The organism is Vibrio sp. WZ-1 (assembly GCF_052037695.1).
Taxonomy (GTDB): domain Bacteria; phylum Pseudomonadota; class Gammaproteobacteria; order Enterobacterales; family Vibrionaceae; genus Vibrio.
On sequence record NZ_JBQEQR010000076.1, the window covers coordinates 288,358 to 346,028 of the forward strand.

Genomic DNA, 57,671 nt, shown 5'->3' on the forward strand with positions numbered 1-57,671 from the left:
CTTTGTCGCCTTCTACAGTTAGAAGTGATTGCTCTTCTTCTACTGCATCGCCAACTTTAACCATGATCTCAGTAACTTCTACTTCGTCGCCACCGATATCAGGAACGTGAACTTCTTTTAGTTCTGCTGCCGCTGCTGCTGGAGCTGGAGCTGCTGCTGGAGCCGCTTCCGCCGCAGGAGCAGGTGCAGCGTCAGCTGCACCCTCGGCTTCGAAAATCATGATAAGAGAACCAGTCGTAACAGAATCACCTTCTGCTACTTTGATTTCTTTAACGATACCTGCTTGAGACGCTGGAACTTCCATAGAAGCTTTGTCGCCTTCAACAGTGATCAGAGACTGTTCTTCTTCAACCTTGTCGCCAACGCTTACAAGAATCTCAGTAACTTCAACCTCATCCGCACCAATGTCAGGTACATTAATTTCGATTGCCATTGCTTATTTACCTTCTAGTTAAGCGCTGTATTAAGCGTAAAGTGGGTTTGTTTTTTCAGTGTCGATGTTGAACTTAGCAATTGCTTCAGCAACAACAGACTTCTCAACATCACCACGTTTCGCTAGTTCAGTTAGTGCTGCAACTACCACGTAGCCTGCATTAACTTCGAAGTGACGACGTAGGTTCTCACGGCTGTCTGAGCGACCGAAACCGTCAGTACCAAGAACTTTGTAAGACTCAGTTGGCATGAATGCACGTACTTGCTCAGCGTAGTTCTTCATGTAATCCGTCGCAGCGATTGCTGGTTCGTTACCAAGAACAGTAGTGATGTAAGGCACTTTCGCTTCAGCTTCTGGGTGAAGCATGTTGTAACGCTCTGCATTTTGACCATCACGAGTTAGCTCGTTGAATGAAGTTACAGAGAACACGTCAGATGCTACGCCGTACTCTTCGCTTAGGATAGTCGCTGCTTTACGTACTTCGTTCATGATAGTACCAGAGCTCATTAGCTGAACTTTACCCTTAGCACCTTCGTGAGACTCAAGCTTGTAGATACCTTTACGGATGCCTTCTTCAGCGCCTTCTGGCATTGCTGGCATTGCGTAGTTTTCATTCATTACTGTTAGGTAGTAGTAAATGTTTTCTTGCTCAGGACCGTACATACGACGGATACCATCTTGCATGATTACTGCTAGCTCGTAAGCGAATGTTGGGTCGTAAGAGATACAGTTCGGGATAGTGTTCGCTTGAATGTGCGAGTGACCATCTTCGTGCTGTAGACCTTCACCGTTCAGTGTTGTACGACCAGCTGTAGCACCTAGTAGGAAGCCACGAGCTTGTTGGTCACCTGCTAGCCATGCCATGTCACCAATACGTTGGAAACCGAACATTGAGTAGTAGATGTAGAACGGGATCATTGGCAGATCGTTTGTGCTGTAAGAAGTAGCAGCAGCAACCCAAGATGCCATTGAACCTAGTTCGTTGATACCTTCTTGAAGAACTTGGCCTGATGTTGCTTCTTTGTAGTAAGAAACGATGCCTTTATCTTCCGGTGTGTATTCTTGACCGTCTGGGTTGTAGATACCCACTTGACGGAATAGACCTTCCATACCGAACGTACGCGCTTCATCACAGATGATAGGAACAATGTTCTTACCGATGTTCTTGTCTTTAAGCAGAATGTTCAACGTACGTACGTAAGCCATAGTCGTTGAGATTTCACGCTTCTGAGCACCTAGTAGAGGAGCGAACTCTTCTAGTTCTGGTACTTTGAACTCTTGTGTGAAGTTAGGTAGACGCTGTGGCGTGTAACCTTTCAGAGCTTTACGACGAGCATGCAAGTATTCGTACTCAGCAGAGCCTTCTTCCAGTTTCAGGTATGGAAGCTCAGCCACTTTCTCATCAGAAAGAATGTCTTGTAGACCTAGACGATCACGTAGGTATTGTACGTGAGTCATGTCCATCTTCTTAACACCGTGAGCGATGTTCTTACCTTCAGCCGCTTCGCCCATGCCGTAACCTTTAACAGTCTTAGCTAGGATTACTGTTGGCTTGCCGCTTGTTTCTTTTGCATTGTTAAATGCAGCAAACAGCTTAGAAGAATCGTGACCACCGCGCTTCAATTCGAAGATTTGGTCGTCAGTCATGTCTGCAACTAGTGCAGCTGTTTCTGGGTACTTACCAAAGAAGTGCTCACGTACGTATGCGCCATCTTTAGATTTGAATGTTTGGTAGTCGCCATCGATCGTCTCGTTCATAAGCTGTAGTAGCTTACCAGTCGTATCTTTAGCTAGTAGTGCATCCCAGTTGTTGCCCCAGATAACTTTAACTACGTTCCAACCAGCACCTTTAAACAGACCTTCAAGCTCTTGAATGATCTTACCGTTACCCATTACAGGGCCGTCTAGACGCTGTAGGTTACAGTTGATTAGGAAACATAGGTTGTCTAGCTTCTCACGCGCAGCGAAAGAGATAGCACCGCGTGATTCTGGCTCATCCATCTCACCGTCGCCTAGGAAAGCGTATACACGTTGAGCAGAAGTATCTTTCAGGCCACGGCCGTTTAGGTACTTAAGGAAACGCGCTTGGTAAATAGCAGAGATTGGACCAAGACCCATAGATACTGTTGGGAACTGCCAGAACTCTGGCATTAGTTTAGGGTGCGGGTATGAAGGTACGCCTTTACCGTCTACTTCTTGACGGAAGTTGTCTAGCTGCTCTTCAGTTAGACGGCCTTCAACGAATGCACGAGAGTAGATACCCGGTGAAATGTGACCTTGGTAGTAAACTAGATCGCCACCGTCCGTCTCGTTTGGAGCACGGAAGAAGTGGTTGAAACAAACTTCGTAGAACGCTGCTGCTGACTGGTAAGAAGCCATGTGACCACCAAGGTCTAGGTCTTTCTTAGAAGCACGCAATACGATCATGATTGCGTTCCAGCGAATAATCGAACGAATACGACGCTCAAGAGTTACATCACCAGGGTAAGCTGGCTCTTGTGCAGCTGGAATAGTGTTGATGTAGTTTGTGTTGATGCCAGTTGGCATATCAACGCCGTCTAGACGTGCTTTTTCTAGAACGGTTTCTAGTAGAAACTGTGCACGTTCTACACCTTCTTCACGAACAACGGATTCAAGGGCTTGTAGCCAATCTTGAGTTTCCAGTGCATCTACGTCATGCTTCATGTCAGACATGGCGATCTATCCTTCTGTTGGTTGGATCTACTTATTTAAGTAAGCGGTTCTTGTGTTAAGAATCGTTACCTTGCTGAATTCGACGCAGAGAACGCTCTCGTCGAGACTCTTCTCGAGTCAAATCCAACAATGTTTCTTCAATATAAGCTAAATGTGAGTGAGACATTTCACGTGCCTTTTCAGGCTGACCAGAAACAATCGCATCCACGATATTAGCTCTGTGTTTACTTACTTTATCGACCACTTCATCGCGGCGATGTAAGAGCTTTAGATTCTGTAAAACATTTTGCTCAAGCAAAGGGGCAAGACTACGAACAATATGAAGCAGGACGACATTGTGTGCCGCTTCGGTCAAAGCAATCAGAAACTGCATAACCGCAGCAGCTTCTGCCTCAACGTTATCGCCTTTTTGCTCTTCACTGATTTGATTCAAGCATGCCTGAATACGAGCAAAATCCTCATCGGTACCACGTAATGCTGCAAAGTACGCTGAAATGCCTTCCATCGCATGACGCGATTCAAGTAGGTCTAACTGCGTTTCGGAGTGAGTTGACAATAAGTTCAATAAAGGATCTGAAAAGCTTTTCCAGATGTTTTCGCTAACGAATGTGCCACCGCCTTGACGACGAGTAAGCAGACGTTTTGCTTCTAAACGCTGAATGGCTTCACGGACAGATGGACGAGACACATCGAACTGCTTAGCGAGTTCGCGCTCTGGTGGCAACTGCTGCCCCGGAGAGAGTGTTCCTTCCACAATCAACCTTTCTAGCTCTTGTTCAATAACATCAGAGAGCTTTGGCTGACGAATCCTTTGATAAGCCATAATTTATTGTTCTTCTACTCTTGCAGGTAATTGGTAATACCAATTTTAAGTTGGTGCAGAAATTAACATAATTAAAACGTTACTGTCCAGCCAAAAATTGACCTAAATCATAGAACAGACCTACAACCAACACTTTGATAACAATCGCCCATTAAAACAGCAATAAAATTGGTATGACCAATTACATAAACAAAACAGTTGGGGAGTCTGCGTGCTAGTAAATTTGATCAACAAAAACAAAAAATGACAAAATTATCTGTACAGTTATTCATCACTGACCGTTTTAAACGTTCAAAATGTAGTTAACTTTTAACAAGCGCTCATATTTCTTGTATCAAAAAAAGGCATACCTGAGTGTATGCCTTATTTATTTCTGTTTTTTAAATTTACACTTTCGCTACAAGTCGGCGTTTACTTGGTGCCGGAACTTGACCCAGTCAAAGCTTAGACCAGGGTCCGCTTTTCTCAAGGGAGCAATGAACTGATGTCCTGTAATCCGAGGTAAAGTGATTTTCGGGTAGGTCTGCATGACCGCATGGGTCAAAGCCGTAAGTGATTGATATTGTTCTTCTGTATAGGCAATAAACTCGGTACCTTCGAGCTCAACACCAATCGAATAATCGTTGCAACGTTCACGGCCAGCGAAGCTAGACTGCCCTGCATGCCATGCCCTATCAAGAAAAGAAACAAACTGAACTATTTCACCATTACGCTTTATTAAGCAATGTGCCGAAACGCCCATTTTGTGAATTACCTCAAAAAATGGATGTGCTTTAGGATCGAGATTGCCCGTAAAAAAGTCCTCTATGTAAGAACCACCAAACTGCCCTGGCGGCAAACTGATGTTGTGAACCACCAGCAGAGAGATGTCTTCTTTGTCTGAACGAGCATCAAAAAATGGCGATGGCACGTGCTTTGCCTTCGTCAACCAACCATTCTCGATTTTTAGGCACATATCAACCTCTCTACTTTGCAAATTAACTGCTGAAATTATTGACACCGGAGAGTATCATTCGTTGCCATCTCCCTTTCAAGACAAGATTTGCGATGAAGAACACACACAACAGCCAAGAACGCCTAGAATACCTTAAGCAACAGCTTCCATTAGAAATCACTCGTGCCGTAGCCGATACCCTAAAAGAAGATCTAGGTGGCACATTGGATGCAGAAAAAGACATCACCGCATCGCTTATCCCTGCTGACGCCATTAATGCAGCCACCATCATCACACGTGAATACGGCGTGTTTTGCGGTCAAGCATGGGCTGATGAAGTATTCAAGCAACTGGGCGGCAAAGTAACCATCGAGTGGCATGTCAAAGATGGTGACAAAGTTGTACCAAACCAAACGCTTTGTACGTTAACAGGTCCTGCCCGAGATTTGCTCACCGGTGAACGCAACGCAATGAACTTTATTCAAACCCTTTCTGGTTGCGCAACCATCACTGCTGAATACGCTGAAAAAATTGCTCACACTGAGTGTCGTCTACTAGATACACGTAAAACCATTCCAGGTCTGCGCAGTGCCCTGAAATACGCAGTAGCCTGTGGCGGTGGTTTCAACCACCGTATTGGCGTGTTCGATGCTTACCTTATTAAAGAAAACCACATCATTGCATGTGGTGGTATCACTCAAGCAATCACGACAGCGAAAGATCTCAACCCAGGCAAGTCAGTTGAAGTAGAAACTGAGAGCTTGGACGAGCTAAAAGAAGCGATCGAAGCGGGTGCAGACATCATCATGCTAGACAACTTCACTACCGATATGATGCGTGAAGCAGTTGCTATCAATGCAGGTCGCGCGGCATTAGAAAACTCAGGCAATGTAACTTTAGAAACCATCGCTGAATACGCAGAAACCGGAGTAGATTACATCTCTGTCGGTGCTTTAACTAAGCACCTAAAAGCGATGGACCTTTCGATGCGCTTCAAATAACGAACGTTAAATTCGTCACCAAAAAATGACTAATATGAAGAGGAGCTTAGGCTCCTCTTTTTATTTATAAGCTCAAAATTCATCGCAAAAGAATGTAAGCAAAATGTAACAACAAGTGAAAGATACCTAAGCGACTCGAATCTATAGACTCATTGTATTTTAAGCCCCCCCTGTTCTTTTTAGTCTTCCCGCCATGCATAAGCATTAACTAAGTTTATCTTAAGGAAACAAGATGAAAACGAATAAACAGAAGAAGCAGCAAGGTTTTACGCTGATTGAATTGATGATTGTAGTGGCGATTATTGGTGTACTGTCAGCAATTGCAGTGCCAGCTTACCAAGACTATGTTGCCAGAAGCGAAGCAGCATCAGGGCTTGGAAGTATAAAGTCATTAGTAACACCTGCGGAACTTTTCTATCAAGAGAACGGCACTGCCGCTGCTGCAACTTTAGCCGAACTAGGAATTGATGGCGCAGCTAACGACTTGGGAGCAATCACTTCAAACGTTGCGAATGATGTAGCTACCCTCGTGTTTACCTTCAATGGTAACAGTTCTATGAATGCAGAAACTCTGACCTTGACACGTTCAGTAGCTGAAGGTTGGACATGTGCACCTAGCGCAAATGTTCCTGCATTAGACGGTTGTCGATAATATAGATGTTAACCAACCTCTCAACAGTTCTTCGCCAAGCAGGAATACTGACCTTTTCCCAAGAAGAGCTGTTACTTGAGCAAGCTAAAGCTTCTGGTATATCAATGCCAGAAGCTTTGCTCAATTCTGGCTTTTTCCAATCTCATGAATTAACAGAGCACCTAAGCTCTGTTTTTGGAATTTCTTGCACTTCTCTCAATGAATACGAATACGCTTCATTGTGCAAAAAACTGGGTTTACGCGAGCTTATCACTCGCCATAACGCTCTGCCATTAAATCGCTCTTCTTCAACGCTTATTCTAGCCGTCGCTGATCCAACCAATCTTCAAGCCGAAGACGACTTTCGTTTTGCGACAGGCTTGCAAGTCGAGCTTGTTCTGGCTGATTTTCGCGAGCTGGCCGCTGCGATTCGGCGCTTATATGGTCGAGCACTTAGTCAGGAAAAATCGGGATTAAAAGAAATAAACCAAGATGAGCTCGCAAGCTTGGTTGAGATTGGAGATTATGAGATTGAGAACATCGAAGATCTCAGCCAAGACGAATCGCCGGTCAGTCGTTATATTAACCAAATTTTGCTCGATGCCGTAAGAAAAGGAGCATCTGATATTCACTTTGAGCCTTATGAAAATATCTATCGAGTCAGACTTCGCTGTGATGGCATTCTTATGGAGGTACAACAGCCTCCAAGTCATCTTAGCCGACGTTTATCTGCGCGATTAAAAATCTTGTCCAAGCTTGATATTGCAGAAAGGCGCTTACCTCAAGATGGTCGAATTAAGCTCAAACTGAACAGTGATACTGCTATTGATATGCGAGTATCAACACTGCCGACTTTATTCGGTGAAAAGATCGTCCTAAGGTTACTCGATAACAGTTCTTCATCATTAGCCATTGAATGTCTAGGCTACAGCGAATCACAGAAACAAGCATACCTACAAGCCCTTAAACGTCCTCAAGGCATGATTCTGATGACGGGACCAACAGGAAGCGGCAAAACAGTCTCTCTATATGCTGGTTTAAACATTTTGAATCAGCCTGAAGTTAATATATCGACAGCTGAAGATCCTGTTGAAATTAACTTACTCGGTATCAACCAAGTTCAAATCCAGCCCAAAATTGGGTTCACATTTGCTGAAGCTCTGCGTTCATTTTTAAGGCAAGACCCGGATATCGTTATGGTTGGCGAAATCCGAGATGTTGAAACGGCAGAAATTGCAATGAAGGCCTCACAAACGGGTCACTTAGTATTGTCCACATTACATACCAACTCAGCGGCCGAAACCGTCACTCGCCTTAGTAATATGGGCGTATCAAACTATAACCTATCTTCTTCACTGAGCTTAGTGATTGCTCAGAGATTAGCTCGCAAGCTCTGTAACAACTGTAAACAAATCGCAAATCACTCAGACAAACCTCTTTTAGAATTAGGTATTACGGATGAGGTGATTTATCAAGCAAATACAAAAGGTTGTAGTGAATGTAATAACGGGTATTTGGGGAGAACGGGAATCTATGAAGTTATGATCTTTGATGAACCACTCATTCAAGCGGTCGCTAACGGAGTAAGCAGCTCTCAACTTGAAAAACTAGCCGTTGAAAACGGAATGCACACTTTAAAAATGTCAGGTATAGAAAAATTAAAGCAAGGTATAACCAGCTTAAACGAACTGCAGCGAGTTCTATTTTTGTGAGTGACGATACTAGATGAAGACCAAACAGCCAAATCTTAGAAACTTTCGCTGGAAAGGCATCAACAGTTCTGGAAAACAAACGTCAGGTCAGCTTCTTGCTTTAACAGAACAGGAAGTTAGGGAGCGCTTAGTCGCACAACATATTAAAGTCAGAAAGCTAAAGAAATCGAATATTTCCTTGTTGACTAAACTGAGCCATAAAGTCAAAGCAAAGGACATCACCATTTTCACTCGCCAAATTGCAACCATGCTTGCCACTGGCGTTCCTATTGTACCGGCATTAAAGCTGGTCACGGAGAACCACCGTAAAGCTGAAATGAAATCAGTTCTAATCAGTATTAGCAAAGCCGTTGAAGCTGGGACCCCGATATCCAAAGCTATGCGTCTAGCGAGCCATCATTTTGATCCGCTTTATACTGACCTAATATCCACCGGAGAACAGTCAGGTAACCTCTCACAGGTTTTTGAGCGTCTGGCAACTTACCGAGAAAAAAGCGAACAACTTAGGGCAAAAGTAATCAAAGCACTCATCTACCCTGTAATGGTTATCTTAGTGGCTCTCTCTGTGTCATATCTGATGCTAACTCAAGTGATCCCTGAATTTGAGAAGATGTTTGTTGGATTTGGAGCCGAGCTCCCTTGGTTTACAAAACAAGTACTCAGCTTATCTTCATGGATGCAGATTTGGGGGCCTTTTATATTATCGGCAAGTGTAGCGATAGTTCTCTCAAGTCGTTTTTTAGCCAAACGATCTGATTCTTTTAGGTTACTCCTCGCTAAAAACTCGCTCAAGCTACCAATCTTAGGGGGAGTCTTATCGAAGGCCGCTATAGCAAAATTTAGTCGAACCTTGGCCACCAGCTTTAGTTCCGGAATTCCAATACTCACAAGCTTAAAAACCACTTCAAAAACATCGGGTAACTTACACTACCAACTCGCCATTGAAGAGGTTTATCACAATACTGCGGCAGGGATGCCTGTTTATATCGCAATGCGAAATTGTAATGTGTTTCCTGAACTCGTTTTACAAATGGTAATGATTGGGGAAGAATCCGGTCGCCTAGACGATATGCTCAATAAAGTCGCTACTATTTACGAGTTTGAGGTCGACAATACTGTCGATAACCTAAGTAAGATCCTGGAACCATTAATTATTGTTTTTCTTGGTGTTGTCGTTGGAGGTTTGGTCACAGCAATGTACTTACCAATCTTTAATTTGATGAGCGTATTGGGATAGAATGTTGCTTTAGATAATTAATCCTATCAAAACAGCACTTTGCTATTTGATTCATCGCGCAAGAGACAGATATGGAAGTATTCCACTACTACCCATGGCTATTCGTTGTATTCGCTACGATTTTTGGTTTGATCGTAGGTAGTTTCCTCAACGTTGTTATTTATCGGCTACCCAAGATCATGGAACTAGAGTGGCGACGCGAATGCGCTGAATCATTCCCTGAATACAAGATCGAGCCACCAAAAGAAAAGCTCACATTAAGTGTCCCACGCTCTTCTTGTCAGCAATGTGGAACGCCAATTCGTATCCGAGATAACATCCCTGTGATTAGCTGGCTATTACTGAGAGGTAAATGCCACAACTGCCAATCATCTATTAGTGCTCGCTATCCTCTTGTCGAACTGCTTACTGCGTTTTGTTCGGGTTTTATCGCCTTTCATTTCGGTTTTAGCTACTTCACTTCAGCTCTGATTTTCTTTACTTTTGTACTGATTGCAGCCACATTCATCGACCTCGATACCATGTTGTTGCCAGACCAACTTACTTTGCCTTTGATGTGGGCAGGTATTGCGCTTGCTCTCGGCGGAATAAGCCCTGTTAGCTTACAAGACGCCGTTATTGGCGCTATGGCTGGCTACCTCTGCCTTTGGAGTGTTTACTGGGCATTCAAACTTCTAACCGGCAAAGAAGGAATGGGCTATGGCGACTTTAAACTCCTTGCCGCATTAGGTGCTTGGCTAGGTTGGCAATCTTTACCGATGATCATTTTGCTCTCTTCGGTGGTAGGCGTCATCTTTGGTCTTATCCAATTGCGCTTGCAAAAACAAGGTATCGAGAAAGCCTTTCCTTTTGGTCCCTACCTAGCGATCGCAGGTTGGGTTAGCCTAATTTGGGGCAACCAAATTCTCAACTGGTACTTTACGTCAATTCTAGGAGTGTAAATGGCTTTTGTTATTGGCCTGACTGGCGGTATTGCAAGCGGCAAAACCACAGTGGCAAACCTATTTAAGCAACAGTTTAAAATTGACATTGTGGATGCCGATATCGTTGCCCGTGAAGTGGTGGAACCAGGAACACCAGGGCTTAATGCTATTGTCGAACACTTTGGCGCTGATATTCTCCATGAGAATCAAACGCTTGATAGAGCAAAATTAAGGGAAAGGATTTTCTCAGCCCCCGAAGAGAAAGCCTGGCTCAATGGATTATTACATCCAATGATCCGTGAGAAGATGATCGAAGACTTAGAACAAGTGACATCTGACTATGCACTTTTAGTTGTTCCTTTATTGGTGGAAAACAAACTTGATAGCTTATGTAATCGTGTCCTTGTTGTTGATGTAGAACCACAAACTCAAATATCCAGAACAGTGAAACGAGATAACGTTAGCGAAGAACAAGCAAAAGCGATCTTAGCTTCCCAAGCATCTCGAGAGCAACGACTCGCTCTGGCTGATGATGTGGTTAAGAATAACCCAAATGACCCTGAACTTTTGCTTCAAATCACAGATTTGCACGAAAAGTACCTAGCCATGTGTAAGAAAAATCTGCGAAAATAGGAATTGAAATTCAATAGGGCTTAAGTTGATGACCACGCACAAATTTGAACATCCTTTAAATGAGAAAACTCGCATATATTTAAGAGTAGAGTCTCTGCTGCGTCAGGCTCACTTAGCCTCTGGTTTTACCGATAACCATCAGTACCAACTTTTCTTTCGCTCGATCTTCGATATGCTTGAGATCTTTGAACAAATTCAATTGAAAAGTGAATTGGCGAAAGATCTTGAGAAGCAACGCCTCTCCTATCGAAATTGGCTAAATGTCGATGGCGTCGATCAAGAAGCCCTTAGTGCCCTTCTAAAAGAGATAGATACCATTCATGAGCATCTCATGCGTGCAGAGCGTTTTGGTCAATCCTTAAAAGAAGATCGTTTTCTAAGCTCAATCCGCCAAAGATTTAATTTACCAGGTGGGTCATGCTGCTTTGATCTTCCTGCTCTGCATTATTGGTTACACCTACCAATCGAACGGAAAAAGCATGATGCGAATCAGTGGCAATCTAGTTTAAAGCCTTTATCTGATGCTTTATCTCTATGGTTGAAACTTACTCGTGAAACTGGCCACTTTAAAGCACAAATAGCTCGTGCAGGCTTTTTTCAAAGCGACGCTGAAGAAGCAAATATCCTACGTCTGCATATTCCAATGGAATACGGCGTCTACCCGATGATTTCAGGACACAAGAACCGCTTTGCGATTAAATTTATATCGTTTGAAAGTGGGCAAGCTTGTACGCAAGACGTCGAGTTTGAAATTGCAGTTTGTAGCTAACAACGACACACACTATTATTTTTATACCCCTTTGACACTTCAACACAATGGGACTCTTTAACCATGTCTAAAATTACTATCGTTCCATGCCCACAGTGCGGTGCCGACGTAGAGTGGGGAGAACAAAGCCCTCATCGCCCTTTTTGCAGTAAGCAATGTCAAATGATTGATTTTGGCGAATGGGCAGATGAAGAGAACACCATCCCTGGCGCACCAGATATGTCGGACAGCGACGGTTGGTCTGAAGACCAGTACTAAGAATAGAGGCTAGAGTCGAGAAACGAGAACGCTTCGAGAATAAAGAGAGGGGTTGATGTGAGAACATCGGCCCTTTTTGTTTTTCGGGATTCGGTTAATTTTGTCTTTCTAAGGACAAGTTCTGTCAACACCTTCGAGGCCAAACTTATTACACTAGCCCTCCAATAACACCTCTCGGTTCCTAAAGCGAAGCGCTCTCAAATCTCGAAGCGCAGCATTCCTAATTATCGAAGGACGAAGTTCATTCCCTAAGCACAGCACCCTTTTTGCGCATAAAAAAACGGAGCCCATTTGGGCTCCGTTTACGATGAGAACGCTAGTTATAGCATTACTTCTTAGCAAGTTTCTCTTTGATACGAGCTGACTTACCAGAACGCTCACGTAGGTAGTACAACTTGGCACGACGTACTGCACCACGGCGTTTAACTTCGATGCTATCAACGATTGGAGAGTGTGTTTGGAACGTACGCTCAACACCTTCACCGTTAGAGATCTTACGTACAGTGAAAGCAGAGTGAAGACCACGGTTACGGATTGCGATTACAACGCCTTCGAAAGCCTGTAGACGCTCACGCTCACCTTCTTTAACTTTAACCTGAACTACAACAGTGTCACCTGGTGCAAATTTAGGCAGGTCTGATTTCATTTGCTCTTCTTCAAGAGCCTTGATGATGTTACTCATTTTTTAAATTCCTAGAATAAACTGATACTAAATAAATTAGGTTACTTTGCGTTATGTTCACTAATGAACTCAGCAAGTAATTGTTCCTGTTCGTCAGTCAGAGCTAGGTTTTCCAGGAGCTCTGGTCTTCTTAGCCAAGTTCGGCCCAGCGACTGCTTTAGTCGCCATTGACGAATGTCCTTATGATTGCCTGACATCAGTACCGCTGGTACCTCTTTGTCATCCAACACTTCAGGACGCGTATAGTGAGGGCAATCTAACAAACCATTTGCAAAAGAGTCTTCTTCTGCCGACGCAAAATCGCCAAGTACACCCGGAACAAACCGAGAGACTGAATCAATTAACGTCATGGCTGGTATCTCACCACCCGTCATCACAAAATCACCAATCGACCATTCTTCGTCGACTTCAGATTGAATGATGCGTTCATCTACCCCTTCGTAACGACCACAAATCAGAAGTAAATTCTCATTCGTTGCCAGTTCTTCAACCCCTTTCTGGTCGAGCTTGCGACCTTGAGGAGAAAGGTAAATGACTTTCGTCTTACCCGGTGAGGCTGCTTTCGCGGTATGAATGGCATCGCGCAAAGGCTGAACCATCATTAACATACCAGGGCCACCACCGTAAGGTCGGTCATCGACAGTGCGATGTTTGTCGTGAGTGAAATCTCGAGGATTCCAAGTCTCAATAGACAAAAGACCTTTTTTAACCGCTTGACCTGTTACTCCATAATCAGTAACAGAACGGAACATTTCAGGAAAAAGGCTAATTACGCCAACCCACATGTTTATCTCGCTCTGTAATTTTGGAGATTAGAATCCAGGATCCCAGTCAACTTCGATCCGTTGAGCTTCGCGATCAACTTTGATGATCACTTGCTCTTCAAGGAACGGGATTAATCGTTCCTTCTGCCCGAAAGCATCTTTAAGATTTGCTTTAACAACCAGAACATCGTTTGAGCCAGTTTCTAGAATGTCAGATACGACACCTAGATCGTAACCTTGAGTGGTTACTACTTGCATCCCAAACAATTCACGCCAGTAGAACTCATCTTCTGACAATTCAGGAAGTACCGCAGGGTCAATAGCAATTTCAAAGTTTGTCATTAGATGCGCGTCTTCACGAATATCTAGACCTTCCAGCTTAGCCACCATACCTTTGTTATGGCGCTTCCAGCTTTCTACTTTGTACTCAACCCACGTACCCTTTTGGTTAATAAACCAAGGGCTGTAATCGAAAATGCTTTCAGCATTGTCTGTGTAGGAAAAAACTTTAAGCCAACCTCGAATGCCGTAAGTAGCACCAAACTTGCCTACAACAATCTTTTCGTTGCTCATTGTTTCTTTACCTTTCATCGACATAAACTAGTTTCTACTTCTGAAGTAAAAAAATTAAGCCGCTTTTTGAGCGTCTTTAACTAGCTTAGCAACGCGGTCAGATAGAGACGCGCCTTGACCAACCCAGTGGTTAACGCGGTCTAGGTCTAGACGTAGACCTTCTTCTTGACCTTGTGCAGTTGGGTTAAAGAAACCAACTTTCTCGATGAAACGGCCAGTTGCAGCGTTGCGGCTGTCCGCTACTACGATTTGATAAAATGGACGCTTTTTAGCGCCGTGACGTGCCAAACGAATGGTTACCATGTCGTCCTCTTTGCTTTCTCAAAAATAAAATTAACCCCAACAATCATCCATAAAAATGAATAATTTGGGGTCTCGTGCCAAAATAAAGCTCCGGAATTTTACTCTTCTCCCGGAGCAATGCAAGGGATTTAGTTACTTTTTCACCAACATAAATTGAAATTCAAGTTTGTGATGTAGCTAACACCCTGAAACTAAAGTCTACGCAATCGTTTAGCGACCAAATGGATTGAAGCCACCGCCTCCACCCATACCGCCCATCATGCCTTGCATGTTACGCATCATGCCTTTCATGCCGCCCTTTTGCATCTTCTTCATCATCTTCTGCATTTGGGTGAATTGTTTCAGTAGACGGTTAACATCTTGAACCTGAACACCAGAACCAGCAGCGATACGCTTTTTACGCGAACCTTTGATGATTTCAGGACGTTGACGCTCTTTCATCGTCATTGAGCTGATGATCGCTTCCATTTGCTTGAACATTTTGTCATCAACTTTGTCTTTAACGTCTGATGGCAGTTGGGACATACCTGGTAGCTTATCTAGCATGCCCATCATACCACCCATGTTCTGCATTTGACCTAGCTGTTCACGGAAGTCTTCAAGGTCGAAACCTTTTTTCTCTTTAAACTTCTTCGCTAGCTTCTCTGCTTTGTCTTGGTCAACATTACGTTGTAGGTCTTCGATAAGTGACAGTACGTCACCCATACCAAGAATACGCGATGCAACACGATCTGGGTGGAATGGTTCTAGTGCGTCGGTTTTTTCACCAACACCTAGGAATTTGATTGGTTTACCCGTGATATGACGAACTGATAGCGCTGCACCACCACGTGCATCACCGTCAACTTTAGTCAGAATCACACCGGTTAGCGGTAGCGCATCACCGAATGCTTTTGCTGTGTTCGCCGCATCTTGACCTGTCATAGCATCAACAACGAACAGTGTCTCAACCGGGTTTATCGCTGAGTGAAGATCTTTAATCTCACCCATCATTTCTTCGTCGATCGCCAAACGACCTGCGGTATCGACAATCAATACGTCGTAGAATTTCTTCTTCGCGTGGTCGATTGCGGCATTGGCGATATCAAGTGGCTTTTGATCTGGCGAAGATGGGAAGAAGTCGACACCGATGTCTGATGCTAGTGTTTCTAGCTGTTTGATCGCCGCTGGACGGTAAACGTCGGCAGACACAACCAAAACTTTCTTCTTGTCACGCTCTTTTAGAAGCTTAGATAGCTTACCTACCGATGTGGTTTTACCCGCACCTTGTAGACCCGCCATCAAAAGTACCGCTGGCGGCTGCGCGGCTAAGTTAAGCGCTTCATTAGATTCACCCATCACTGCTTCAAGTTCAGCTTGAACGATCTTGATGAACTCTTGACCCGGAGTTAGGGATTTAGAAACTTCTACGCCTACCGCTTTTTCTTTAACGCGGTTTACAAATTCACGTACGACAGGAAGGGCAACGTCCGCTTCCAACAATGCCATGCGTACTTCACGTAGGGTTTCTTTAATGTTGTCTTCGGTCAGACGACCTTTGCCACTGATATTCTTCAGCGTTTTGGATAATCGATCCGTTAAATTCTCAAACATCTTTGTCTCTTCGCTAAAATGGCGATTAATTAGTGTGAGTATACCTTAGCCAACGTCACAGTCATACCCGTTGCGCCTCTCTATTCCTATATCGTGAGTTAACTTGTTAATTTCAATATCTCATCTCTCATGATTGATGAAAGATCTACCGTAGCCCCAAAGAGTAATGCAAGGTATAATTTTAACCATTGTGCACAATAACCTTTAGGATTCATGGATAGCTTAATTGCCATCGCAGCCGCCATTCTTTACGTTCTGGCAATTGCGACCATCATACCTGGACTCTCTCAACAGTCCGGAATCAAAGCGAAAACAGTACTTGTCAGTGCGGCATGTGCGTTGTTCTTTCACGCTTGGATTCTGAGTGACCTCATTTTCGGCGGTTCAGGCCAAAACCTCAGTATTCTTAATGTCGCCTCTCTAATCAGCTTTATTATCTCACTGGTGATGAGCGTTGCGATGCTAAAGAATCGTTTGTGGTTTCTTCTTCCTGTGGTTTATAGCTTTGCTGCCATCAACTTAACTGCTGCTACGTTCTTACCAAGCACCTTTATTAAGCATTTAGAAAACGACCCTAAGCTACTTATTCACATTTCTTTTGCGTTGTTCTCCTACGCGACTTTAACCATTGGTGCACTTTACGCACTGCAACTGGCGTGGCTCGACCACAAGCTTAAAGCGAAGAAGTCGTTAGCAATCAACCCGAATTTGCCACCTTTAATGATGGTTGAGCGCCAGCTATTCAAAATTATCTTGATTGGTAACTTACTGCTTACTGGAACCTTATTGACTGGTTTCGTTTTCGTACAAGACATGTTTGCTCAGGGTAAAGCCCATAAAGGCATTCTTTCATTCATCGCCTGGGTGGTGTACTCGATTCTACTTTGGGGACATTACCAGAAAGGCTGGCGCGGTAAGAAGGTCACGTGGTTTGCCGTGGCGGGGGCGACATTGTTAACCTTGGCCTACTTCGGCAGTCGCTTCGTGAAAGAGATCATTTTAAGTTGATGTTCTCCATCTATAAAATTGCAATTAATAAGGAGCCTTAGGCTCCTTATCCTTTATATTGATGGGCAAATAAAATAGAGTACCCCTTATTACATTGACTTAATGGTCAAGCTCGGTCATAAATTAACCAAACACATACAAGGAACAGCAGCGTTTTGGACGACATATCTACGGGTATCTTATTTGCGCTACTCGCGTGTCTTATCGTCATATCAGGTTACTTCTCCGGTTCGGAAACAGGGATGATGTCTTTGAACCGCTACCGCTTAAAGCACTTAGCCAATAATGGGCATAAAGGGGCGAAGCGAGTCGAAAAACTACTAGACCGCCCAGATCGCCTGATTGGTCTCATCCTTATCGGCAACAACCTCGTTAATATCTTGGCCTCTGCCATCGCAACCATTCTCGGTATGCGTCTGTATGGTGACTTAGGTGTCGCGATTGCAACGGGTGCACTCACCATGGTGGTGCTGGTCTTCGCCGAAGTCACACCGAAAACCATCGCATCGCTTTATCCTGAGCGAGTTTCCTACGCTAGTAGTATTCTTCTTACCATTTTGATGAAGATACTGTCTCCACTAGTGATGCTAGTAAACTTCATTACCAATGGCTTTATTCGTTTGATCGGTGTGAAAGCCGATCACACTACCGAAGATCATCTAAGCTCAGAAGAACTGCGTACCGTGGTAAATGAAGCGGGTGGCCTTATCCCTCGTCGTCACCAAGATATGCTGGTTTCGATCTTGGATCTCGAGCACGTCACGGTGAACGACATCATGGTGCCACGTAATGAGATCACAGGTATCGACATCAATGATGATTGGAAATCCATCGTCCGCCAACTGACTCACTCTCCACATGGTCGCATTGTGTTGTATCGCGATCAGATTGATGAAGTGGTTGGTATGCTGCGTCTACGTGAATCATACCGTTTGATGTTAGAGAAAAACGAATTCAACAAAGAGACCTTGTTGCGTGCTGCCGATGAGGTGTACTACATCCCTGAAGGCACACCACTCAACGTTCAAATGTTGAAGTTCCAACGCAACAAGCAACGCATCGGCTTGATTGTCGATGAGTACGGTGATATCAACGGCTTAGTCACATTAGAAGATATCCTAGAAGAGATTATCGGTGAATTCACCACCTCTATTACACCAAGCTTGTCAGAAGAAATTACACCGCAAGGGGATGGTAGCTTCTTGATTGAAGGCAGCGCGAATGTCCGTGATATTAATAAAGGCTTGAAGTGGAAACTTCCGACCGATGGCCCCCGAACCTTGAATGGTTTGATTCTAGAACATTTGCAAGACATTCCTGAAAGTCACTTGAGCATACAAGTCGCAGGTCACCCAATGGAAATCGTTGACATTGAAGAGAACCGCATCAAGCTTGTTAAGGTATATCCTAAGCTGAAAAAGAGTAGTTAACCTCTTCAAATATTCAAATCAATAAAAATAGCCTGACATTGTCAGGCTATTTTGTTTTCAAGTATTAAAACTTAGGGAGGAAGTTAGTCGATACGTAGCTCTTTAAGCATCGACTCTGGCAGTGCCAATTCATCATTCTTATTCACCGCTACACCCGCTTCTAGAATGTTCTTCGCAATTTGCTTAGCTTCATCCAGAGAGTGCATCGCTGCTGTACCACATTGGTACTCATTCAGCTCAGGGATCTTGTTTTGACTTTCTACTTTCAATACATCCTCCATCGCCGCAATCCAAGCGTCAGCCACTTGCTGCTCTGAAGGCGTACCAATCAAGCTCATGTAGAAACCGGTACGGCAACCCATTGGTGAAATATCAATGATCTCAACGCTCTCACCATTTAGGTGATTACGCATAAAGCCTGCGTACAAGTGCTCTAAAGTGTGAATTCCCTTCTCAGAAAGGATGTCTTTGTTTGGTGCGGTGAAACGCAGGTCGAATACCGTGATGGTGTCCCCTTTTGGAGTTTGCATCGTTTTAGCCACACGAACCGCTGGTGCATTCATACGGGTGTGATCTACGGTAAAACTGTCTAATAAAGGCATTACATCTCTCCTGATTGTAATCACCAACACTTATAAGTATTGGTTGTCATTTCTGTTCATTATCCCGCCACAGTAAATTAATTAGGTGGGCTAAAAGAACCAGCCGCTGTTGTCTTCTAATTCCTGACGACATTGCTTCAGCTGCCAGCCATAAGTCTTCGCAGTTTGTTCGACGCGTCTCGCAACCTTAACTAAGCTTGGTTTGCTCTTGTAAGTTCCACGTTTGTAGCCGCCGCGTCCTTCATGATACGCAAGGTACTGGTTGTAAGGGTCCCACAACGAAACGCCTAATTGGCGACGAGTTTCGTGTGTGTACCAACCGACAAACATCATTGAATCATCAAAGTTGGTGCGTGAACCACCTTGTCCCGTCGCTTTTTGGAAGTCTTCCCAAGCAGGGTCTTGAGCTTGAGCGTAGCCGTATGCGCTGCTTACACGCCCCCATGGAATAAAACCGAGAACATAGTCTTTAGGTGGACGAGCGTCATGGCGGAAGCTACTTTCTTGCTTAATGATCGCCATGGCGACGTTGATCGGCGTGCCCCACTCTTCTTCCATATCTTTGGCATCTTCATACCAACCAGACTTTTCTCGGAATATTTCACATAGGTTGTCTTGTTGCTTTGGAGGCGCAGTCGCACAACCGGCTAACATCACGCTTCCGAATACAGACACAACTAACGGCTTAATGTCCAATCCCTGCCCTTACTACTGATTATTGTTTTAGGTATGCAAAGTAATCTTCTAAGAATTCATCAAAGGATAAGATATCACTTTGCTCTGCCTGCTTTTGTTTTTCTACCGATGTCGCGACTTCCGTCTCCATCGCATCTTCTGAGTATTGCTCGTAGCTATGCGCTAGGTTTTCTTCACGGAACTTCATGCCCAGAGCACAGCCCACTTTACCTAAACCACCATGCTCTTTTGTCAGTTCAAGCAGTTGACCTGAAATCGTCAATTCAGGCTCATCAATCCAAGACTCAAGCTTGTCACAAACCGCTTGATATTCATTGCCACCAGCAACTGCGTCCATTTCAGCAGCAATCTGACGAAGTTCGGTAAATACGCGGTGTGCCCAATCTTGCAGAGACAAGCGTTCGCCTTGGCAGCCAATTTGCAACATCAAGCCTTTCTCACGACCAGAGACAATCACCTTGTTCCAGTTATCTCGCCAGCATTCAAGCTCACAGTTATCCATTGGGTCTGAATCAGAAAGTACTGCCCATGTTAGGAACAGGTCTAGGAACCGAACTTGCTCTTCACTCACACCAACCGCACTGAATGGATTCACATCTAGCGAACGTACTTCAATGTACTCCACGCCACCACGTTTAAGAGCCTCTGACGGTTTTTCACCATTTTTAGCCACACGCTTAGGACGAATTGGGGCATACAGCTCGTTCTCGATTTGTAGAATGTTCGAGTTAAGTTGACGGTATTCGCCATCAACTTTTACACCAATCTCGGCAAACTGCTCTGATGGACGACGAATCGCATCATCTAATCCATCAAGATACTGCTCGATGGTATTAAAGCCAATCTTAAGCACGCTTTGCGCACTGTTGGTGTAACCGAGATCACTTAGACGCAGAGAAGTCGCTTTTGGTAGGTATAAGGTGCCGCCAATTTTTTCAAATGGTAGATCGGTTTCACGACCTTGAATGAACGAGCCACACAGTGCTGGTGACGCACCAAAGAAGTACGGGATCATCCAACCAAAGCGGTAGTAGTTGCGGATCAGCGCAAAGTAAGCGTCTGATTTTGTCTCTTGGCGCGCTTCTTCATCTTGTTCACCATACAAAGCGTCCCAGAATGACTCAGGGAAAGAGAAGTTAAAATGCACGCCCGAGATAATTTGCATCAAGCTACCGTAACGGCGTTTTAGGCCTTCACGGTAAAGCGTTTTCATTTTTGCTGAGTTTGATGAACCATACTGAGCCAGTTGAATATCATCTTCCGCCCCCACATAACAAGGCATAGACAGCGGCCACATTTTTTCTTCACCCATTTTGGTTTGGGTGAAATGATGGATATCTTTGAGTTGCCCGATCAATTCAGGGATATCATGTGAAACTGGCGTAATAAACTCCAATAGCGATTCTGAAAAGTCAGTCGTGATCCATTTGTTTGTGAACGCTGAGCCCAACCCCTCTGGATGAGGCGTTGCTGCTAGGTGTCCATCCTGACGATAGCGCAAAGTTTCTCGCTCAACACCGCGTCCAAACTGCTTAAATACTTCTGGGTTTGTTGCAACTTGTTTTAGTCGCGCAGCAAAATCAGTCAAAATGAGGTTCGCTTATATTGGGAGCAGGACACTCGCCAAGCGTGGCAAGTGAAAGCTAAGTTGTTGATATATAATCCATCTAGATAAATAACCCATCAAAAAGTCATTTATCTAGTTAGAAACGAATAGCGGAGAGTCTCCTCTCCGCTATTAAATGTGTACTCTATCGAATGATTTCAAGCTCTTCCACGTCTTTCCCTAACTTTTCTAGTTGAGGGCGAAGGGATTTCGCATCCCCGACAACTACTATCTGATAGTCATTCGGGTCGAACCATTTTTCAGCTAGAGCGTTGAGCGTCTGTTTATCGACCGTCTCAACAATAGCGTTGCGTTGCTGTAAGTAATCTTTATCTAGGTTGTATTTCAAAATATCACTGATGAGTTTGCCTTTCTGTGTTGGCGTCTCGTATTTCAGTGCATCTTTTTGACCGACTGCTTGGCGCATAAATTTCAATTCATCGTCAGTCATGCCCGATTGTGAGAACTCGTTCAACTCATTCTCCATCTCGATGATAGACGCAACTGTCGAGTCCGCACGCACTTGCGCAGTAAATACAACAGAACCTGTCTCTACATTACCGGAGAAATAACCATAGGCACCATAGGTATAACCTTTGTCTTCACGAAGGTTTTGGTTAATACGGCTATTAAAGTTTCCGGACAAGTTAAAGTTTGCTAACTGACCCAAATAGAAGTCACCCGTCGCATCATAAGGCATACCTTGACGAACCATCATGATGACACTTTGCGGTGCTCCTGGTTTATCCACTAGATGCACTTTTTGCGAGCCTAATGGTGCGATGGTTTGAGGAGCGTACAAGGGTGCCGCTTCATCTTGCCAGTTTGCCCAGAATGACAATTGTTTCTCAATGTCAGCTTTGCTGATATCGCCAACCGCAACAATCTGTGCACTTTGTGGCGTGTAGTGTTTCCCATAGAAGTCACGAACATCATCCAGAGTCAACGCTTGCAGCCCTGCTTTAGTACCATCTTTTGGACGAGCAAAAACAGAGTCTCCATACAGCACTTGGCGACTCGCTTGCGAAGCCATCCAGCTTGGTTTTTGATGCTCATAAACCAACCCCTCTAGAGCTTGCGCTTTGACACGGTCAAAATCTTCCTGCTTGAACGCTGGCGATAGCAACATTTCCTCGACAACTTTCAGCGTCGGTGCAAGGTTTTTCTCTAATGCAGAAACACTGATATTCGTCGTGTAACCTGTTGCACCTACAGAAATAACACTACCAAGCTTGTCTAACTCCGCTTGAATTTCTTCAGCGGTATGCTGAGTCGTGCCTTCTTGTAACATTGCAGCCGTTAGCTGAGCTAAGCCTTCTTTACCTTTCTCAACAAAACGCGTACCCGCAGGCAAGCTAAACTGCAAAGTAACTGTCGGCGTCTCACTGCTCACCGTACCTAAAAGTTCAGAGCCATTCTTGAAGTGGATGTCGTACAACTTCGGCATCGTCGCTTCAACAGGAGCACCTACTGGTGGTTGCACTGAACGGTCAAAATTGTCCGTTGCACGACGGTAAGCTAACTGATCGTCTGAGATCTTTTGGTACTCTGGCAAGGTTCGTTTTGGTGTCACAAATGTCGCTGGTTTTACCGCAAGCTCGGTCTTACCGCGTGGCACAACGCTCAGCGTTACCTTGTTCTTACCTTGAATGAAATCACTGTATGCTTTCTCTACAGATTCAGGCGTCACCGCACGCAGCTGTTCAAGTTGCTTTTCAATCAAATCAGGTTTGCCAAAGAAAGTTTGGTTAGACGCCAGTTGCGTTACTTTGCCTTTGACACTTTCGAGCGCAAAAATCGCATCTGCTTCGGTTTTTCCTTTCAGCTGCTCAAGGCGATCTTTAGTTACCCCATCTTTAGCAAACTGATTTAACGACGCCATAAGCTCATCGTACAGCTTGGTTAAATCGCCTTTGTCACCAGATTCGCCCATAGCGTAGACATAGAAATTACAAGATAGCTCCGCACAGTCATGGAATGAACCGGCATCTACCGCTTTCTGCGTCTTAACTAGATCTTGATAGAGTACACTGTTGGTACCGCTACCTAATACACTTGAAAGTGTATCCAATGAAGCTTGGTTGGCTTCACCACTGTAGGTTGTTGGCCAAGCTACCATTACCATTGGCTGCTGAATACGATCTTCTAGGGTAATGAATTTGCTTTCTTCCAACTTCGCTGGCTGTTTTGGTGCATTTTCAACTTCTAAACCTCGAGGGATCGAACCGAAGTATTTATTCACCCATTCCAGTGTTTGTTCAACATTGATATCACCACCAATGGTCAAAACAGCATTATTTGGACCATACCAACGCAAGAAGAAGGCTTTCAGGTCATTAACATCCACCCGATCTAAGTCTTCAACGTAACCAATGGTCTGCCACGAATATGGATGACCTTCTGGGTACAGCGCTTCTGCCATTCGCTCCCAAATCAAGCCATAAGGACGATTATCGTAACTCTGAGCACGTTCGTTTTTCACCGTAGAACGTTGAATCTCAAACTTCTGCTGTGAAACCGCATCCAACAAAAAGCCCATACGATCCGACTCTAACCACAACATTTTCTCTAGCTGGTTAGCCGGAACGGTTTCGAAGTAATTAGTACGGTCACGGTTCGTGGTGCCATTAAGTGTGCCACCCGCTTCTGTGATGATCTTAAAATGCTGTTGGTCACCGACATTCTCAGAACCTTGGAACATCATGTGCTCGAAAAAGTGAGCAAAACCTGATTTACCGATTTCTTCACGAGCAGAGCCAACGTGGTAGGTCACATCAACGTGCACCAATGGATCGGAATCTTCTGGCGCTAAAATCACTGTCAAACCATTATCAAGTTGATATTTCTGGTATGGGATTTTTACTTTGCCTTCTTCTGCTTTCGATGACTCTACAAACGTCACCCCATCAGGCAATGATGAAACAGGCATATTTGATGCGCAGCCCGTGATCACCAACAATGAGCACGCGCTCACCCAAAACATTCTCATTTGCTTTCCTTAAAATAAACCGAGATAGATAGCAGCCAACAAGCTATACCTTGCTGCTTTACCTAAAAATATAACTATTAAGCACGGCAAAAATTTCATCCTTAGCCATCCTGCCGCTAAACATAGTGGGTCACCAATTACTGGTAACCAACTAAAAAACAATCCCCAATACCCATATTTGGACAACCACTTCAATGCCGTGTGGCCATGCTTTTCATCTTGGGTTTTATTTGGAATCCACAGCCCAAGCCAATAGTTGGTAAGACCGCCAAGGGTATTACCAATCGTAGCAACAATAATGATGGAAGAAACGGAGTACTGGTTTAACGATAAGGTGGCAATCAATCCAGCCTCAGAACCACCCGGTAATAAGGTAGCACTGAGAAAACCTGTCATGAACAACACCCATAATGCGGAGTCGGAAAACCATAGAGCTAAGTTTGCAAAAGCAGTATTAAATGCCTCTAGCATGTCATATCAAGCAAGATCTTGCCTCGCGTTCTTCCCGACTCAACTTGTTTGTGGGCTTCCACAACCTCGTCCATCGGATAGATGTGTTGTACTTCAGTTTTTAGCAACCCAACCCCAACCATGTAGAGTAAGGTATCGAGTTGCTCACGATCTGGCTCCACCAACATACCGCTGGCTTCAAAGCCTAGCAGTTTGGCTTTCTCACAGATTAGTTCAGCGGTAATCGTCGGAACAGTGATAACTCGAGCATTATCCGTCAAGCATTTGAGAGCGTCTAAAGCGGCATCACCACCAACGAGGTCAATCAAAACATCCACATCTTCAACACGTTCTGACACTGGCGCAAATTGATAGTTCACTGCATGTGCACCAAGTGTTGCGAGGTAGTCTAAATTTCGTTCACTACAAGTGGTAAACACTTCCGCTTTGGTTGCCACAGCGATTTGCACTGCGAGATGCCCTACGCCTCCAGCTCCAGCTAAAATCAGCACACGATCACCTTCGGTGACATTCGCCTTACTCAATGCTTGAGCGGCAGTTTGTCCTGCTAATGGCAATACAGCCGCCGCTTCTAAAGTGCCGCTCTTAGGTACATGGTTAAGTTCAGCTTCAGGGACACAAACGTATTGACTATAACCGCCTCCTCGGACTGGGAAACCGATAAATCCAGCGACCTCATCACCTTCTTCAAAACGAGACGTACCCTCTCCGCAAGAAACAACTTTACCTGAAATATCATAACCAGGTACCCAAGGTAAATTGTCCTTGTTTTGTGCCGCCGCCCAACCAAGGCCCGCGCGCGTTTTTACGTCGATAGGATTGACGCCTGAATAGGCCACTTTAACGAGAATTTGCCCCGCTTGAGGAGCTGGTGTGGATGTGGTTTGAGTCGCAAGGACTTCTGCGTCGCCGAATTCGGTAATAGCTATCTGTTCGTGTTCCATAACCCATTCCCTGAGAGAAAACAAAAAGGGATGCAAAAGCATCCCTTTGACTATAAACCATTTTGTTTGCCGAAGTTAATCGCCAATTTGTAAATTGGTGGATAATTCTTTGTCATCAACCAAGTTACTTGAGAGTAGTGACTAGCCCACAAGCGCTAGCAAGATACCCGCAGCCACAGCAGAGCCAAGTACACCAGCTACGTTTGGTCCCATCGCGTGCATCAGCAGGAAGTTTTGTGGGTTCGCTTCTAGACCGACCTTGTTCACCACACGCGCTGCCATTGGTACCGCAGAAACACCCGCTGCGCCAATAAGTGGGTTGATGTCTTCTTTCGAGAACTTGTTCAGGAGCTTCGCCATTAGAACACCTGCGCCAGTACCGATGCTGAATGCCACCGCACCTAACCCTAAGATACCTAGCGTTTCTAGGTTTAGGAACTGATCAGCTTGCAGCTTAGAGCCAACACCAAGACCTAAAAAGATAGTCACTATGTTTATAAGCTCGTTTTGCGCCGTTTTTGATAAGCGGTCCACCACACCAGCTTCGCGCATCAAGTTACCCAAACAGAACATACCAACCAAAGGCGTTGCCGATGGTAGGAACAATATTGTCATCAGTAACACAGCAAGCGGGAACAGAACTTTCTCCCACTTACCAACATGACGAAGCTGAGCCATCTTGATTTGGCGTTCTTCTTTGGTTGTTAGAGCTTTCATGATTGGTGGTTGAATAATTGGTACCAACGCCATGTAGCTGTATGCGGCAACCGCAATCGCGCCCAACAGATCCGGAGAGAGTTTGCTAGCTAGGAAGATCGCGGTTGGTCCATCCGCACCACCGATGATCGCGATAGACGATGCATCCGCCATGGAGAACTCCATACCCGGAACATAGTTAAGCAAGATCGCACCAAATAACGTCGCAAAAATACCAAACTGCGCTGCAGCGCCTAACCACAAGGTTTTCGGGTTCGCAATCAAGGCACCAAAATCGGTCATCGCACCTACGCCCATGAAGATCAGCAGCGGGAACACGCCCGATTCGATCCCAATGTAGTAAACGTAGTACAGCAAGCCTCCCGGCTCAGTAAAACCAGCATTTGGAATATTCGCCAAGATGGCACCAAAACCAATTGGTAATAACAGTAAGGGTTCAAAGCCTTTTTTGATCGCCAAAAACAGCAAGGTACAACCAACCAACATCATACAGATTTGGCCGAACTCAAAGTTAGCGATCCCTGTTTCTGACCATAAGGTCATCAATCCGTCCATGATGCTCCCTTACGTCAGACTCAGCAGTGGTGAACCTACAGTAACGGCATCACCTTCTTTCACGTTAAGCTCTTGCACCACACCGCCACGAGCCGCACGAACTTCGGTTTCCATCTTCATCGCTTCTAGGATCAGAAGAACATCACCTTCCGCCACTTCCGCTCCAGGCTGAACATTCACTTTAAAAATGTTACCAGCAAGAGGAGCCGGAACCGCTTCAGCGGTGCTATTAGCAGGAGCGACTGGCGCTGCAGGTTTAGCTGGTGCGGCTGCCCCAGTTGGCGTTACCGATGTTAGTTGCCCCTGAGGACCAACTTCCACTTCATAAACTTGGCCATCAACTCGAACGCTATAAGTTTCAACGCCACCAGCGGTAGATTGTGCAGCTGGCGCCACAGCAGGTTTTGCTGCTTCTAGCGTTGGTGCCGGTTCAAATGCGTCTGGGTTACCACGGTTTTTCAGGAATTTCAGACCAACTTGAGGGAATAGTGCATAAGTCAGCACGTCGTCTACACGCTCACTTGCTAACTTAATACCTTCAGACTGCGCTTTTTCCATCAAATCAACGGTAAGCGTTTCCATTTCAGCTTCAAGTAAATCAGCTGGACGACATGTAATCGCCTCTTTACCGTCAAGGACTTTCGCTTGAAGTTCTGCGTTCACAGGTGCTGGTGCTGCGCCATACTCGCCTTTTAGAACACCGGCCGTTTCTTTGGTGATGCTCTTGTAGCGTTCGCCAGTGAGTACGTTAATCACCGCTTGAGTACCAACGATCTGAGACGTCGGTGTTACCAGCGGAATGAAGCCAAGATCTTCACGCACACGTGGAATTTCTTCCAGTACTTCATCTATACGATCCGCTGCACCTTGCTCTTTAAGTTGACCTTCCATATTTGTCAGCATGCCACCAGGAACCTGAGCAATCAGGATGCGGGAATCGACGCCTTTCAATTGACCTTCCCACTTAGCGTATTTCTTACGCACTTCGCGGAAGTAAGCTGCGATAGGCTCAATTTGATCCAATTTCAGATTGGTATCTCGCTCTGTGCCTTGCAGCATCGCAACCACTGTTTCAGTTGGCGTGTGACCGTATGTACAGCTCATCGAAGAAATCGCGGTATCAAGGATATCGATACCCGCTTCCACAGCTTTCACTGCGGTCGCCGTAGAAAGACCCGTAGTTGCATGGCAATGAAGCGCTAACGGCACATCACAAGACGCTTTAATGCGCGTGATTAGCTCTTCTGCTTCATAAGGCTTAAGTAAGCCGGACATGTCCTTGATACACAGAGAGTGACAACCTAAGTCTTCAAGACGTTTAGCAAGATCGACCCAAGTATCTGCGTTGTGTACTGGGCTTGTGGTGTAAGATAACGTTCCTTGCGCGTGTGCACCAACATCTACCGTGGCTTTAACCGCTTTTTGGAAATTACGAACATCGTTCATTGCATCAAAGATACGGAACACATCCATACCATTGGCATGAGCACGCTCGACAAACTTCTCTACTACGTCATCAGCATAGTGGCGGTACCCTAAAAGGTTTTGTCCACGCAGTAGCATTTGCATTGGTGTATTTGGCATCGCTTTTTTTAGTTCGCGTAGACGCTCCCATGGGTCTTCCCCCAAAAAGCGGATACACGAGTCAAACGTTGCGCCACCCCAGGTCTCTAACGACCAGTAACCAACCTTATCTAACTCAGCTGCGATAGGCAGCATATCTTCGATACGCATACGCGTAGCAAACAGGGATTGATGGGCATCACGAAGGACCACATCAGTGATAGCTAGTGGTTTAGACATGCTCTTAAACTCCTTTTTAATCCTATTTTCGGCTACTTCGCGACAGAGGCGCGATGTTTATGAATCGCAGCCGAAATCGCTGCCACTACTTGTGGACTAACAGCTGAAGAGGTTGATTGAACGTTAGTATTTGTTTTCGGTGCTGCGATCGGCGCTGGTACTTCTTCTGGTACCAATTTAGACATCAGCCGAACGAGATAAACTAGAATGGTGAGGAAAATAAATACGACCGCCATCCCTGTTAGCATCAGGGTGGCCGCATCTACTAGCAGGCTTCCTATATTCGTCATGTTGCTTCCTTTCTTTGTCATCCTGACAATGCGCAGGACTCTAATAGCGTCAAATCCCGACCAATGGATTATCTCGATTGGTTAAATTTTGTCAATTTTGTTTAAGGAAGCTTTTAATTAATCTTTAATATTGATTATTTATTCACTACCTAGATCACAATTCGAGAGAAAATCATCGCTGAACATAAGATCGTTCAAACCATAACCACACTAAATTAAAGTGCTTATAAAAACTGCGATTAGGATTTAAAAATGAAAAGAGCCTTGGAAAAGAAAATAAAATAAAAACAGAAAGATAGAGTGAATTAACACAACAAAAACATCAAATTAACAATAATGAAACAGATTTATTTTCATCAATGTTTGAGCGGTCTATCTGTCTTTATCAGTCTGTCAGGCTAAAGATACCGTAAGCAGAAACTTCAAGGTGACTATTTAAGCGAAACCATGTGTTGGTTCAATGAGCCAAGAATCATGAGCTTAAGATAGGATCTGGTGCGAATAAATAGCTATGAATAAGTGAAAAACGCACAGTGTCATAACCAAACGCCAGATACAAAAAAGCCTCGCATAAGCGAGGCTTTTTTAAAGAGTGGCGCGTCCTGGAGGATTCGAACCTCCGACCGCCTGGTTCGTAGCCAGGTACTCTATCCAGCTGAGCTAAGGACGCACGGTTTTCGATATCAGTGTTACCAATATCAGGAGTTCACAAAGGAAACCCTAAAGAGTGGCGCGTCCTGGAGGATTCGAACCTCCGACCGCCTGGTTCGTAGCCAGGTACTCTATCCAGCTGAGCTAAGGACGCGCAGTTTTCGATATCAGTGTTACCAATATCAGGAGTTCACAAGGAAACCCTAAAGAGTGGCGCGTCCTGGAGGATTCGAACCTCCGACCGCCTGGTTCGTAGCCAGGTACTCTATCCAGCTGAGCTAAGGACGCGCAATAATCTTTATTTTACTTTGTATAACCCGTTTATCAAACGAATTATTAAATAGTGGCGCGTCCTGGAGGATTCGAACCTCCGACCGCCTGGTTCGTAGCCAGGTACTCTATCCAGCTGAGCTAAGGACGCGCAGTTCTTCTTGCTAAGAAGTTGTGAAGCAAATCACACTAGTTTCTTACGAAACAAAAAAAAGGCCATCGGGCCAGTCAATGAATGGCGGTGAAGGAGGGATTCGAACCCTCGATACGGGATAAACCGTATACTCCCTTAGCAGGGGAGCGCCTTCAGCCTCTCGGCCACCTCACCGTTTTCATTGTTATCTCCCATAAGAGAGATGGCGCGTCCTGGAGGATTCGAACCTCCGACCGCCTGGTTCGTAGCCAGGTACTCTATCCAGCTGAGCTAAGGACGCACTTTTTGTTGATAAATCAACGTTGCAAGAATGGCGGTGAAGGAGGGATTCGAACCCTCGATACGGGATAAACCGTATACTCCCTTAGCAGGGGAGCGCCTTCAGCCTCTCGGCCACCTCACCGTCTTGCGGAGGCACATATTACGTTTTACCGAAAATATGTCAAACACTTTCTTTGAAAAAAAACGCAAAAATCGCTTAACCGATGCGGATTTAATCAAAGTGATCATTAAACAAACTTTACCACCCTATTATGATGAAAAAAAGAGAGTCTTCTCTTAAAAAATGACATTTATCAGAAACTAAAAAGGCTAGCCGATTGGCTAGCCTTTTTCATTCAAACTAAGCTCTGTAAACAGGAGCGGCTTAGTAGTTACCAGAAGCAACGTTGCCATTGCCTTTTTCAGCTTGAATGCGCATGTAGATTTCTTCACGGTGAACAGAAACCTCTTTCGGAGCGTTAACGCCGATACGTACTTGGTTACCTTTAACACCTAGTACAGTTACAGTCACTTCATCACCAATCATAAGTGTTTCGCCTACGCGGCGAGTCAAAATTAGCATTCTTTGCTCCTTGAGTAATCTCTAAATTTTCTTGCTACAAAGCTATTATCCAACAAAAGTTATATTTTCGTAAACTACCTTGTTACCGAAAATTAGCCTAAAAAGGCATGTTTTTGCTGAATATTCAATGCTTCACTAGATGTAACGTAAGCATCATGAAGAATGTTTGCTGCTGCGTCCACGCATTCAGGTGGCAAAACTAGCATCATAGTGAGTGCATTCGTTGAGCAAAAATTGATCGCAATATCTTGCTGTGTCAACAATTCACAGGCGTGGTCCACCATTCCATTGGCTTCTAGCCCCACAGCGGTCAACAGGCTTACAAGTTCACTATTACGGATTTTATCTCGGAACACCAGATCCAACTTGGCACATGCATCTTGTTTTATCATGATACCTGTTCGTTCTGTTTCCTCGATCACATTCCAAATGTCGATACCTAACATCTGACATTGCTTTGTAATGCTAGACAAATGTTCATTATCGACTTCAATAATGGCAAGGTCACGTTGAATGGCTATACCAGAGACGGCTTTTAAGCCTGACTCTCCTTTTACCAAACTGCCTTCATTCACATCAAATGTCGAAAGCACACGTAGTGGCACATTATTCTTCCATGCATATTGCACAGAAGGAAGGTGCAACACTTTCGCTCCACGGCTTGCCATCGCTTCCATCGAAGGAAAATCGATCACCGCCATCTTTTGAGCGTTTTTCACTACACGTGGGTCACAAGTATAAATACCATCAACGTCGGTAAAGATTTGACACTCATCAGCGTTTAATGCGCCAGCTAGTGTCACTGCACTCGTATCCGAGCCACCTCGACCTAATGTGGTGATATCCCCATTTTCATTCACACCTTGGAAACCCGCTACGATGACGATTTGCTCTTGTTCAAGTAAATCCATAATCGTAGAAGTATCAATGTGTTTAATCGTCGCGTCATTGTGTTGATTATCCGTCACAATGTTCGCTTGTGCTCCGGTAAGTGAGCGCGCAGCGTAACCCAATTTATTGAGAGTCATCGCCATCAGTGCCATCGACACTTGCTCACCAGCAGAGAGCAAAACATCAAGTTCTCGAGCCGTTGGAACGCTATCTACTTGTTTAGCAAGTTCCATAAGTCGGTTTGTTTCGCCTGACATTGCAGACACAACAACGACAACTTGATTACCATCATTTTTCGCCTTAATGATGTGTTCAGCGACCTGGTGGATTCTTTCAATTGAACCCACTGAGGTTCCACCAAACTTTTGCACGATAAGGGGCTTTTTCACCAGTCTTCACCTTCCCAAGACCAAAGTCTCATTCGGACCACTCATATTCTACTAGTTGAAAATTATATAAGCGGTAGTTACAACAAAAACCAAGCAGCGTAAATGACCTGGTTAAAATACGGTCAATTAAACCACTTGGTTATCATAAAAAAATTACGCCCAATCAAAGAACATTGATTGAGCGTAAGTCATTTTCTAAAAAATTATAGGCGTTCTTCTAGCCAAGGCTGTACAGACTGAATCGCCGCAGGTAGCGCCGCAATATCGGTACCACCCGCTTGAGCCATATCCGGGCGACCACCGCCTTTACCGCCAACTTGCTCAGCAACCATCTTAACTAGGTCACCAGCTTTCACTTTGCCGATAAGGTCTTTGGTTACGCCTGCAATCAGCCCGATCTTGTCATCGTTCACGTTCGCAAGAAGGATAACACCGCTACCTACTTGGTTTTTGATGTCATCAACCATAGTACGTAGGTTCTTGTTATCTGCACCTTCTAGAGCAGCAACCAGTACTTTAGTACCGTTGATATCCTGAACTTTACCCATGATGTTCGCGCTTTCTGCTGCTGCCATCTTGTCTCTCAGTTTTTGGATTTCTTTCTCTAGAGATTTCGCTTTCTGTGCTGATTCAGCCAGTTTCTCTTCGTACTTAGCCGCTTGAGCTTCGATTGCGTCTAGCGCCCCCTCACCCGTTACCGCTTCAATACGACGGATACCTGCTGCGATACCACCTTCAGAAGTAATCTTGAATAGACCGATGTCACCCGTGCTTGATGCGTGGATACCACCACAAAGCTCAGTAGAGAAATCGCCCATAGACAGTACGCGTACTTCGTCATCGTACTTCTCACCGAACAATGCCATTGCGCCTTTCTTCTTCGCAGACTCAATGTCCATCACGTTGGTTTCAACCTTGTGGTTACGGCGAATTTGCGCGTTGACTAGACGCTCAACTTCTTTCAGCTCTGCTGCAGTTACTGCTTCTAGGTGTGAGAAGTCGAAACGTAGACCATCAGCCTTCACGAGTGAGCCTTTCTGAGTAACATGCTCACCAAGCAATTGGCGTAGCGCTGCGTGTAGCAAATGCGTTGCTGAGTGGTTTAGAGAGATAGCTGCGCGACGCTCGGCGTCAACGATAGTTGCTACTTCGTCACCTTTCGCTAGCACGCCTTCTGCCATTACACCGTGGTGTGCGATTGCGTTGCCTAGCTTTTGAGTGTCTTCAACACGGAATACACCAGACTCAGTGCGGATTTCACCAGCGTCACCACATTGACCGCCTGACTCAGCGTAGAATGGTGTCTCACCAAGTACGATGATTGCTTTGTCGCCTGCAGATAGTGAATCGACTTCGTTACCTTCAACAAACATCGCAGCAACTGAGCCAGAGCCTTTAGTGCCAGCGTAACCACAGAATTCTGTTTGCGTATCAACTTTGATTGCTGCGTTGTAGTCAGTACCGAAGTTACCTGCTTCACGTGCACGCTGACGTTGCTCTTCCATCGCTTTCTCGAAACCTTCTTCGTCGATCGCGAACTCACGCTCACGTGCAACGTCATTAGTTAAGTCAGCTGGGAAGCCGTAAGTATCGTAAAGTTTGAATACGGTTTCGCCGTCTAGTACTTTACCGTCCGTTCCTTGCGAAGAAATGTTATCTAGCGCTTCGTTTAGAATCGCCATACCACGCTCAAGTGTACGACCGAAGTTTTCTTCTTCGATACGCAGTACTTTTTCAACCACTGCCTGTTGACGCTTCAGCTCTTCACCAGCCGTACCCATGATGTCTGCTAGTACACCAACCAATTTGTGGAAGAATGCACCTTGTGCACCTAGCTTGTTACCGTGACGAACTGCACGACGGATAATACGACGTAGCACGTAACCGCGACCTTCGTTTGAAGGCATTACGCCATCAACGATCAGGAATGAACATGAACGAATGTGGTCAGCGATAACACGTAGCGATTGGTTTGATAGGTCTTCGTAACCGATTACTTCAGCGGCAGCTTTGATAAGAGCCTGGAATACATCGATTTCGTAGTTTGAGTGAACGCCTTGCATGATTGCAGAAATACGCTCAATACCCATACCAGTATCTACTGACGGTTTTGGTAGCGGTTCCATTGTGCCGTCTGCGTGACGGTTGAACTGCATGAATACGTTGTTCCAGATCTCGATGAAACGGTCACCATCTTCTTCAGGTGTACCAGGACGACCACCCCAGATGTGCTCACCGTGATCGTAGAAGATTTCAGTACAAGGACCACAAGGGCCAGTGTCACCCATTTGCCAGAAGTTGTCTGACTCGTATGGTTTGCCACCTTTCTTGTCGCCGATGCGGATAATGCGGTCTGCTGGAACGCCTACTTTTTTGTTCCAGATATCGAATGCTTCGTCATCTGTCTCGTAAACCGTTACTAGTAGACGGTCTGCTGGCAGCTTAAGAGTTTCAGTTAGAAATTCCCATGCGAAAGCAATCGCGTCTTCTTTGAAGTAATCGCCAAAGCTGAAGTTGCCTAGCATTTCAAAGAAAGTGTGGTGACGAGCTGTAAAGCCAACGTTTTCCAGGTCGTTGTGTTTACCACCAGCACGTACACAACGTTGAGCCGTAGTCGCTCGAGTGTAGGCTCGTTTTTCTAAGCCTAAGAAACAATCTTTAAATTGGTTCATACCCGCGTTTGTGAACAGCAGGGTTGGGTCGTTATGTGGAACTAACGATGAACTTTCTACGATTTGGTGTCCTTTGCTCTCAAAGAACTTGAGGAACGCGTTACGAACCTCATCAGTGCTCATGTACATGCAGCTCTTCCTGAAAATAGTCGAGTTAGAATTTTGCCGTATTGTAGATCATGCAGTCAGCTACGACTAGTTTTCTTGCGGAAAAGAGGGGGTAGAAGAAAAAATTTAAGGTAAAACAAAAATCAACGTGAGTCATTCACTATGAATCTTCGTCCTCAAAGCTCAGCGCGTAGCTAATTTGGTCAAAACTGTAGCCACGATATTGCAGAAATCGCACCTGTTTAGCGTACTCTTTCTGGTCTTTGGCTTTAATTCCTTTGAATTTCTTCTCAGCAGCCATTCTTGCCAGTTCAAACCAGTCTTGTGGCTCTTCTGCCATCGCCATATCAATGATGGATTCTACCACACGCTTTTGGTTCAATTCTTGACGAATGCGGCGCTCACCGTGACCTTTGTAAACATGCTGGCGCACTTGGCTTTTTGCATAACGCAGATCATCCAAATAATTATGGTCGAGACAAAAATTGATTGCCGCTTCTATCTCTGCCTCTTCATAACCTTTTAGAGCCAGCTTTTGGTATAACTCGTATTGCCCATGGTCACGACGGCTCAATAATTGAATAGCCGCTTCTTTGCTGGATAAGCTCGGCGCTTGACGCTTTTGGTACATAGTGTTCCTAAAACTATTTTTGCTATACAGACTTTTATTGTCCTACGGTTTTGATTTCAGCAGATACAACAAAGCCCCGCATAGCAGGGCTTTGTTCAATATAATTCAATCAGAAGATTAAAACTCTTCTTCTTGCTCTGATTTTTCAGCTGATTCTGGCGCTTCAGGCAGTGCTGGTGAAAGTAGCATTTCACGCAACTTAGCATCGATAGTCTTACCGATTTCTGGGTTTTCGCGTAGGTAGTTACAAGCGTTTGCTTTACCTTGGCCAATCTTGTCGCCTTGGTAGCTGTACCATGCACCCGCTTTTTCAACTAGCTTGTGCTTCACGCCTAGGTCAATCAGTTCACCTTCACGGTTGAAACCTTGGCCGTACATGATTTGCGTGTTTGCTTCTTTAAACGGTGCTGCAATCTTGTTCTTAACAACTTTGATGCGCGTTTCGTTACCTACTACTTCGTCACCTTCTTTGATTGCGCCAGTACGACGGATATCTAGACGAACAGAAGCGTAGAACTTAAGTGCGTTACCACCTGTTGTTGTTTCTGGGTTACCGAACATCACACCAATCTTCATACGGATTTGGTTGATGAAGATACACATACAGTTAGACTGTTTTAGGTTACCCGTTAGCTTACGCATTGCTTGAGATAGCATACGTGCTTGAAGACCCATGTGGCTATCGCCCATTTCGCCTTCGATTTCTGCTTTCGGTGTTAAAGCTGCAACTGAGTCGACAACCATAACGTCGATAGCACCAGAACGTGCAAGTGCGTCACAGATCTCTAGCGCTTGCTCACCAGTATCAGGCTGAGAAACCAATAGTGCATCGATATCAACGCCAAGTTTCTTCGCGTATACAGGATCTAGAGCGTGCTCTGCATCGATAAACGCACAAGTTTTACCTTCACGTTGCGCAGCAGCGATAAGCTCAAGAGTTAGTGTTGTTTTACCTGAAGATTCTGGACCGTAGATTTCTACGATACGACCCATTGGTAGACCACCAGCACCCAAAGCGATATCAAGAGAAAGAGAACCCGTTGAGATGGTTTCTACGTCCATTGCGCGGTTATCACCAAGGCGCATGATAGAGCCTTTACCGAATTGCTTTTCAATTTGACCTAGCGCAGCGGCGAGCGCTTTCTGTTTGTTCTCGTCCATTACTTTCTCCGATTTATTCATCTTCTTTGGGCGACGAATAGTAATTCATTTTTCTTAAGCAGAAGAACTGCTCAGCAATGAAAGTTATTATACTGTTGATTCATACAGTGTCTATACCTGTATGAAAAAAATTTAGCTGACCTAAAGTTATGATTTGCTCTAGCCCTTATCAATGCTGGGCTAACGCAATTTGAGAAATTCTAGATCAAATGCTGGTGCAGTTGAGTCAGTGCATGCTCGACCGCTTTTTTGCGAACTTCGGCACGGTCACCGGTGAAATGCTTGGTTTCTACCAGCTGCCAATTTTGATTATCAGCAAAAGCAAAACAGACTGTACCTACGGGCTTTTCTTTACTGCCCCCACCCGGCCCTGCAATACCACTGATGGACACGCCGATGGTAGCATTTGAGTTTTTAATTGCGCCTTGTACCATTTCAATTACAACTGGCTCACTCACTGCACCATGCGCTTCTAGCGTTGCAGCTTGTACGCCAAGCATCTCCATTTTGGCTTCGTTACTGTAAGTCACAAACGCACGGTCTAGCCAAGCAGAACTACCAGCAATATCTGTAATAGCGGTTGCAACACCACCACCTGTACATGATTCCGCTGTCGTTAAAACATGCCCGTGCTTAGCCAATAACGCACCTAAATCGGCACTCAATTTTGTTGCTCTTTCCATAGCCAAAAATGCCCTTTGTCTCTTTTTACTTGATAGGGATTCACGTATCCTAAGCCGCTACGGAAATAAACAAAAGTACTTACCTGTGAAAGCTGAACAAAAACACACTCCGATGATGCAGCAATATCTCAAGCTAAAGGCTGAGAACCCAGAAATTTTGCTGTTCTACCGCATGGGCGACTTCTACGAACTTTTCTATGATGATGCGAAACGTGCATCTCAATTACTTGATATTTCGTTGACCAAACGCGGCGCATCGGCAGGTGAACCTATCCCTATGGCTGGCGTTCCATTCCACGCCGTTGAAGGTTACCTAGCCAAACTTGTTCAGCTTGGTGAGTCTGTGGCGATCTGTGAACAGATTGGCGATCCAGCAACCAGTAAAGGCCCGGTTGAACGTAAAGTGGTACGTATCGTAACGCCAGGTACCGTGACGGATGAAGCACTGTTATCTGAGCGTATCGATAACCTGATTGCGTCGATTTACCATCACAACGGAAAATTCGGTTATGCGACCTTAGATGTGACCTCCGGTCGCTTCCAATTGGTTGAGCCAGAAACCGAAGAAGCGATGGCCGCTGAACTGCAACGTACCGCACCTCGTGAGTTACTCTTCCCTGAAGATTTTGACCCCGTACATTTGATGTCGAATCGCAACGGTAACCGCCGTCGTCCTGTCTGGGAGTTTGAACTCGATACTGCAAAACAGCAGCTGAACCAACAATTTGGCACGCGCGATTTGGTTGGCTTTGGTGTTGAGCACGCATCACTTGGTCTGTGTGCTGCTGGCTGTTTGATCCAGTACGTAAAAGACACTCAGCGTACTGCTTTGCCGCACATTCGTTCATTGACATTTGATCGCCAAGATCACTCCGTCATTCTTGATGCGGCAACACGTCGCAACTTAGAGCTGACGCAAAACCTATCTGGCGGCACTGATAATACACTAGCTGAAGTTCTTGATCACTGTGCAACCCCTATGGGCAGCCGAATGCTGAAACGCTGGTTGCATCAACCAATGCGATGTGTAGATACCCTCAACAACCGTCTTGATGCGATTGGTGAAATCAAAGATCAAAGTTTGTTCACCGACATTCAACCTATCTTCAAGCAGATTGGTGATATTGAACGTATCCTTGCTCGTTTGGCGCTTCGCTCGGCACGTCCGCGCGATATGGCTCGTCTACGCCATGCGATGCAACAACTGCCAGAGTTGGAAGCTGTCACTTCTTCTCTCGCTCACCCATACCTTAAAAAGCTGGCTCAATTCGCTGCGCCAATGGATGAAGTATGCAATTTGCTAGAGCGCGCAATCAAAGAAAACCCACCAGTAGTTATTCGCGAGGGCGGCGTGATTGCGGAGGGCTACAACGCGGAACTTGATGAATGGCGTAAACTTGCAGATGGCGCAACCGAGTATCTAGAAAAACTCGAAGCTGACGAACGCGAACGTCATGGTATCGACACCCTAAAAGTTGGCTACAACGCTGTACATGGTTTCTTCATTCAGGTAAGTCGTGGGCAAAGCCACTTGGTTCCACCACACTATGTCCGTCGCCAAACACTGAAAAACGCTGAACGCTACATCATTCCAGAGTTGAAAGAGCATGAAGATAAGGTTCTCAATTCAAAGTCAAAAGCGCTAGCAGTAGAGAAGAAACTGTGGGAAGAGCTGTTTGATCTGTTGATGCCAAACCTTGAGAAGATGCAAAACCTTGCTTCGGCGATTTCTCAGCTAGACGTATTACAAAACCTAGCCGAGCGTGCAGATTCACTTGATTACTGTCGCCCAACTTTGGATAAAGAAGCGGGCATCAGCATTCAAGCCGGCCGTCACCCTGTCGTTGAACAAGTGACTAGCGAACCATTTATTGCCAACCCGATTGAGCTTAGTTCAAACCGTAAAATGCTGATCATCACTGGTCCAAACATGGGTGGTAAATCGACCTATATGCGCCAAACCGCATTGATTGCTTTGATGGCTCACATTGGTTCATACGTACCTGCAGAATCGGCTCATATTGGCTCTCTAGACCGCATCTTTACTCGTATCGGTGCATCTGATGATTTGGCATCTGGTCGCTCAACCTTCATGGTAGAAATGACTGAAACAGCCAACATTCTTCACAACGCTACTAAGAACAGCTTGGTACTAATGGATGAGATCGGTCGCGGTACCAGTACTTACGATGGTCTGTCTTTGGCATGGGCAAGTGCAGAATGGCTTGCAACTCAGATTGGTGCAATGACGCTGTTCGCAACGCACTACTTCGAACTGACTGAGCTGCCAAACCTACTGCCAAACCTAGCCAACGTTCACCTTGATGCGGTTGAACACGGTGACAGCATTGCCTTTATGCATGCAGTTCAAGAAGGTGCGGCAAGCAAGTCTTATGGTCTAGCAGTTGCTGGTTTAGCTGGTGTTCCAAAGCCAGTGATTAAGAATGCGCGTAACAAGCTGTCGCAACTTGAACAATTAGGTCAAGACAATGATTCGCCTCGCCCTAGTACGGTCGATGTGGCAAACCAACTCAGCTTGATCCCAGAACCAAGTGATGTTGAACAAGCATTGTCGAATATCGATCCTGACGATCTAACGCCGCGTCAGGCATTGGAAGAGCTTTACCGCTTGAAGAAGATGCTCTAGTTCCTGAACTTATCCAGTAAAACGCAAAAAGGCTATGGTACCCCATAGCCTTTTGTTTGTTCTGAACTCGCCTCTATAGCGCTTCTACCTAATCATCTTCTACGTTGAAAAGATTTTCCATATTCAGACCTTGCTTAATCAAGATCTCACGTAGTCGACGCAACCCTTCCACTTGGATCTGACGAACACGTTCGCGTGTTAGACCAATCTCACGTCCCACTTCTTCAAGTGTTGATGGCTCATAGCCAAGCAGACCAAAACGACGTGCAAGCACTTCTTTCTGTTTTGGGTTCAACTCTTCTAGCCAATGGATCAAAGAAGCCTTGATGTCATCGTCTTGAGTTGAAACTTCTGGGTCAGAATTGTTGCCGTCCGGAATAATATCCAACAGCGCTTTCTCACCGTCGCCACCGATTGGTGTATCAACTGAGCTAATACGCTCGTTAAGGCGAAGCATTTTGCTTACGTCTTCTACTGGGATATCTAGCTGTGCAGCAATCTCTTCTGCTGTTGGTTCATGGTCGAGCTTCTGAGAAAGTTCACGCGCGGTACGCAGATAAATGTTCAGCTCTTTAACCACATGAATTGGCAATCGGATGGTACGGGTCTGGTTCATCAACGCACGTTCGATCGTTTGGCGGATCCACCACGTCGCGTAAGTTGAGAAACGGAAGCCTCGTTCTGGATCAAACTTCTCTACCGCACGGATCAAACCTAGGTTGCCCTCTTCGATAAGATCAAGCAGTGCTAGACCGCGATTGCTGTAACGACGAGAGATCTTCACTACCAGACGTAAGTTACTTTCAATCATACGCTTTCGAGCAGCTTCATCGCCACGCAATGCACGTCGAGCATAAAGTACTTCTTCTTCTGCTGTGAGTAGAGGTGAGAAGCCGATTTCACCTAGATAAAGCTGTGTTGCATCTAAGCTTTTGTTACTCGCATCAAATTCCTCTCTTTGCGAGCTCTTCTCTTTTTTGGATGGTGATTTTGTAAGTTCGTTATTAATGCGGCCTACTGCTGCATCTTCATAATCAAACTCTTCAACTTTGGTTACTGTGTTGCTGATACTCATAACGCCTCCCCCTGGCGAGTTAGCAAGACATGACAACTCAATATGTCGCTAAATGATGTCGCAAGTTGTTATTCAAAGTTTTAAGGCAAATACCGCTTTGGATTAACGGACTTACCTTGATAACGAATTTCGAAGTGAAGCCTAACCGATTTCGCACCCGAACTACCCATGGTCGCGATTTTTTGTCCAGCTTTAACACTTTGACCTTCTGAGACCAGCAATCGATCGTTGTGAGCGTATGCACTTAAATAATTTTCGTTATGTTTAACTATTATTAAGTTGCCATAACCTCGTAGCGCATTACCAGAATACACAACGGTGCCGGTTGCGGTTGAAACGATAGGTTGACCACGCTGTCCTGCGATGTCGATGCCTTTATTTCCTTGTTCGCCCGCTGAAAAATTCTTAACTACTCTCCCTTTTGTAGGCCACAACCACTTAGACACTTTGTCATTTTTTACTGTCGTTGTAGGCGCTGGCTTCTTAACATTTTGGTTACCTTTTGAACCAACATACTCTTTTGATTTCGATTGTTCAACCTTCTTTGGCGGCTGTTTTTGTGCAACTTTTGTCGTAGTTGGCTTAGGTTGTTGAGTAGAGCTTTTACTTGAATTTGACGACTTTGACGCTGTTGATGTTTTAGTCACTGGAGCAGGTTTCACCACAACCACTGGTGGGACAACGGGTTCAACTTTATGACCAAATTTAGGTGAATTATATTTCGGAGCCCAAAGTTTTAGCTTCTGGCCCGGAAAGATCGTGTAAGGTGCGTCAAGTTCATTGTAACGAACCAGTTCTTTTACATCCTTGTCTGTGACGTAAGCTATAAAATAAAGGGTATCGCCTTTCTTTACTTCATAGTAACTGCCTCGATAACTACCGCGCTCTACCGTTGAGTAATCTTTATTTATGCTTGAGACAGGTGCAGGTGAGTGAGCCGCGCAACCAACCAGTCCTGCAGCTAACAAACAGCTAATACCAAAACGATGTAATAACTTCTTCACCTAGTCTTTAACCTTTAAGCCAAATCACCTGCAACTAATGGCACAAATCTTACCATTTCTACCACGGTTGACAGATATTGTTCACCCTGACGTTCAATTTTTAATAGCTGTTGCTCTTCTTCACCAACAGGAATGATCATCTTACCGCCGTCTTTCAGCTGAGATAAAAGTGCTTGGGGAACACTTTCCGCAGCTGCAGTCACGATAATCGCATCGAACGGACCTTTCGTTTTCCATCCGAGCCAACCATCTCCATGTTTGGTCGATACGTTATAAATATCTAATTGCTTCAGGCGACGCTTAGCGTCCCATTGCAGAGATTTGATTCGCTCAACGGAATAGACATGATCCACAATTTGAGCGAGAACTGCCGTTTGATAACCCGAGCCCGTGCCGATTTCTAAAACATTACTGTCCGATTTTAAATCTAACAACTCTGTCATTTTCGCCACGATGTAAGGCTGAGAAATGGTTTGTCCCTGACCAATTGGTAACGCATTGTTGTCGTATGCTTGGTGCATCATTGCTTGTGAGACAAAACTCTCACGCGGCAGTCGATAAATCGCATCCAACACACGTTGATCACTGATGCCACTGGAGATAAGAAATGCTATCAACCTGTCAGCATGTGGGTTAATCATTAATTCTCTTCCTTTAACCAACTATCCATTGCGCGCAGCGACTCGTGAGCAGTGAGATCGACCTGCAGTGGTGTGATTGAAACAAAGCCATGTTCAATTGCGTAAAAGTCCGTACCGATGCCAGCATCTTGCTCTTTGCCCGGAGGACCGAGCCAATAGATATCATGTCCGCGCGGATCTTTCTGCTTAATCATATTCTCAGCGTGATGACGCGCACCCAAGCGAGTCACTTCTATCTCACCAAGTTCTTCAAACGGAAGATCAGGCACGTTTACATTCAATAAACGATTGGTTGGAATTGGGCGGATCAGATGCTGCTCAACCAACTGGCGAGCAATTTTAGCAGCCGATTCAAAATGTTGTTTACCGACTAGAGAAAAAGCAATCGCCTGAACACCAAGAAAATGTCCTTCCATCGCAGCAGCCACCGTACCGGAGTACAGCACATCATCACCTAGGTTAGCGCCGTGATTGATGCCTGACAACACAAGGTCAGGCAAGTCATCTTTCATCAACTCATTCAGCGCGAAGTGCACGCAGTCTGTTGGCGTACCTTGCACAGAGAAAGTCTTAGGCGCAATCTCGGTCACTCGTAATGGTTGCTCTAGCGTCAGTGAGTTAGACGCACCAGAACGGTTTCGGTCTGGTGCTACAATCGTCACTTCAGCAATGTTTCTTAGTTCATCAGCAAGCGCATGAATTCCCTGAGCATGCACGCCGTCATCATTGCTGAGTAGTATTCTCAATGACTTCGCGTTTGGTGAATCCATTTCCATTAGTATTCTCTTTCTACCTTTTCTTCGATGACCAACTCACGCACGATTGAAGTCGCAAATGAGCCTGCATCTAGCGAAAACGTTAGTGTGATGTTGTTGCCATCGACAGTCCAAGCTAAGTTTTGTGGCTTAAGTGCAATATCACGACGATCATGGCGCATACGGTTACCACGAATCAAAGCCATCAAGTCTGGCTCTTCATCTAAGAAAGGTTGCTCTAAAGTAAGTGCATCCGCTTGAGTTGGCAGCGCATTATCACCTGCTAGGGCTGCGGTAATTGCCACTGCACCTTGAGCAAATTGTGCTTGTAGATCTGCGATGTTACTTGCATCCACCAACTGAGTGCCAGAAGTTGTCTGCGCAATATCACCATCGATGAATTTATCAAACACACCATTTTCTAGACGAGCTGAAACGATGCGGTTGAAGATCCAAGAACGAGCCGCTGACAAATACATGCTACGCTTGTTTTGGTTACGAGTACGAACGTTCTCGCGTCCCCATCGACGTGCTTCTTCTAGGTTATTGCCATCGTTACCAAAACGCTGACTACCAAAGTAGTTCGGCACACCCACTTGTTTCACTTTTTCAAGGCGTTGCTCAACATCCGTCACATCTGTCACTTCAGACAAAGTAACCACGAACTCGTTCCCTACTAGGTCACCTGGACGCAGTTTTTTATTGTGACGGTCTGTGGCAAGGATTTCGATGCTTGGGTATTGTGCCAAAAATGCTGAAAAGTCTGGCGTATCACCTTTTGGTAAATGCACACTTAGCCACTGTTCAGTCACGGCATGACGGTCTTTAAGGCCCGCCCAGCTAACGTCTTTTGACTTAACACCACAGGCTTTTGCTAGTTCGTTAGCAACAAAACTGGTGTTCTCACCTGTTTTACGGATACGAACCATTAAGTGCTCGCCTTCACCCGTAAAGGCAAAACCTAAATCTTCGCTAACCTGAAAGTGCTCTGGCTGCGCTTTGATTTTTGCAGATGCAACTGGCTTACCTGTTAGGTAAGCCAATGAAGATAAAATGTCTGACATGATGTGTTTCCGCTGATATCACAGCTTAGAGGAGCAAATTGCTAGTTATTGCTTAAACAGAAGTACAACTGCTTCCGTTGCAATGCCTTCTTTGCGTCCAGTAAAACCAAGACGTTCTGTCGTCGTAGCTTTTACGTTAATGTTACTAATATCGGTTTCGAGGTCTTCGGCAATAGCTGCACACATTGCGTCAATGTGCGGTGCCATCTTCGGCGCTTGTGCCATGATAGTGACATCTGCATTACCAAGACGGTAGCCTTGTTCTTTGACTCGACGGTAAACGTCTTTCAATAATTCACGGCTATTTGCGCCTTTCCATTTGTCATCCGTGTCTGGGAAGTGACGGCCAATATCACCCGCAGCAATAGCGCCTAATAGAGCATCCGTTAACGCATGAAGTGCAACATCACCGTCTGAGTGTGCAATCAAACCTTGTTCGTAAGGTACAGCAACACCACCGATAATAACTGGGCCTTCACCGCCAAATTTATGTACATCGAAACCATGACCAATTCGAATCATTTTCTATCCTTTGTTTACTCGCCGCGCTCACGGCTTAGATAAAACTCGGCTAACGCAAGATCTTCTGGCTGAGTAATTTTTATGTTGTTCGCATTCCCTTGAACCAAAGCGGGCTTTTCACCTAGCCATTCCAGAGCCGAAGCCTCATCGGTAATGGTGGCACCTTGTTCTAATGCGTCAGTCAGCGCTTGTGTTAGTTGCTGAGTTTTAAACATTTGTGGGGTTAGTGCATGCCACAATGCTTCTCTATCTACCGTATGATCGATGTCTTGTGCGGTGTTTGCTCGCTTCATGGTGTCTCTCACTGGAGAGGCGAGGATGCCCCCCGTTGGATGAGCGCAACAAACATCAATCAAACGGTCAATGTCGGATTTTAATACACACGGTCTTGCTGCATCGTGGACCAAGACCCACGTGCTTTCTAGGTGTGCACTTACATAGTTTAGCCCTGATAGCACAGAGTCTGCCCTTTCTTTGCCACCAGCCACACGGATCACATCAGGGTGCTGAGCAATGGACAGTTCAGGGTAATATGGATCGCCGTCGGTAATCGCCACGACAACCTTGGAAATCTTTGGGTGAGAAAGAAGTTTCTCTACGGTATGTTCTAATACCGCCTTTCCGTCGATTAAGAGATATTGCTTAGGGCGGTCCGCCTTCATGCGACTGCCAACACCGGCGGCTGGTACAATAGCAATATGAGATAAAGCCAACTCTGACATATTAGTGCTCGTCCTCGTCAATAATACGATAGAAAGTCTCGCCATTTTTGACCAAACCTAACTCGTGTCGCGCACGTTCTTCAATCGCATCAAGACCTTGTCGTAAGTCATCAATCTCAGCGAACATCTCGTTATTACGAGCTTGCAGCTTGCTGTTTACTTGTTGCTGCACTTCAATTTCATCTTCTACTGTGTAGTAGTCAGACACCCCATTTTTGCCAAACCAGAGGGTATATTGAAGCCAGCCAAACAGTAACGTAAGGGCTATAACAAAGATTCGCATATCGTTGCTAACATTCTGTACCGGAAGGAATTAGATAAGGTGACATATATAGCATAAATGCGTGGTTGGCTCTAGGGCAGAAAAAGAGACTCACACGCTCCTTACAGGAAAAAAGCAGCAAAATGAAACAAAGAGATTTCCGACTCTCTCCTTCGCTGTTCTAGGGAATGACAAATGAGTGTTGGACGAAAGGTGCCAAAAAGCAAAGTCCACTCTAACCTCTCTAAGCGAAGCGTTCCTGTTTTTTAGATAAAAAAAACGCCCCACCGAAGTGGAGCGTTTCAAAGCGTTAAGCTAATAATTCGCTAAGTTTAGAACCTAGGGGAATTATTGACCTTTAACTTCTTTAAGACCGTTGAAAGGAGCGCGCTCACCTAGAGCTTCCTCGATACGGATTAGTTGGTTGTACTTAGCAACACGGTCAGAACGGCTCATAGAACCAGTTTTGATTTGACCTGCAGCTGTACCTACCGCTAGGTCAGCGATAGTTGCATCTTCAGTTTCGCCAGAACGGTGAGAGATTACTGCTGTGTAACCTGCGTCTTTAGCCATCTTGATTGCAGCTAGAGTCTCAGTTAGAGAACCGATTTGGTTGAACTTGATAAGGATAGAGTTAGCTACGCCTTTCTCGATACCTTCAGCAAGGATCTTAGTGTTAGTAACGAATAGGTCGTCACCTACTAGTTGAAGTTTGTCACCTAGTAGTTCAGTTTGGTGCTTGAAGCCAGCCCAATCAGACTCGTCTAGACCGTCTTCGATAGAAACGATTGGGAATTGGTTAGCTAGCTCAGCTAGGTAGTGGTTAAACTCTTCAGAAGTGAAAGTTTTACCTTCGCCTTTCATGTTGTAGATGCCAGCTTCTTTGTCGAAGAACTCAGATGCAGCACAGTCCATAGCTAGAGTAACGTCTTTACCTAGTTCGTAACCAGCAGCTGCAACAGCTTCTGCGATAACTTCTAGAGCTTCAGCGTTAGACTTAAGGTTAGGAGCGAAACCACCTTCGTCACCAACTGCAGTGCTGTAGCCTTTAGACTTAAGAACTTTAGCTAGGTTGTGGAATACTTCAGCACCGATACGTAGACCTTCTTTAAGAGTCTTAGCACCAACTGGTTGGATCATGAACTCTTGGATGTCAACGTTGTTATCAGCGTGCTCACCACCGTTGATGATGTTCATCATTGGTAGAGGCATAGAGAACTGACCAGCAGTACCGTTTAGCTCAGCGATGTGCTCGTATAGAGGCATGCCTTTAGCTGCTGCTGCAGCTTTAGCGTTTGCTAGAGAAACAGCTAGGATAGCGTTCGCACCGAACTTAGATTTGTTTTCAGTGCCGTCTAGTTCGATCATTACTGCGTCGATTGCAGCTTGGTCTTTAGCGTCTTTGCCAACTAGAGCTTCAGCGATTGCGCCGTTTACAGCTTCAACAGCTTTAAGAACACCTTTACCTAGGAAACGTGCTTTGTCACCGTCACGTAGCTCAAGAGCTTCGCGAGAACCAGTAGATGCGCCAGATGGAGCTGCCGCCATACCTACGAAACCGCCTTCTAGGTGTACTTCAGCTTCTACAGTTGGGTTACCACGTGAGTCGATGATTTCACGACCTAGAACTTTAACGATCTTAGACATTGAATGTTTCCTTCTCGTTGAATATATAATGTCAAAATTAAAGGCAGCAACACAGCTTACGTTACTGCCTGTATTCCTTACTTACTTCTCGAAATCGCCACGCTGGTATTCGCCAGCAGCTTTTACGAAACCTGCGAACAATGGGTGACCATCACGCGGTGTTGATGTGAACTCTGGGTGGAATTGAGCCGCTACGAACCATGGGTGAGCTGGGTTCTCAATTACTTCTACCAGTTTCTTGTCCGCTGACAGACCAGATACTTTAAGGCCTGCTTTTTCGATTTGCGGACGAAGATTGTTGTTTACTTCGTAACGGTGACGGTGACGCTCATGAATTGTCGCGTTGCCGTATAGTTCACGAGCTTTCGTACCTTTTTCTAGGTGACACAGCTGTGAACCAAGACGCATAGTACCACCAAGATCAGACTTCTCGGTACGTTCTTCAACTTTACCTTCGCCATCAACCCATTCTGTGATCAAACCTACCACAGGGTACTTAGTGTCTTTGTTAAATTCTGTTGAATGTGCACCTTCCATACCCGCTACGTTACGCGCGTATTCGATCAGTGCTACTTGCATGCCTAGACAGATACCTAGGTAAGGAACGTTGTTTTCACGAGCGTATTGAGCAGCGCGAATCTTACCTTCGATACCACGGTCGCCGAAACCACCAGGAACAAGGATTGCGTCTAGACCTTCTAGGATCTCAACGCCTTTGTTCTCTACATCTTGAGAATCAACGTACTGAATCTTAACGCTCAGACGGTTCTTAAGACCAGCGTGTTTCAACGCTTCGTTTACTGATTTGTATGCATCTGGTAGTTCAATGTACTTACCAACCATACCAATCGTCACTTCTGCCGTTGGGTTAGCTTCTTCGTAAATTACTTGTTCCCACTCAGACAGATCAGCTTCTGGCGCATTGATGCCAAAGCGAGCACAAACAAGATCGTCTAGACCTTGAGCTTTGATTAGCTGAGGGATCTTGTAGATTGAATCTACATCTTTCATTGAGATAACTGCTTTTTCTTGTACGTTACAGAAAAGAGCAATTTTCTTACGCTCGTTCGCTGGGATCATACGATCGCTACGACAAACTAGAATATCAGGTTGGATACCGATAGATAGCAGCTCTTTAACAGAGTGCTGAGTTGGCTTAGTTTTCACTTCACCTGCAGCTGCTAGGTAAGGGACTAGCGTTAGGTGCATGAACATTGCGCGTTCACGGCCTAGTTCTACTGCAAGCTGACGAATCGCTTCCATAAATGGTAGAGATTCGATATCACCTACTGTGCCACCGACTTCAACGATAGCAACATCATGGCCTTCAGAACCTGCGATTACGCGGTCTTTGATAGCGTTAGTGATGTGAGGGATAACCTGAATAGTTGCACCTAGGTAATCGCCACGACGCTCTTTACGTAGAACGTCAGCGTAAACACGACCAGCAGTGAAGTTGTTGCGCTTCGTCATCTTGGTACGAATGAAACGCTCGTAGTGACCAAGGTCAAGGTCAGTCTCTGCGCCATCTTCCGTAACGAACACTTCACCGTGTTGAGTTGGGCTCATTGTGCCTGGATCAACGTTGATGTAAGGGTCAAGCTTCATCATAGTCACTTTAAGACCACGAGCTTCTAGAATAGCTGCAAGAGATGCTGCTGCAATACCTTTACCTAGAGAGGATACAACCCCGCCAGTAACAAAAATGTAATTTGTCGTCATGTTTAACCTGAAATTGGTTGAATGAGGGAAATGGAGTGCTTCTGGACGGGACGTAAATATACCAGAAGCTCCTTAACGCCACAACGTGAAATCTATCACACTGCAATTTTTTATTTTTTGCTTCAAATCAAAGTCGCGTATTCATGTATTTTCATCTTTGTTCATCTAGCTTCACTTCATCCCACATAGAATCAAGCTCATCTAGCGTAAAGTCTGTGAGCTGCTTACCATGCGCTGCAACTTTAGTTTCCACGCCTTTAAAGCGTTTCGAGAACTTTAAGTTAGCCTTTGCCAGTGCCACTTCTGGGTCTTTCCCTAAGTGACGCGACAGGTTCACAGTTGCAAATAAAAGATCGCCTAATTCAAGCTCAACCTTTTCCTCATCCGGATTAATTTGAAGCGCTTCTTCCATCACCTCTTCAATTTCTTCCTGCACTTTTCCAACAACCGGACCAAGCGAGTCCCAATCAAAACCATATTTGGCGCACTTTTTCTGGATCTTTGTGGCACGCGAAAGTGCAGGTAGAGAGTTTGGTATTGAGTCTAGAATACTTTCTTCAGCTTTGCCTACTTGAGCTTTCTCTTTCGCTTTTTCCGCTTCCCAGTTTGCGTTAATTTCATCATCCGATTCGAACTCTACATCAGAAAAAACATGCGGATGACGACGAGTCAGCTTTTCGTTAACCGTTTCGACCACGTCAGAAAAATCAAACAGTCCCTGCTCTTTCGCCATTTGGCTGTAGAAAATCACTTGAAACAATAAGTCACCCAACTCTTCTTGCAAGTTCGGCCAATCGCGGTTTTGAATCGCATCCACCACTTCATAGGTTTCTTCAATGGTGTGCGGAACAATGGTGTCGAAGGTCTGCTTTAAGTCCCAAGGGCAACCGCTTTCTGGGTCACGCAGCTTCGCCATGATTTGTTCTAACTGTTCAATTGGATGACTCATTTCCTGTTCCTGTAAACCTTTCTATCTAAAGAAAAAGGTGAGCGGCCAAAACCACTCACCTTCTACATTATATTTTATCAGCAGCTTTCACTAAGTAATTGTTACTTTGACAAGGCAACAAGTTTTCGCGACTCCTGAACATAGCTCGCCTATGTGATGGAGCGAGAAAACGCAGTTAACGCAGTAAAAGTGACAAGTACGACGTGAAAGTTAGCCTAAGCGTTTCACCGACATTACATCCTTGATCTGCTCAACACGTTTCGAAACGCGCGAGAACACTTCGAGGTTGGTCACTTCAAGGTCAAAGTCCATGATCGACATTTGCGTGCGGTAATCGACACGGCTCTTCATGCTGGTAACTTTTATTTTCTCGTTCGCAAATAAGGTGGTGATGTCTTTGAGTAGGCCACCTCGTTCCATTGCTTCGACGCGAACGGTTAAGATGTAAGAACCGACAAAGCCGCTACCCCAGACGGTATCGATGATACGTTCTGGTGCGTGATGACGAAGCTCTTCTAGCTGTTCACAGTCACTGCGGTGAACCGAGATACCGCGGCCTTGGGTGATGTAGCCTGAGATCTCATCGCCTGGTATTGGCTGACAACAGCGCGCTAGGTGCGTCATTAGGTTATCGACACCTTCTACCACTACCGCATCTTTCTTCGGACGACTTTGCGCTGGAGCTCTGCTTTCTGCTTCTTGCAGTTTTTCTAGCGCTTGCTGGTCTTCCTCTTCTGCGGTTGGCTTATTCACCAACGCGTTGATGTGGTTGATGATCTGGTTAATACGCAAATCACCACTACCGATACCAACGTATAACTCATCGGCACTATTTACGTTAAAACGCTTCAGAGCGTAACTGTCAGCGTCTTTCAGTGTCGCGCCAATTTTAGTCAGCTCATGCTCTAATATTTCACGACCGGCTTCTAAGTTCTTCTCACGACTTTGCTTGCGGAACCATGCGTTAATCTTCGCACGCGCTCGACCGGATGTTACAAAGCCCAGAGATGGGTTTAACCAGTCACGTGATGGGTTTGGCTCTTTTTGAGTGATGATTTCGACTTGGTCGCCCATCTGCAGCTTGTGGGTGAACGGTACGATACGACCAGCTACTTTAGCGCCGATACAACGGTGACCCACTTCGGAGTGAATGTGGTAAGCGAAATCGAGCGGTGTTGCGCCCATTGGTAGGTCGACAACGTCACCACGTGGAGTAAAGGCATACACGCGATCATCAAACACCTGACTACGCAGCTCGTCCAACATTTCACCAGAGTCAGACATCTCTTCTTGCCAATCAAGTAGCTTACGCAACCATGTGATCTTCTCATCATAACCGCTGCGGCTACTTGCACCCTCTTTGTACTTCCAGTGTGCTGCGACACCTAGCTCGGAGTCTTCGTGCATCTCTTTAGTACGAATCTGGATCTCGATCGTCTTGCCTTCAGGGCCAAGAATCACGGTGTGAATAGACTGGTAGCCGTTTGGTTTCGGGTTTGCTACGTAATCGTCGAACTCGCTTGGTAAGTGTTTGTATTTGGTGTGAACCACACCTAGAGCGGCATAACAGTCTTGAAGTTTATCGGCGATGATACGTACCGCACGTACGTCAAACAATTCATCAAACGCCAGGCTCTTCTTCTGCATTTTGCGCCAGATACTGTAGATATGCTTTGGACGGCCACTGACTTCAGCATTGATCCCGCATACCGTCATTTCTTGGGTTAAGTCATCGACAAAGTCTTTGATGTATTGCTCACGAACAATACGACGCTCAGCTAACTGTTTAGCAATTTGCTTGTAGGTTTCAGGTTGTTGGTAGCGGAAGGCGTAGTCTTCAATTTCCCACTTCAACTGACCAATACCGAGGCGGTTCGCCAGAGGTGCATAAATGTTTGCACACTCTTTTGCCGCTGCTCGACGAGTTTCGTCTGGCGCTTTTTTTACTTCAATCAGGTTGCAGATGCGTTCTGCCAATTTGATGATCACACAGCGGAAGTCATCCACCATCGCTAGCAACATGCGGCGAACGTTATCCACTTGAGAGGACGCTGCTCCGCCTTCCATTGTGACATTTAGCTGTCCGATGGCTGCCATTTCTTCTACGCCATCAATCAGCTTAATGATCTCTTTGCTGTATTTTTCCTCTAGCGCTTCTCTATCAAAAGCACCACTTGAGACCAGAGGAAACAGTTGCGCAGCGACGAGTGTCGCTTTATCCATCGATAAGGTGATCAAGATTTCTATCATTTCTCGACCACGCCACAACAAAAGCTCAGCCTGCTCGTGATTCGCCAAAATGGATTGGCAATCACGATACACTTCAATTAAGCGTTTTGCTGTGTTCTTCTCTTGCCCTAGGCTAGCCACCCAGTTTTCGAGTTCAAACTGTTCATCTTGGTTTAAATGCGCGCTTCTTACCGCAACCATTTCATCATCCTAATTATTATATTTGTGTGGTTTGACTAACACTATCCAGGTTAGTTCTAGTGCCAAGCATTAAACGCTGGCTTATTGACCACCCACCACAAGTAAGTAGCCAAAGTCTTAAAAACTAAGACTTTTCAAACAATGCCATCGATTCTAGATGACTGGTATGAGGGAACATATCCAGCATACCTAATTTGGTTAGTTGATAGCCTTGCTCAAGCAAGCTCTGGCTATCCCTTGCAAGGGTAGCAGGATTACAAGAAACATAAACTACACGCTGTGCGCCAAGCGCTGAAACTTGATCGATGATCCCACTCGCGCCCGCACGTGCTGGATCGAGCAGCACTTTGTCGAATTGTTCGGCAGCCCAAACTTGGCCTTCAAAATCTTGCTCAAGGTTAGCGTGATAAAATTGTGCGTTATTGATTTGGTTCAAGGATGCATTACTTGCTGCCTTTTCCACCATTTCTGCCACGCCTTCTACACCAACCACGTGTTTTGCACGTTTTGCGATTGGTAAACTGAAGTTACCTAGGCCACAGAACAAATCTAACACTCGCTCGTCACTTTGCGGGTCTAACCACTCCACTGCCTGAGCGACCATTTTCTGGTTTACCGCTTGGTTCACTTGGATAAAGTTATTGGGCGTAAATGGCACAGTGACACCGGCTTCTTGGTAAAAAGGTGCCTCACCTTCAATTAAATCCAGCTGGTCCGTTTCAGGCATCAGGTAAAGCGATGCATGATGACGCTTCGCCAATTCCACCAACGAGTTGGTTTCTTCATCTGTTAATTTACTTAAGTGACGCAATGTAATGCATGGACCATTGTCACCTAGCACCAGTTCTACATGGCCAAGTTGTTCTGGCTTCTTAAACGCTTTTAGCGTCGAGTAGATTTCTGGCAACAGCACATTCAACTCAGGCGCTAGAACCGGACAGTCCGTTACTTGCGCGATTTGCTTGCTTTGCTTCTTGCGGAAACCAAAGTGCAGCTGACGAGTCTTTTTATCGACAAATAGACTCACACGAGCACGGCGACGGTAGCCAAGAGAGTCACCCAATACAGGCGCATCTAACTCGATATCACTGCCGGCAAATTTTCTCATCAACTGACGAAGCGTTTGCTGCTTGTGCGTCAATTGTTGGTCATAGTTCAAATGCTGCAAATCACAGCCACCACATTCATGGTAATGGGGACAAAATGGCTCCATGCGAGCTTCACTCGGTTTAAGGATTTTAATCAACTTACCGCGAGCGAACTTGCTCTTTTCTTCCACCAATTGGGTTACCACTTCCTCACCCGGTAGCGCACCATCAATAAACAATGGTTTCTTCTTAAGGTAAGCAATGCCCGCGCCGTGGTGATCCAAACGCTCTACTTGCACCGCTTGGTGACGGGTATTCAGTTGCGTTTTCTTTTTAGGTTGAAAGATACGTGCCATGCTCTGTGCCTGATTTGTGTCTAATTGCTCTACTGCTTCACTATTCTAGATTGCAGCCATTGTGTGATTCGAGTGACTTGATTATGCTTACCGTTTATCCGGTGACGTCACTTCTTTGCTCAAGGCTTTATCGTGCGCTTGAGAAATAATGCGTTATTTTCCCATATCCAGACTCCGATGTAATTAGATAACATGACCAGATATGGCTTACGAGCACGTGTAATTACACTAACTCTCGCTCCCACTCTCATTATTGGTTTATTACTGAGCGGTTTTTTCTCATTTAATCGCTACCAAGACCTCGAGAAACAAGTTATCACCACAGGTAATAGCATTATCGAACCGCTTGCCATTGCCAGTGAAACTCACCTACTTTCCGAAAGTCGCGAAGCAGTTCGTCGCCTTATCAGTTACGCTCACCGCAAAAATTCTAAACTCGTTCGCAGTATCGCGGTGTTCGATGAAAATCATGAGCTTTTTGTTACTTCTAACTTCCACCCCAATTTTGAAGCTCTGATGTTTCCAAAAGACAAGCCGATCCCTCAGTTAGGCGACTCGGAACTGTTTGAGAACTCTCTCATCTTACGTGTTCCTATTCTATCTGAAGGTCATTACCTATCAGAATTCTCCAATGAGAACCAAGGCACCAAAGCCATTGGCTACATCGCGGTGGAAATGGATCTTTCGTCCCTTCGCTTGCAGCAATACCAAGAGGTGTTCTCTGCGTTCTTGGTATTGATTCTCGGCCTTGGTCTCGCGAGTGTGTTTGCCTCTCGCCTCATGCATGATGTAACCCAGCCGATCACCCACATGAAAAACGTTGTGGATCGCATTCGCCGTGGTCACCTTGATGTTCGTATCGAAGGAAAAATGCACGGTGAGTTAGACCAACTTAAAAACGGTATCAACGCCATGGCGGTCTCGCTGTCGGAATATCACGTTGAGATGCAGCACAGTATAGACCAAGCGACATCAGACTTGCGTGAAACTCTTGAGCAGTTAGAGATCCAGAACGTGGAGTTGGATATCGCGAAGAAACGTGCGCAAGAAGCGGCACGCGTGAAATCCGAATTCTTAGCGAACATGTCTCACGAGCTTCGTACTCCACTTAATGGTGTGATTGGCTTTACCCGCCAGATGCTGAAGACACAGCTATCAAACAGCCAAACGGATTACTTGCAGACGATTGAGAAGTCGGCAAACAACCTACTTAACATCATTAACGACATCCTCGACTTCTCGAAACTGGAAGCCGGTAAGCTAGCGCTGGAAAACATTCCGTTTGAGTTCCGTGAGAGCTTAGAAGAAGTAATCAATCTACAAGCCACCAGCGCGCACGAGAAAGGACTGGAAATCACCTTGAAAGTGGATCCGAAGATCCCACAAGGCTTGGTAGGTGACCCACTTCGTATCCAACAAATCCTCACTAACTTGGTCGGTAACTCCATCAAGTTTACTGAGCGCGGTAACATCGACATCAGTGTGGAGATGCGCTCACAATCCGGTGATTCGGTCGAGCTGCAGTTCATGGTGCGCGATACTGGTATTGGTATCTCCGAGCGCCAGCAAGCGCAGTTGTTCCAAGCGTTTAGCCAAGCAGATGCAAGCATTTCACGTCGCTACGGCGGTACTGGTCTTGGTCTGGTTATCACTCAGAAACTGGTGAGCCAAATGGGCGGTGAAATCAGCTTAACCAGTCGCCTACACCAAGGTTCAACTTTCTGGTTTACGCTGCGTCTGAGCTCAACAGAAATGCCAATGAGCGATCTAATTGAAGTCGAACTGCTGACAGGTAAGCAATTGCTGTTGGTTGAGCCAAACATGCAAGCGGCATCAGTGACTCAGCAGATCCTAAGCCAAGAAGGCATTCTGGTGACCTACCGCTCTTCATTGCCAGAGAACGACGAAAACTACGATTACGTCTTGTTGAACCTAGCTGCTAACCAAACCTATGACGAACAATCCGTTGCGACATGGATTGAGCAAGCAAAACGCATGGCTCCGAGTGTGATCATGGGTACGCCAAGTACTGAGTTGGCACTAGCAGATCAAGTGATGAACGATCATCAGATCCAATGTCTGACCAAGCCATTATCACGTCGTAAGCTTCTGCAAAGCCTGATCACTGACCATGTCGAAACGCCTCAAGCGGTGATTGCACCAATTGAACCCGTCGAGAATGAACGTCTACCACTGACTGTACTTGCGGTCGACGACAACCCAGCTAACTTGAAGCTGATCTCTGCACTACTGAAAGAGCGTGTAGAAACGGTCACGGCGTGCAGCAATGGTCAGCAAGCGGTGAATCTCGCAACTGAGAAGAAATATGATCTGATCTTCATGGACATTCAAATGCCATTGATGGACGGTGTGACCGCTTGTCAGCACATTAAAGAGCTTGAGCTAAACAAAGACACCCCTGTGATTGCAGTCACTGCGCATGCCATGGCGGGCGAGCGTGACCGACTACTGGCTGCGGGTATGGATGATTACCTGACTAAACCAATTGAAGAGCATGTGCTGCAACAGGTTTTAGTCCACTGGAACCCAAATACCTGTACTGAGAGTGTCGACAAAATCGCGCCTTCTTATGTCGAACCGGTTGTGGAAGCTGCGCCATCAGTGCCAGAAAAGCCACAACAAGATGTCATTATCGATTGGCAAGCAGCATTAAAGCAAAGTGCCAATAAAGAAGACCTCGCTAAAGATATGCTACGGATGCTGATTGATTTTATTCCAGAGGTGGAAGAAGTGGTTGATCAAGCCTTAGAGCAAGAAGACTTTTCGCGTGATGATCTTATCCATGTGGTGCATAAACTTCATGGTAGCAGCTCTTACTGCGGCGTACCGAGGTTGAAGTCACTGTGTGCAACCTTAGAACAAGCCCTGCGCTCGGGTGCGAGTATCGAAGACATCGAACCGGAAATGTTCGAACTGCAAGATGAAATGATTAAAGTCACCACAACCGCGAAGCTATATATCGAGCAGTAGACATAAGCACACACTTACTCGAAATCGCATCAATAAAAAAGCCAGAGTATCGACTCTGGCTTTTTCATATTTGCTTTTTAATTAACAGCCGTCAGGTGAGTTAGGACTCTAGAATCACGGTCGCAACCGCGTAATGACGCTCATCAGATATCGACAGATGGACATGCTTCACGCCCATCGACTCTGCCATTTGCTTTGCTACGCCATATAGGGTTAACACTGGCTTTCCAAACTCATCATTAGAAACCGTAAAGTCATGGAAAGTTAC

50 protein-coding genes and 7 tRNA genes (2 of these 57 only partly in view) are annotated in these 57,671 nt (G+C 45.4%); 12 read left to right on the forward strand and 45 right to left on the reverse strand.

Annotated elements, in window-relative coordinates; genetic code table 11:
• From aceF to ampD, 4 genes are all read right to left on the reverse strand, one after another.
• On the reverse strand, positions 1–433 hold the 5' end (the start) of the coding sequence (aceF, locus tag ACTS60_RS13835) for a pyruvate dehydrogenase complex dihydrolipoyllysine-residue acetyltransferase (protein ID WP_440888704.1). Its footprint begins 1,481 nt before the window's first position; only the first 433 of its 1,914 coding nucleotides appear in the window; the start codon lies at positions 431–433; the stop codon falls past the left edge of the window.
• 30 nt (positions 434–463) lie between these two features.
• Positions 464–3,127 carry a pyruvate dehydrogenase (acetyl-transferring), homodimeric type gene (gene aceE / locus ACTS60_RS13840; protein ID WP_010450177.1) on the reverse strand — a complete coding sequence of 888 codons (2,664 nt, stop codon included), beginning with the start codon at positions 3,125–3,127 and terminating at the stop codon, positions 464–466.
• 55 nt (positions 3,128–3,182) lie between these two features.
• Positions 3,183–3,950 carry a pyruvate dehydrogenase complex transcriptional repressor PdhR gene (gene pdhR / locus ACTS60_RS13845; RefSeq protein ID WP_005446261.1) on the reverse strand — a complete coding sequence of 256 codons (768 nt, stop codon included), beginning with the start codon at positions 3,948–3,950 and terminating at the stop codon, positions 3,183–3,185.
• 397 nt (positions 3,951–4,347) lie between these two features.
• Positions 4,348–4,905, reverse strand: a complete 558-nt coding sequence (gene ampD, locus ACTS60_RS13850) for a 1,6-anhydro-N-acetylmuramyl-L-alanine amidase AmpD (RefSeq protein WP_440888705.1) — start codon at positions 4,903–4,905, stop codon at positions 4,348–4,350.
• Between the two features lie 92 nt (positions 4,906–4,997).
• On the opposite strand from ampD, the gene nadC reads away from it, so the two are divergent.
• The 8 genes from nadC (at position 4,998) to yacG (ending at position 12,048) form a co-directional block, all read left to right on the forward strand.
• The gene (gene nadC, locus ACTS60_RS13855) at positions 4,998–5,885 is read left to right on the forward strand and encodes a carboxylating nicotinate-nucleotide diphosphorylase (protein WP_440888706.1); all 888 of its coding nucleotides are present in this window, start codon (positions 4,998–5,000) and stop codon (positions 5,883–5,885) included.
• Between the two features lie 232 nt (positions 5,886–6,117).
• Positions 6,118–6,537 carry a pilin gene (locus ACTS60_RS13860; RefSeq protein WP_440888707.1) on the forward strand — a complete coding sequence of 140 codons (420 nt, stop codon included), beginning with the start codon at positions 6,118–6,120 and terminating at the stop codon, positions 6,535–6,537.
• Between the two features lie 5 nt (positions 6,538–6,542).
• Entirely contained in the window at positions 6,543–8,228 is a 1,686-nt protein-coding gene (gene pilB / locus ACTS60_RS13865) for a type IV-A pilus assembly ATPase PilB (RefSeq protein ID WP_440888708.1), read from the forward strand.
• A gap of 13 nt (positions 8,229–8,241) precedes the next feature.
• The gene (locus tag ACTS60_RS13870) at positions 8,242–9,465 is read left to right on the forward strand and encodes a type II secretion system F family protein (RefSeq protein WP_440888709.1); all 1,224 of its coding nucleotides are present in this window, start codon (positions 8,242–8,244) and stop codon (positions 9,463–9,465) included.
• Between the two features lie 71 nt (positions 9,466–9,536).
• Positions 9,537–10,406, forward strand: a complete 870-nt coding sequence (locus tag ACTS60_RS13875) for a prepilin peptidase (RefSeq protein WP_440888710.1) — start codon at positions 9,537–9,539, stop codon at positions 10,404–10,406.
• The gene (gene coaE, locus ACTS60_RS13880) at positions 10,407–11,021 is read left to right on the forward strand and encodes a dephospho-CoA kinase (protein WP_440888711.1); all 615 of its coding nucleotides are present in this window, start codon (positions 10,407–10,409) and stop codon (positions 11,019–11,021) included.
• Between the two features lie 28 nt (positions 11,022–11,049).
• A complete protein-coding gene (gene zapD / locus ACTS60_RS13885; protein WP_407832470.1) occupies positions 11,050–11,790 on the forward strand; it encodes a cell division protein ZapD in 741 nt (246 codons plus the stop codon).
• A gap of 63 nt (positions 11,791–11,853) precedes the next feature.
• Positions 11,854–12,048 carry a DNA gyrase inhibitor YacG gene (yacG, locus tag ACTS60_RS13890; protein ID WP_010450195.1) on the forward strand — a complete coding sequence of 65 codons (195 nt, stop codon included), beginning with the start codon at positions 11,854–11,856 and terminating at the stop codon, positions 12,046–12,048.
• A gap of 328 nt (positions 12,049–12,376) precedes the next feature.
• Here the strand turns inward: yacG and rplS are convergent, their stop codons facing one another.
• From rplS to ffh, 5 genes are all read right to left on the reverse strand, one after another.
• Positions 12,377–12,730 (reverse strand): 50S ribosomal protein L19, encoded by a 354-nt coding sequence (rplS, locus tag ACTS60_RS13895; RefSeq protein ID WP_038870475.1) that lies wholly within the window; start codon positions 12,728–12,730, stop codon positions 12,377–12,379.
• 41 nt (positions 12,731–12,771) lie between these two features.
• Positions 12,772–13,515 (reverse strand): tRNA (guanosine(37)-N1)-methyltransferase TrmD, encoded by a 744-nt coding sequence (gene trmD, locus ACTS60_RS13900; RefSeq protein ID WP_010450200.1) that lies wholly within the window; start codon positions 13,513–13,515, stop codon positions 12,772–12,774.
• A gap of 27 nt (positions 13,516–13,542) precedes the next feature.
• The gene (rimM, locus tag ACTS60_RS13905; RefSeq protein WP_440888712.1) at positions 13,543–14,091 is read right to left on the reverse strand and encodes a ribosome maturation factor RimM; all 549 of its coding nucleotides are present in this window, start codon (positions 14,089–14,091) and stop codon (positions 13,543–13,545) included.
• 30 nt (positions 14,092–14,121) lie between these two features.
• On the reverse strand, positions 14,122–14,370 hold the full coding sequence (rpsP, locus tag ACTS60_RS13910; RefSeq protein ID WP_004410028.1) for a 30S ribosomal protein S16: 249 nt from the start codon (positions 14,368–14,370) through the stop codon (positions 14,122–14,124).
• Between the two features lie 210 nt (positions 14,371–14,580).
• Entirely contained in the window at positions 14,581–15,963 is a 1,383-nt protein-coding gene (ffh, locus tag ACTS60_RS13915) for a signal recognition particle protein (RefSeq protein ID WP_005446242.1), read from the reverse strand.
• Positions 15,964–16,176: 213 nt separating this feature from the next.
• On the opposite strand from ffh, the gene ACTS60_RS13920 reads away from it, so the two are divergent.
• Positions 16,177–16,971 carry a cytochrome C assembly family protein gene (locus ACTS60_RS13920; protein ID WP_440888713.1) on the forward strand — a complete coding sequence of 265 codons (795 nt, stop codon included), beginning with the start codon at positions 16,177–16,179 and terminating at the stop codon, positions 16,969–16,971.
• A 155-nt stretch (positions 16,972–17,126) separates the two neighbouring features.
• Entirely contained in the window at positions 17,127–18,401 is a 1,275-nt protein-coding gene (locus tag ACTS60_RS13925; protein ID WP_440888714.1) for an HlyC/CorC family transporter, read from the forward strand.
• A gap of 83 nt (positions 18,402–18,484) precedes the next feature.
• Here the strand turns inward: ACTS60_RS13925 and luxS are convergent, their stop codons facing one another.
• The 22 genes from luxS to pncC all read right to left on the reverse strand — a co-directional run bounded on the left by luxS (position 18,485) and on the right by pncC (position 37,528).
• A complete protein-coding gene (luxS, locus tag ACTS60_RS13930) occupies positions 18,485–19,003 on the reverse strand; it encodes an S-ribosylhomocysteine lyase (protein ID WP_440888715.1) in 519 nt (172 codons plus the stop codon).
• 90 nt (positions 19,004–19,093) lie between these two features.
• Positions 19,094–19,699, reverse strand: a complete 606-nt coding sequence (locus ACTS60_RS13935; RefSeq protein ID WP_276607652.1) for a transglycosylase SLT domain-containing protein — start codon at positions 19,697–19,699, stop codon at positions 19,094–19,096.
• A 19-nt stretch (positions 19,700–19,718) separates the two neighbouring features.
• The gene (gshA, locus tag ACTS60_RS13940; RefSeq protein ID WP_440888716.1) at positions 19,719–21,287 is read right to left on the reverse strand and encodes a glutamate--cysteine ligase; all 1,569 of its coding nucleotides are present in this window, start codon (positions 21,285–21,287) and stop codon (positions 19,719–19,721) included.
• 163 nt (positions 21,288–21,450) lie between these two features.
• Positions 21,451–24,294: a M16 family metallopeptidase gene (locus ACTS60_RS13945; protein ID WP_440888717.1), complete on the reverse strand. Its 2,844-nt coding sequence runs from the start codon at positions 24,292–24,294 to the stop codon at positions 21,451–21,453.
• A gap of 9 nt (positions 24,295–24,303) precedes the next feature.
• Positions 24,304–24,765 (reverse strand): YqaA family protein, encoded by a 462-nt coding sequence (locus ACTS60_RS13950; RefSeq protein WP_440888718.1) that lies wholly within the window; start codon positions 24,763–24,765, stop codon positions 24,304–24,306.
• A complete protein-coding gene (locus ACTS60_RS13955; RefSeq protein ID WP_440888719.1) occupies positions 24,759–25,709 on the reverse strand; it encodes an NADP-dependent oxidoreductase in 951 nt (316 codons plus the stop codon). Before ACTS60_RS13955 ends, ACTS60_RS13950 begins: the two co-directional genes overlap by 7 nt.
• Before the next feature lie 141 nt (positions 25,710–25,850).
• Positions 25,851–26,981 (reverse strand): sodium ion-translocating decarboxylase subunit beta, encoded by a 1,131-nt coding sequence (locus tag ACTS60_RS13960; RefSeq protein WP_440888720.1) that lies wholly within the window; start codon positions 26,979–26,981, stop codon positions 25,851–25,853.
• A 9-nt stretch (positions 26,982–26,990) separates the two neighbouring features.
• Positions 26,991–28,784, reverse strand: coding sequence for a sodium-extruding oxaloacetate decarboxylase subunit alpha (gene oadA / locus ACTS60_RS13965; protein ID WP_440888721.1), 1,794 nt, complete (start codon positions 28,782–28,784; stop codon positions 26,991–26,993).
• A gap of 32 nt (positions 28,785–28,816) precedes the next feature.
• The gene (locus tag ACTS60_RS13970) at positions 28,817–29,074 is read right to left on the reverse strand and encodes an oxaloacetate decarboxylase subunit gamma (protein ID WP_005448441.1); all 258 of its coding nucleotides are present in this window, start codon (positions 29,072–29,074) and stop codon (positions 28,817–28,819) included.
• A gap of 593 nt (positions 29,075–29,667) precedes the next feature.
• A tRNA-Arg gene (locus ACTS60_RS13975) sits at positions 29,668–29,744 on the reverse strand.
• A gap of 58 nt (positions 29,745–29,802) precedes the next feature.
• Positions 29,803–29,879 (reverse strand) — tRNA-Arg (locus ACTS60_RS13980).
• Between the two features lie 57 nt (positions 29,880–29,936).
• Positions 29,937–30,013: transfer RNA gene (locus ACTS60_RS13985), tRNA-Arg, on the reverse strand.
• A gap of 56 nt (positions 30,014–30,069) precedes the next feature.
• Positions 30,070–30,146 (reverse strand) — tRNA-Arg (locus ACTS60_RS13990).
• Between the two features lie 85 nt (positions 30,147–30,231).
• Positions 30,232–30,323, reverse strand: a tRNA-Ser gene (locus ACTS60_RS13995).
• Between the two features lie 29 nt (positions 30,324–30,352).
• Positions 30,353–30,429: transfer RNA gene (locus ACTS60_RS14000), tRNA-Arg, on the reverse strand.
• A 31-nt stretch (positions 30,430–30,460) separates the two neighbouring features.
• A tRNA-Ser gene (locus tag ACTS60_RS14005) sits at positions 30,461–30,552 on the reverse strand.
• 243 nt (positions 30,553–30,795) lie between these two features.
• A complete protein-coding gene (gene csrA, locus ACTS60_RS14010; protein ID WP_004415691.1) occupies positions 30,796–30,993 on the reverse strand; it encodes a carbon storage regulator CsrA in 198 nt (65 codons plus the stop codon).
• A gap of 92 nt (positions 30,994–31,085) precedes the next feature.
• A complete protein-coding gene (locus tag ACTS60_RS14015; protein ID WP_440888722.1) occupies positions 31,086–32,273 on the reverse strand; it encodes an aspartate kinase in 1,188 nt (395 codons plus the stop codon).
• Between the two features lie 203 nt (positions 32,274–32,476).
• Entirely contained in the window at positions 32,477–35,074 is a 2,598-nt protein-coding gene (gene alaS, locus ACTS60_RS14020; protein ID WP_440888723.1) for an alanine--tRNA ligase, read from the reverse strand.
• 139 nt (positions 35,075–35,213) lie between these two features.
• The gene (gene recX, locus ACTS60_RS14025) at positions 35,214–35,684 is read right to left on the reverse strand and encodes a recombination regulator RecX (RefSeq protein ID WP_440888724.1); all 471 of its coding nucleotides are present in this window, start codon (positions 35,682–35,684) and stop codon (positions 35,214–35,216) included.
• 117 nt (positions 35,685–35,801) lie between these two features.
• Positions 35,802–36,845: a recombinase RecA gene (gene recA, locus ACTS60_RS14030; RefSeq protein ID WP_440888725.1), complete on the reverse strand. Its 1,044-nt coding sequence runs from the start codon at positions 36,843–36,845 to the stop codon at positions 35,802–35,804.
• A gap of 200 nt (positions 36,846–37,045) precedes the next feature.
• A complete protein-coding gene (gene pncC, locus ACTS60_RS14035; RefSeq protein WP_440888726.1) occupies positions 37,046–37,528 on the reverse strand; it encodes a nicotinamide-nucleotide amidase in 483 nt (160 codons plus the stop codon).
• Positions 37,529–37,613: 85 nt separating this feature from the next.
• On the opposite strand from pncC, the gene mutS reads away from it, so the two are divergent.
• Positions 37,614–40,175, forward strand: coding sequence for a DNA mismatch repair protein MutS (mutS, locus tag ACTS60_RS14040; protein WP_440888727.1), 2,562 nt, complete (start codon positions 37,614–37,616; stop codon positions 40,173–40,175).
• Positions 40,176–40,263: 88 nt separating this feature from the next.
• On the opposite strand, the gene rpoS is transcribed toward mutS, so the two are convergent.
• From rpoS to rlmD, 13 genes are all read right to left on the reverse strand, one after another.
• A complete protein-coding gene (gene rpoS, locus ACTS60_RS14045; protein ID WP_440888728.1) occupies positions 40,264–41,250 on the reverse strand; it encodes an RNA polymerase sigma factor RpoS in 987 nt (328 codons plus the stop codon).
• 80 nt (positions 41,251–41,330) lie between these two features.
• The gene (locus ACTS60_RS14050) at positions 41,331–42,254 is read right to left on the reverse strand and encodes a peptidoglycan DD-metalloendopeptidase family protein (RefSeq protein ID WP_440888729.1); all 924 of its coding nucleotides are present in this window, start codon (positions 42,252–42,254) and stop codon (positions 41,331–41,333) included.
• 14 nt (positions 42,255–42,268) lie between these two features.
• Complete coding sequence (locus ACTS60_RS14055; protein ID WP_440888730.1) at positions 42,269–42,895, reverse strand: protein-L-isoaspartate(D-aspartate) O-methyltransferase; 627 nt, start codon at positions 42,893–42,895, stop codon at positions 42,269–42,271.
• Positions 42,895–43,671, reverse strand: a complete 777-nt coding sequence (surE, locus tag ACTS60_RS14060) for a 5'/3'-nucleotidase SurE (RefSeq protein ID WP_440888731.1) — start codon at positions 43,669–43,671, stop codon at positions 42,895–42,897. The genes ACTS60_RS14055 and surE overlap by 1 nt, the downstream gene beginning before the upstream one ends.
• The gene (gene truD / locus ACTS60_RS14065; protein ID WP_440888732.1) at positions 43,671–44,714 is read right to left on the reverse strand and encodes a tRNA pseudouridine(13) synthase TruD; all 1,044 of its coding nucleotides are present in this window, start codon (positions 44,712–44,714) and stop codon (positions 43,671–43,673) included. The genes surE and truD overlap by 1 nt, the downstream gene beginning before the upstream one ends.
• Before the next feature lie 45 nt (positions 44,715–44,759).
• A complete protein-coding gene (gene ispF / locus ACTS60_RS14070; RefSeq protein WP_440888733.1) occupies positions 44,760–45,236 on the reverse strand; it encodes a 2-C-methyl-D-erythritol 2,4-cyclodiphosphate synthase in 477 nt (158 codons plus the stop codon).
• A gap of 14 nt (positions 45,237–45,250) precedes the next feature.
• Positions 45,251–45,958 carry a 2-C-methyl-D-erythritol 4-phosphate cytidylyltransferase gene (gene ispD / locus ACTS60_RS14075; RefSeq protein WP_440888734.1) on the reverse strand — a complete coding sequence of 236 codons (708 nt, stop codon included), beginning with the start codon at positions 45,956–45,958 and terminating at the stop codon, positions 45,251–45,253.
• Between the two features lies 1 nt (position 45,959).
• Positions 45,960–46,241: a cell division protein FtsB gene (gene ftsB / locus ACTS60_RS14080; protein ID WP_440888735.1), complete on the reverse strand. Its 282-nt coding sequence runs from the start codon at positions 46,239–46,241 to the stop codon at positions 45,960–45,962.
• A gap of 327 nt (positions 46,242–46,568) precedes the next feature.
• Positions 46,569–47,867 carry a phosphopyruvate hydratase gene (gene eno / locus ACTS60_RS14085; protein ID WP_061788476.1) on the reverse strand — a complete coding sequence of 433 codons (1,299 nt, stop codon included), beginning with the start codon at positions 47,865–47,867 and terminating at the stop codon, positions 46,569–46,571.
• 81 nt (positions 47,868–47,948) lie between these two features.
• Positions 47,949–49,589, reverse strand: a complete 1,641-nt coding sequence (locus ACTS60_RS14090; protein WP_440888736.1) for a CTP synthase — start codon at positions 49,587–49,589, stop codon at positions 47,949–47,951.
• 151 nt (positions 49,590–49,740) lie between these two features.
• Positions 49,741–50,538, reverse strand: coding sequence for a nucleoside triphosphate pyrophosphohydrolase (mazG, locus tag ACTS60_RS14095; protein WP_010450263.1), 798 nt, complete (start codon positions 50,536–50,538; stop codon positions 49,741–49,743).
• Between the two features lie 210 nt (positions 50,539–50,748).
• Positions 50,749–52,968, reverse strand: coding sequence for a GTP diphosphokinase (gene relA / locus ACTS60_RS14100; protein ID WP_440888737.1), 2,220 nt, complete (start codon positions 52,966–52,968; stop codon positions 50,749–50,751).
• A gap of 124 nt (positions 52,969–53,092) precedes the next feature.
• Entirely contained in the window at positions 53,093–54,412 is a 1,320-nt protein-coding gene (gene rlmD / locus ACTS60_RS14105; protein WP_440888738.1) for a 23S rRNA (uracil(1939)-C(5))-methyltransferase RlmD, read from the reverse strand.
• 192 nt (positions 54,413–54,604) lie between these two features.
• On the opposite strand from rlmD, the gene barA reads away from it, so the two are divergent.
• Positions 54,605–57,403 carry a two-component sensor histidine kinase BarA gene (barA, locus tag ACTS60_RS14110; RefSeq protein WP_182027282.1) on the forward strand — a complete coding sequence of 933 codons (2,799 nt, stop codon included), beginning with the start codon at positions 54,605–54,607 and terminating at the stop codon, positions 57,401–57,403.
• 100 nt (positions 57,404–57,503) lie between these two features.
• Here the strand turns inward: barA and acpS are convergent, their stop codons facing one another.
• Positions 57,504–57,671 carry the 3' end of a holo-ACP synthase gene (acpS, locus tag ACTS60_RS14115; protein WP_440888739.1) on the reverse strand. 213 nt of this gene lie beyond the right edge of the window, so only the last 168 of its 381 coding nucleotides appear in the window; the start codon falls outside the window, past its right edge; it ends in the stop codon at positions 57,504–57,506.

Coding starts and splice junctions, on each gene's coding strand:
- eno (WP_061788476.1), bottom strand. CDS start 47,867: ATGTCTAAGATCGTTAAAGTTCTAGGTCGTGAAATCATCGACTCACGT.
- csrA (WP_004415691.1), bottom strand. CDS start 30,993: ATGCTAATTTTGACTCGCCGCGTAGGCGAAACACTTATGATTGGTGAT.
- rpsP (WP_004410028.1), bottom strand. CDS start 14,370: ATGGTAACCATTCGTTTGGCACGTCACGGCGCTAAAAAGCGTCCATTT.
- ACTS60_RS14090 (WP_440888736.1), bottom strand. CDS start 49,589: ATGACGACAAATTACATTTTTGTTACTGGCGGGGTTGTATCCTCTCTA.
- ffh (WP_005446242.1), bottom strand. CDS start 15,963: ATGTTTGAGAATTTAACGGATCGATTATCCAAAACGCTGAAGAATATC.
- ampD (WP_440888705.1), bottom strand. CDS start 4,905: ATGTGCCTAAAAATCGAGAATGGTTGGTTGACGAAGGCAAAGCACGTG.
- pncC (WP_440888726.1), bottom strand. CDS start 37,528: ATGGAAAGAGCAACAAAATTGAGTGCCGATTTAGGTGCGTTATTGGCT.
- barA (WP_182027282.1), top strand. CDS start 54,605: ATGACCAGATATGGCTTACGAGCACGTGTAATTACACTAACTCTCGCT.
- recX (WP_440888724.1), bottom strand. CDS start 35,684: ATGTACCAAAAGCGTCAAGCGCCGAGCTTATCCAGCAAAGAAGCGGCT.
- ACTS60_RS13960 (WP_440888720.1), bottom strand. CDS start 26,981: ATGGACGGATTGATGACCTTATGGTCAGAAACAGGGATCGCTAACTTT.
- aceE (WP_010450177.1), bottom strand. CDS start 3,127: ATGTCTGACATGAAGCATGACGTAGATGCACTGGAAACTCAAGATTGG.
- rlmD (WP_440888738.1), bottom strand. CDS start 54,412: ATGGCACGTATCTTTCAACCTAAAAAGAAAACGCAACTGAATACCCGT.
- ACTS60_RS13860 (WP_440888707.1), top strand. CDS start 6,118: ATGAAAACGAATAAACAGAAGAAGCAGCAAGGTTTTACGCTGATTGAA.
- surE (WP_440888731.1), bottom strand. CDS start 43,671: ATGGAAATGGATTCACCAAACGCGAAGTCATTGAGAATACTACTCAGC.
- oadA (WP_440888721.1), bottom strand. CDS start 28,784: ATGTCTAAACCACTAGCTATCACTGATGTGGTCCTTCGTGATGCCCAT.
- relA (WP_440888737.1), bottom strand. CDS start 52,968: ATGGTTGCGGTAAGAAGCGCGCATTTAAACCAAGATGAACAGTTTGAA.
- ACTS60_RS13945 (WP_440888717.1), bottom strand. CDS start 24,294: ATGAGAATGTTTTGGGTGAGCGCGTGCTCATTGTTGGTGATCACGGGC.
- nadC (WP_440888706.1), top strand. CDS start 4,998: ATGAAGAACACACACAACAGCCAAGAACGCCTAGAATACCTTAAGCAA.
- ACTS60_RS13870 (WP_440888709.1), top strand. CDS start 8,242: ATGAAGACCAAACAGCCAAATCTTAGAAACTTTCGCTGGAAAGGCATC.
- ispD (WP_440888734.1), bottom strand. CDS start 45,958: ATGTCAGAGTTGGCTTTATCTCATATTGCTATTGTACCAGCCGCCGGT.
- ACTS60_RS13920 (WP_440888713.1), top strand. CDS start 16,177: ATGGATAGCTTAATTGCCATCGCAGCCGCCATTCTTTACGTTCTGGCA.
- rplS (WP_038870475.1), bottom strand. CDS start 12,730: ATGAGTAACATCATCAAGGCTCTTGAAGAAGAGCAAATGAAATCAGAC.
- rpoS (WP_440888728.1), bottom strand. CDS start 41,250: ATGAGTATCAGCAACACAGTAACCAAAGTTGAAGAGTTTGATTATGAA.
- ispF (WP_440888733.1), bottom strand. CDS start 45,236: ATGATTCGAATTGGTCATGGTTTCGATGTACATAAATTTGGCGGTGAA.
- luxS (WP_440888715.1), bottom strand. CDS start 19,003: ATGCCTTTATTAGACAGTTTTACCGTAGATCACACCCGTATGAATGCA.
- trmD (WP_010450200.1), bottom strand. CDS start 13,515: ATGTGGGTTGGCGTAATTAGCCTTTTTCCTGAAATGTTCCGTTCTGTT.
- truD (WP_440888732.1), bottom strand. CDS start 44,714: ATGTCAGACATTTTATCTTCATTGGCTTACCTAACAGGTAAGCCAGTT.
- yacG (WP_010450195.1), top strand. CDS start 11,854: ATGTCTAAAATTACTATCGTTCCATGCCCACAGTGCGGTGCCGACGTA.
- recA (WP_440888725.1), bottom strand. CDS start 36,845: ATGGACGAGAACAAACAGAAAGCGCTCGCCGCTGCGCTAGGTCAAATT.
- ftsB (WP_440888735.1), bottom strand. CDS start 46,241: ATGCGAATCTTTGTTATAGCCCTTACGTTACTGTTTGGCTGGCTTCAA.
- ACTS60_RS13950 (WP_440888718.1), bottom strand. CDS start 24,765: ATGCTAGAGGCATTTAATACTGCTTTTGCAAACTTAGCTCTATGGTTT.
- zapD (WP_407832470.1), top strand. CDS start 11,050: ATGACCACGCACAAATTTGAACATCCTTTAAATGAGAAAACTCGCATA.
- ACTS60_RS13875 (WP_440888710.1), top strand. CDS start 9,537: ATGGAAGTATTCCACTACTACCCATGGCTATTCGTTGTATTCGCTACG.
- ACTS60_RS14055 (WP_440888730.1), bottom strand. CDS start 42,895: ATGATTAACCCACATGCTGACAGGTTGATAGCATTTCTTATCTCCAGT.
- ACTS60_RS13970 (WP_005448441.1), bottom strand. CDS start 29,074: ATGACGAATATAGGAAGCCTGCTAGTAGATGCGGCCACCCTGATGCTA.
- rimM (WP_440888712.1), bottom strand. CDS start 14,091: ATGTCGATGAAAGGTAAAGAAACAATGAGCAACGAAAAGATTGTTGTA.
- pilB (WP_440888708.1), top strand. CDS start 6,543: ATGTTAACCAACCTCTCAACAGTTCTTCGCCAAGCAGGAATACTGACC.
- mazG (WP_010450263.1), bottom strand. CDS start 50,538: ATGAGTCATCCAATTGAACAGTTAGAACAAATCATGGCGAAGCTGCGT.
- coaE (WP_440888711.1), top strand. CDS start 10,407: ATGGCTTTTGTTATTGGCCTGACTGGCGGTATTGCAAGCGGCAAAACC.
- pdhR (WP_005446261.1), bottom strand. CDS start 3,950: ATGGCTTATCAAAGGATTCGTCAGCCAAAGCTCTCTGATGTTATTGAA.
- alaS (WP_440888723.1), bottom strand. CDS start 35,074: ATGTACATGAGCACTGATGAGGTTCGTAACGCGTTCCTCAAGTTCTTT.
- ACTS60_RS13955 (WP_440888719.1), bottom strand. CDS start 25,709: ATGGAACACGAACAGATAGCTATTACCGAATTCGGCGACGCAGAAGTC.